Origin of the sequence: Thermogemmatispora tikiterensis, assembly GCF_003268475.1 — a bacterium.
Taxonomy (GTDB): domain Bacteria; phylum Chloroflexota; class Ktedonobacteria; order Ktedonobacterales; family Ktedonobacteraceae; genus Thermogemmatispora; species Thermogemmatispora tikiterensis.
This window is the reverse complement of sequence record NZ_MCIF01000002.1, coordinates 1,293,972-1,351,642: the sequence shown is the minus strand read 5'-3', so window position 1 is coordinate 1,351,642 and position 57,671 is coordinate 1,293,972. Positions and strand designations below refer to the sequence as shown.

Annotated in this window: 37 protein-coding genes (2 of these 37 cut by a window edge); 16 read left to right on the top strand and 21 right to left on the bottom strand. The window is 59.4% G+C overall.

The features are described 5' to 3' along the window. Positions 1-296 carry the 3' portion of a CapA family protein gene (locus A4R35_RS05490; RefSeq protein WP_112427312.1) on the top strand. It extends 721 nt beyond the left edge of the window, so the window shows 296 of its 1,017 coding nt (coding positions 722-1,017); its start codon lies beyond the left edge, outside the window; its stop codon occupies positions 294-296. 292 nt (positions 297-588) lie between these two features. Continuing rightward, a complete protein-coding gene (locus A4R35_RS05485) occupies positions 589-1,263 on the top strand; it encodes a sugar transferase (protein ID WP_112427310.1) in 675 nt (224 codons plus the stop codon). A gap of 273 nt (positions 1,264-1,536) precedes the next feature. Here A4R35_RS05485 and A4R35_RS05480 read toward each other — a convergent pair whose 3' ends face one another. The 6 genes from A4R35_RS05480 to A4R35_RS05460 form a co-directional block, all read right to left on the bottom strand. Beyond that, positions 1,537-2,808 carry a glycosyltransferase family 4 protein gene (locus A4R35_RS05480; RefSeq protein ID WP_112427308.1) on the bottom strand — a complete coding sequence of 424 codons (1,272 nt, stop codon included), beginning with the start codon at positions 2,806-2,808 and terminating at the stop codon, positions 1,537-1,539. Positions 2,809-2,839: 31 nt separating this feature from the next. Further along, on the bottom strand, positions 2,840-4,102 hold the full coding sequence (locus A4R35_RS05475; RefSeq protein WP_112427306.1) for a glycosyltransferase family 2 protein: 1,263 nt from the start codon (positions 4,100-4,102) through the stop codon (positions 2,840-2,842). Next, positions 4,102-5,712 (bottom strand): O-antigen ligase family protein, encoded by a 1,611-nt coding sequence (locus tag A4R35_RS05470; protein ID WP_112427304.1) that lies wholly within the window; start codon positions 5,710-5,712, stop codon positions 4,102-4,104. Before A4R35_RS05470 ends, A4R35_RS05475 begins: the two co-directional genes overlap by 1 nt. A 72-nt stretch (positions 5,713-5,784) precedes the next feature. Next, positions 5,785-5,916: a hypothetical protein gene (locus tag A4R35_RS24955; RefSeq protein ID WP_262982318.1), complete on the bottom strand. Its 132-nt coding sequence runs from the start codon at positions 5,914-5,916 to the stop codon at positions 5,785-5,787. Positions 5,917-5,944: 28 nt separating this feature from the next. Then, complete coding sequence (locus tag A4R35_RS05465) at positions 5,945-6,880, bottom strand: CpsD/CapB family tyrosine-protein kinase (protein ID WP_112427302.1); 936 nt, start codon at positions 6,878-6,880, stop codon at positions 5,945-5,947. Positions 6,881-6,909: 29 nt separating this feature from the next. Continuing rightward, positions 6,910-7,968, bottom strand: coding sequence for a GumC domain-containing protein (locus A4R35_RS05460; protein WP_112427300.1), 1,059 nt, complete (start codon positions 7,966-7,968; stop codon positions 6,910-6,912). A gap of 517 nt (positions 7,969-8,485) precedes the next feature. Here A4R35_RS05460 and A4R35_RS05455 point away from each other — a divergent pair. Next, a complete protein-coding gene (locus A4R35_RS05455) occupies positions 8,486-9,043 on the top strand; it encodes an acyltransferase (protein ID WP_112427298.1) in 558 nt (185 codons plus the stop codon). A 113-nt stretch (positions 9,044-9,156) separates the two neighbouring features. Beyond that, the gene (locus A4R35_RS05450; RefSeq protein WP_146747124.1) at positions 9,157-9,990 is read left to right on the top strand and encodes a PIG-L deacetylase family protein; all 834 of its coding nucleotides are present in this window, start codon (positions 9,157-9,159) and stop codon (positions 9,988-9,990) included. Positions 9,991-10,117: 127 nt separating this feature from the next. On the opposite strand, the gene A4R35_RS05445 is transcribed toward A4R35_RS05450, so the two are convergent. From A4R35_RS05445 to A4R35_RS05430, 4 genes are all read right to left on the bottom strand, one after another. After that, positions 10,118-11,440 (bottom strand): chitinase, encoded by a 1,323-nt coding sequence (locus A4R35_RS05445; RefSeq protein ID WP_112427294.1) that lies wholly within the window; start codon positions 11,438-11,440, stop codon positions 10,118-10,120. Positions 11,441-11,594: 154 nt separating this feature from the next. Further along, positions 11,595-13,865, bottom strand: a complete 2,271-nt coding sequence (locus tag A4R35_RS05440) for a glycosyl hydrolase family 18 protein (RefSeq protein WP_112427293.1) — start codon at positions 13,863-13,865, stop codon at positions 11,595-11,597. A 471-nt stretch (positions 13,866-14,336) separates the two neighbouring features. After that, positions 14,337-15,548 (bottom strand): carboxylate--amine ligase, encoded by a 1,212-nt coding sequence (locus A4R35_RS05435; protein ID WP_112427291.1) that lies wholly within the window; start codon positions 15,546-15,548, stop codon positions 14,337-14,339. A 115-nt stretch (positions 15,549-15,663) separates the two neighbouring features. Then, entirely contained in the window at positions 15,664-16,836 is a 1,173-nt protein-coding gene (locus A4R35_RS05430) for an FAD-dependent oxidoreductase (RefSeq protein ID WP_146747123.1), read from the bottom strand. A gap of 478 nt (positions 16,837-17,314) precedes the next feature. Here A4R35_RS05430 and A4R35_RS05425 point away from each other — a divergent pair, with 478 nt between their 5' ends. After that, positions 17,315-18,544, top strand: coding sequence for a glycosyltransferase (locus tag A4R35_RS05425; RefSeq protein ID WP_112427287.1), 1,230 nt, complete (start codon positions 17,315-17,317; stop codon positions 18,542-18,544). A 163-nt stretch (positions 18,545-18,707) separates the two neighbouring features. Next, the gene (locus tag A4R35_RS05420; RefSeq protein WP_112427285.1) at positions 18,708-19,760 is read left to right on the top strand and encodes a lipid II:glycine glycyltransferase FemX; all 1,053 of its coding nucleotides are present in this window, start codon (positions 18,708-18,710) and stop codon (positions 19,758-19,760) included. Between the two features lie 367 nt (positions 19,761-20,127). Here A4R35_RS05420 and A4R35_RS05415 read toward each other — a convergent pair whose 3' ends face one another. The 6 genes from A4R35_RS05415 to A4R35_RS05390 form a co-directional block, all read right to left on the bottom strand. Continuing rightward, a complete protein-coding gene (locus A4R35_RS05415; protein ID WP_112427283.1) occupies positions 20,128-20,868 on the bottom strand; it encodes a response regulator transcription factor in 741 nt (246 codons plus the stop codon). Positions 20,869-21,030: 162 nt separating this feature from the next. After that, positions 21,031-21,837, bottom strand: a complete 807-nt coding sequence (locus tag A4R35_RS05410; RefSeq protein ID WP_112427281.1) for a LuxR C-terminal-related transcriptional regulator — start codon at positions 21,835-21,837, stop codon at positions 21,031-21,033. Positions 21,838-22,185: 348 nt separating this feature from the next. Next, entirely contained in the window at positions 22,186-23,544 is a 1,359-nt protein-coding gene (locus A4R35_RS05405) for a polysaccharide deacetylase family protein (RefSeq protein WP_112427279.1), read from the bottom strand. Positions 23,545-23,625: 81 nt separating this feature from the next. Beyond that, positions 23,626-24,639: a Gfo/Idh/MocA family protein gene (locus A4R35_RS05400; protein WP_112427277.1), complete on the bottom strand. Its 1,014-nt coding sequence runs from the start codon at positions 24,637-24,639 to the stop codon at positions 23,626-23,628. A gap of 280 nt (positions 24,640-24,919) precedes the next feature. Further along, positions 24,920-26,044, bottom strand: a complete 1,125-nt coding sequence (locus A4R35_RS05395; protein ID WP_112427275.1) for a DegT/DnrJ/EryC1/StrS family aminotransferase — start codon at positions 26,042-26,044, stop codon at positions 24,920-24,922. Between the two features lie 195 nt (positions 26,045-26,239). Then, positions 26,240-26,758 carry a GspE/PulE/PilB domain-containing protein gene (locus A4R35_RS05390; RefSeq protein ID WP_112427273.1) on the bottom strand — a complete coding sequence of 173 codons (519 nt, stop codon included), beginning with the start codon at positions 26,756-26,758 and terminating at the stop codon, positions 26,240-26,242. Between the two features lie 372 nt (positions 26,759-27,130). On the opposite strand from A4R35_RS05390, the gene A4R35_RS05385 reads away from it, so the two are divergent. From A4R35_RS05385 to A4R35_RS05360, 6 genes are all read left to right on the top strand, one after another. After that, positions 27,131-30,511: an ATP-binding protein gene (locus tag A4R35_RS05385; RefSeq protein WP_112427271.1), complete on the top strand. Its 3,381-nt coding sequence runs from the start codon at positions 27,131-27,133 to the stop codon at positions 30,509-30,511. A 636-nt stretch (positions 30,512-31,147) separates the two neighbouring features. Further along, positions 31,148-31,729, top strand: a complete 582-nt coding sequence (locus tag A4R35_RS05380; RefSeq protein WP_112427269.1) for a VOC family protein — start codon at positions 31,148-31,150, stop codon at positions 31,727-31,729. Further along, entirely contained in the window at positions 31,726-32,382 is a 657-nt protein-coding gene (locus A4R35_RS05375; RefSeq protein ID WP_112427267.1) for a GNAT family N-acetyltransferase, read from the top strand. Before A4R35_RS05380 ends, A4R35_RS05375 begins: the two co-directional genes overlap by 4 nt. A gap of 75 nt (positions 32,383-32,457) precedes the next feature. Further along, positions 32,458-33,126 carry a cyclase family protein gene (locus A4R35_RS05370; protein ID WP_112427265.1) on the top strand — a complete coding sequence of 223 codons (669 nt, stop codon included), beginning with the start codon at positions 32,458-32,460 and terminating at the stop codon, positions 33,124-33,126. Positions 33,127-33,355: 229 nt separating this feature from the next. Further along, on the top strand, positions 33,356-34,543 hold the full coding sequence (gene speB, locus A4R35_RS05365) for an agmatinase (RefSeq protein ID WP_223258211.1): 1,188 nt from the start codon (positions 33,356-33,358) through the stop codon (positions 34,541-34,543). Between the two features lie 795 nt (positions 34,544-35,338). Continuing rightward, entirely contained in the window at positions 35,339-37,525 is a 2,187-nt protein-coding gene (locus A4R35_RS05360) for a multicopper oxidase family protein (protein WP_112427263.1), read from the top strand. A 343-nt stretch (positions 37,526-37,868) separates the two neighbouring features. Here A4R35_RS05360 and A4R35_RS05355 read toward each other — a convergent pair whose 3' ends face one another. Then, a complete protein-coding gene (locus A4R35_RS05355) occupies positions 37,869-40,472 on the bottom strand; it encodes a glycoside hydrolase family 15 protein (RefSeq protein ID WP_112427261.1) in 2,604 nt (867 codons plus the stop codon). A gap of 423 nt (positions 40,473-40,895) precedes the next feature. Between A4R35_RS05355 and A4R35_RS05345 the strand changes: the two genes are divergently transcribed. From A4R35_RS05345 to A4R35_RS05335, 3 genes are all read left to right on the top strand, one after another. Further along, positions 40,896-45,428 (top strand): serine/threonine-protein kinase, encoded by a 4,533-nt coding sequence (locus tag A4R35_RS05345; RefSeq protein WP_112427257.1) that lies wholly within the window; start codon positions 40,896-40,898, stop codon positions 45,426-45,428. A gap of 300 nt (positions 45,429-45,728) precedes the next feature. Beyond that, positions 45,729-46,502: a cytidylate kinase-like family protein gene (locus tag A4R35_RS05340; protein ID WP_112427255.1), complete on the top strand. Its 774-nt coding sequence runs from the start codon at positions 45,729-45,731 to the stop codon at positions 46,500-46,502. Between the two features lie 223 nt (positions 46,503-46,725). Then, positions 46,726-48,510, top strand: a complete 1,785-nt coding sequence (locus tag A4R35_RS05335) for an MFS transporter (protein WP_112427253.1) — start codon at positions 46,726-46,728, stop codon at positions 48,508-48,510. A gap of 176 nt (positions 48,511-48,686) precedes the next feature. Here the strand turns inward: A4R35_RS05335 and A4R35_RS05330 are convergent, their stop codons facing one another. Genes A4R35_RS05330 through A4R35_RS05315 form a run of 4 tightly spaced genes read right to left on the bottom strand, consistent with a single transcriptional unit; the run spans position 48,687 to position 56,671 of the window. Continuing rightward, positions 48,687-51,851, bottom strand: a complete 3,165-nt coding sequence (locus tag A4R35_RS05330) for an FtsX-like permease family protein (RefSeq protein ID WP_112427251.1) — start codon at positions 51,849-51,851, stop codon at positions 48,687-48,689. An 18-nt stretch (positions 51,852-51,869) separates the two neighbouring features. After that, on the bottom strand, positions 51,870-52,622 hold the full coding sequence (locus A4R35_RS05325; RefSeq protein ID WP_112427249.1) for an ABC transporter ATP-binding protein: 753 nt from the start codon (positions 52,620-52,622) through the stop codon (positions 51,870-51,872). Continuing rightward, entirely contained in the window at positions 52,622-53,587 is a 966-nt protein-coding gene (locus A4R35_RS05320) for an ABC transporter ATP-binding protein (protein WP_112427247.1), read from the bottom strand. The genes A4R35_RS05325 and A4R35_RS05320 overlap by 1 nt, the downstream gene beginning before the upstream one ends. A gap of 33 nt (positions 53,588-53,620) precedes the next feature. Then, entirely contained in the window at positions 53,621-56,671 is a 3,051-nt protein-coding gene (locus tag A4R35_RS05315; RefSeq protein ID WP_112427245.1) for an FtsX-like permease family protein, read from the bottom strand. A 758-nt stretch (positions 56,672-57,429) separates the two neighbouring features. Between A4R35_RS05315 and pckA the strand changes: the two genes are divergently transcribed. Continuing rightward, positions 57,430-57,671, top strand: the start of a protein-coding gene (gene pckA / locus A4R35_RS05310) for a phosphoenolpyruvate carboxykinase (ATP) (protein ID WP_112427243.1). The gene runs 1,342 nt beyond the window's last position; the window shows 242 of its 1,584 coding nt (coding positions 1-242); its start codon is at positions 57,430-57,432; its stop codon lies beyond the right edge, outside the window.

The following is a 57,671-nucleotide window of genomic DNA, read 5'->3' as shown; positions in this document are numbered from 1 at the left end:
TCTATCGAGGGCGCCCAGTGCTCTATAGTTGTGGTGACTTTGTCGATGATTACGCCGTTGATCCGCGCGAGCGCAACGATCTCGGCTTCATCTTTAGCATTGAGATTGTCGGATCTCAGCTCGCGCGCCTGCGGCTCTACCCGACGGTGATACGGGCTTTCCAGGCCCGAAGAGCCCACGGCTCCGATCGTGAGGAGCTTGTCGCCACTATGCTGCATCTCTGCTCCTTGCTGGGCACGGCTGCGCGTTGGTCTGAACGAGAAGCTTGCCTGGAAATAGAGGTGGTCAGGACATGAGCCTGGCCTGTGAAACGCCCTCTGGGGGCTGCCGCTACTCTCCTCTCTGTGTGTGTAGGGACCGATGAAGGGCGACGTCTGGCTCAGGCTCAGCAGATGGCTCGACAATGACGACTCAACCATTGTGTACCATCCCGGCCTCAGTCAGAGCTTTCTTTATCCATATCTTTATAAGCACCTGCACCCGTTCTCTACCTCAGAGCGCTATCCTCTTAATTAAACAGAACATGGCCAGTATCTGACAACGGCTGTACACACGCTGTCTCTACGCGCTGTGGAGGGAGGATGCTCAATGGCGGTTCTCGCTGAGCCTCGTTTGCAAATCCCTGTTGACCCTGGCTACCTGCGCCTCAAACGACTGGTCGATGTAACCGTTACCCTGGCTCTGTTGCCTCTACTCCTGGCGGTGATGGGGGTGATAGCCGTCCTGATCCGGCTCGATTCGTCTGGCCCTGTCTTCTTCCGCCAAAAGCGCCTGGGATTGAACGGTAAGGAATTTACGCTGCTGAAGTTCCGCTCAATGTATGCCAATAGCGATGATTATCTGCATCGCGAGGCTATCAAGCGTTATATGAACGGTGATCGACTCAGCAGTAGCCAGCAGGCTGCCAATCCTTACAAGTTGAACGATGATCCGCGCATTACGAGAATCGGTCGTCTGCTCCGCCGTACTAGTCTGGATGAGTTACCACAGTTCTTTAATGTGCTGCATGGGGAGATGTCGCTCGTCGGACCACGCCCTCCCCTGCCTTACGAGGTGGAACAGTATAGTGAACGAGACTGGCTGCGCCTGGCAGGCAAGCCTGGCCTGACTGGCTACTGGCAGGTCTATGGACGCAGCAAGGTCGATTTTAAGACGATGGTAGAGATGGATATTGCTTATCTGCAGCGCCAATCGATCTGGGAAGATCTCAGGCTCATCGCGTTGACCCCACTGGTGATGCTGAGCGGTCGTGGCGGCGCCTGAGCCTTTGATCTCGTTCTTTTGTGGCTGGCTGGTTTGTTTACCGCTGTAGATGTTCACCTCTTACTAGAGACTGCCTTCTCTCTAGGTCTTCGTCTCTTCCATCCATCTACCCATCCAGAAAGGGCAAGGATGCCCTTCCTCTTTGTGTATTCTTATAGTCATAGAATAGCTGCCCTTGCCTCCTCCTGGCTGTCGAGGGGGCAAGTCACTCGCTGGAAGAGACCTCACCTCACGGTGAGTTTGGTAGCTGGGTGGCTATGATTGCTCGCAAAACTAGTGCAGATGCTGTCTGCTGATCTCCTGAGAGATGGAGACAGAGGGTGTAGAGCGGCGGCGGTCGCGGCGGTCGCGGCGGTCGCGGCGGTCGCAGAGTCTCTCCAGTAACTCGTTATAGCATTCGCTCATCAGCTCCCAGCGGAATGGCTCGAAGTCTTTAGCGGCGTTCTCAACGAGCTGAGCGCGCTTCTCGGGGTGGTGATAGAGATCAACAAAAGCCGCTGCGAAGCTGAGGGGGTTCTCCGGTTCGCAAAGAACAACCGACTCGGGACGAAACATCGAGCGGATCGCTTTAGTATCGGTAGCGATAATCGGGCGATGCAACCAGGCAAATTCGTAGGCCTTGGTAGGCAGCAGGAGGTCCATAAACCCATCGCAGCGGTAGGGGATGATGCCCACATCCCCGTGAGCGATAAAGTGAGCCACTTCCTCAACCGTGCATGTCTCCCTGAAAGTGACGCGATCGCTGATTCCCAATTCCTCGGCAAGTGTGCGTAGAAAAGGGATTTGCTCCCCGCGTCCCAAAAGATCGAGGCGAAGGCGTGGGGCCGCTGGCAGAGCCAGAGCGAGGGCGCGCAGGGCCACATCGAGGCCATGTCGCTCTGCCATTGTGCCGTGATACATCAGGATAAAATCGCTATCCTCCTCGGGAGACGGAACACGGGTGCGCTGTGAAGGGGGGAAATAGCGAGGGTCTGGACTGTTCAGGATGACTGACAACTTGTGGCGGGGGACGCCGCGCCTGAGCAGCAGCTCCTCGAAAGGCCAGCCTACAGTGATCACATGGTTGGCGAAGAGAGTTGACAGCCGCTCCTGCAAAGCGGCCAGTCTTCGGGCCAGGGGGCGCAGGCGTCCGTGAGCCTTGACGGCCATCAGCTCTGGCGAAGCATCCTGGACCTCCAAAATCACCCGTGCTCCAAAGAGGCGTGGGATGAGCGCAGCGAAGACCAGGAAATCTGGCATGTTATGCACCTGAATCACATCATAACGCTTGCGGAAGTGAAGCCGTGTCACTGTCCAGGCGGCGAGGAGCAGAAACCTGAGCCAGCCAAGCACAGTCAGCGGCAAAGGCTGACCAAAGCCTCGATCCAGAGGGACACGATAGACCGCGACGCCGTTGCATTCTTCATAGGGAGGCTCGGCGCCATGACGCAAACAAATGACATCAACCAGGTGACCTCTGGCGTGGGCAGCCTCAGCTAGGCGACGCACCAGAGGATCAAAACGATACCAGTCGTAGCTAATGTGAACAATGCGTAACGGCGACATTCCCAAATTCCCTTTCAGACCGAACCACAATTCAGGCGGGCGTACGATCGGTTCTCAGCCAATCTCTTTTTTGCCTCTGTTTCTGGCGGAGCACGAGATAGACCCAGAGTTTCCAGAGCACAAATGCGGGTGCGAAGAAGAAAGCCTTATAGATCCCTTTAGGCGTCTCCAATAAAGCGAGAGGGGAGAGCACATAGAGGCTCAACCCTAACAGCAGAAGCAGGGCTGATAGCAGAGCTGGTGGCCAGTGAAGCAGCAGACTGGCCAGAAACACCAGTGTGGTCCCAGCCAGCAGCACGGAGAGCGGAGGCGTCAGCAGCTCGGCCACCGCCTCCAGTCGGCGCCAGTCGCCGGCCTGCAGTCCAGCTCGCAGCAAGCGCGAAGCGCGCCTTAGCGCGGACGTGCTTGATTCGGCGGCCTCCCAGCGCAGATCTTGCGAGCGCATCTGTGCAAAGCGAAGCGGCATCTGAGAGCGGACGATCGCTGCGGGCACGTAGCGGACGCAGATCCCCTGCTCCACGAGATGCAGATAATACTCATAATCCTCGCCACGAGAAAAAGCCTCCCAGGGATAGCGCTCCAGCAGGGCGCGGGTCAGGCACATTCCATTGCCTGTCAGAGTCGACGACGCGCCCAGCCTGGTTCGTCCAAGGGGGCGAACGTGGTTCATCAAGGAGAGTGCCAGCCAGCGCAGGGCTGTCCCAGGGGAAGCGGAAGCATTAAGCACCGTATTACTAGCCTGCAAAGCCTGGAGACGCTCTCCGCGAGCTAGGCCGGCCTGTAGGGCCTGCTCCAGGGCCCGTAAAAAAGAGGGCTCAACCACAGCATCGGCATCCAGGAATACACAGGCATCGTAGATCACGCCGTTCTCGGCCAGTTGTCTCAAGGCCCAATTCAAGGCATAGCCTTTGCCGCGTCGCTGAAGGTCAAGGCGCTCATAGACGGTGGCCCATCCTGTAGAGCGGACCAGGCTTGCTGTGCCATCGGTACAATTGTCGGCGATCACGTAGACCTGATAGTGGCTGCGCGGATATGCAAGCCGTTGTAAGCTTGCCAGGAGTGTTCCAATTACCAGCTCCTCATTGTGGGCAGGAATCAGCACCGCAAAGCGCAATGGCTCGACTGTACTGGATTCTGGGGCCGAGGCAGCGGCCCGTTGAGAAAAACGGGTTAGCAGGGCCGCTGCTGTCACCACAGTCAAGTAACTGATGGGTAGAGCCAGCACCAGCTCTGCCAGGAGCAGGGTCCACGAAAGCAAGGGAAGGAGTACAGCAAAGGACGTTATAAGCGTCATCAGCTGACCTCGCTCAAAACCGCGCGGGCCTGTGGAGCGGTGGGCATACTCTTCTGCGCTGCCTGCTGCATGGAGCGCCCTCGTTCCAGGGCTGGCAGGCGCATCAACAAGCCGGCCAGCAGACCCAGATAGATTACATTGCGATAGAAGAAGAGCTGATAGTCCGCGTAGGCTACCATAACTTCCATGAATGTAATGGCGATCACATAGACAGCGATCAGACGCAAGTAGGGATCTTGGAGCTGGCGGGCGATCAGGCCGCCGCGTACGATCAACGAGCCTAGCAAGAACCAGAGAGCAATATAACCAATCGGCCCGAGACGCATCCAGATCCAGTAAATCGTATTATGTGGCACATACAGATAAGGGTTACCGCCGAAGTCGGGATTATCGCTAGCCAGAACCGGCAGCGGCTCAGGCTGTAGAAACTGCTTTCCGAACCCCAGTCCCAACAATGGATTTTGCTGAACTGTGTACTTCAGATCATAGTTTTCGGCGTTGCGATAGGCGTTTGAAGCCTGGTCGCGCGTATCGGAGGCCGAGGGATCAATAACCGAGACAATCGCCCGAGCTGGCTCCGCGAGGCTCCCCGTTCCATGAGCGAAAGCGAGGACATAGCCGACGCCCAGGAGTGTGCAGATTGCCAGTCCGGCCAGCAAAGGCTTACGCAGCTGTGGCTTCAAGTAAAACACAAAAACCCAGGCTACAAGCACTCCTACAATCAAGGCAATATAGTCAGCGCGTCGCTTGTTGGCGACCAGCGCGATTAGCACGACTGGCAGGACGGCCAGCGCCGCGTACAGTTGTGGTCTATAGCTATACAGGAGGCAGAAGAGGATGATGAGCAGCAAAATCGAGATGAAGAAGAAAGATTCCTCGTGCGACATGATCTCATTCTGATTCGTCAGATCGCCATGTAGCACGAAGAAATAGATATAGCAGCCTTGTAAGCCTTTGAAGCCAGCTCCGAAGATTGCGAACCACAAGAAGAGGCGGACGTGTCGCAGCTGCGAGATCAGGTTATAAGCCAGCAAGTAAGAGAGGAACAGGTACCAGAGCGGTCGCACCTCCAGAACAGTGATCTTCAGATCACCGCCGGTGGTCAGGCCATGAAGGACACCAATCGCCACACAGACCAGGAACAGGATGAAAGGCCAGAAGAGAGGGCCGCCCTCCAGGGCCGGACGGCGCTTCGCCAGACGGTGGCAGATGCTCACAAAGAGTGTAAACAGCATCAAAAACCCAATTGGGCGTTCAATCATCCCGGCCATATTGGGCGGCCAGTAAAAGATATTCAACTGATCGGTGCCGATATGGAACTGCAAAGGATTCTGCTCAATGAGCAGGACGCAGGCCAGGCAGAGAAAGAGGCCGCTAACGGGCCAGCGCATAATCAACAAGCCCGCAGTACAGGCGGCGAGTAAGGCCACAACGATGCTGAAGCCGAGGGAGGCGCCGGCCAGCATCAACAGAGGAAGGACGGTCAAGCCCAACATGAGAGCGACCCAGAAAGGGAGGATGCCTCTCCCTTGCGGCTGGGCTACTGGTTCGTCGGGATAAGCCCTATAGATCTGTCTCAACCGTGGCGGTGACTCTGGTAAAGAAGGCATAGACTTTCACTATCTGTTGTGCAAAGACGACGACAAAGCCAGATCCACTGTGTTCATGATCTGCTGAGCTGCTCAGAAGAAAGTGCTGTAAGCCACTAGCACAGCGATGGCCAGCAGCATGAGCAGCCGCGTTGTAGCGTTATACTTCCTGACAAAGAGGCTTAGTGCCAGGAAAAAGCCGAGCAAGATCACGATCGTTTTCATGGGTCAGGTACCTTCTCTAGGGCAACCCTCACAGCAGCTGGCGTATCCAGCGCGGAATGTGGCTCTCGATCTGGTTCAGCAAGATACCCTGGACAGGAAGGTCCCTCAGCTGAGCACAGGCTTCGCTGACCAGCACCTCAGACGTCACGCCGGCGTGCACCACCAGGATCAGCGAATCGGCCAGGCTGGCCGCCAGAGCGCCGTAGCCCGACGTCACCAGCGGCGGCAGATCAAGAATGAACAGCTCCTGAGAGCTGGGCAGGCGAGAGAGAAGCTGGCGTTCAGAGAGCAGGTGGATTAGCTTCATAGCCTGCCCTGCGGCATCGCCCGCAGGGATAACCGTTAGCTCGGGCGACACGCGGTAGCGAATCGCCTCCTCGCTGCACTCGCCGCGTAGCCATTCCGCCAGCCCCTGACCACGCGGCAGGTCGAATAACTCCTGCAGGCGCGGGCGCTCCCAGGTGCATTCTAGCAACGTTACAGGCCTCCCGCTGTCGTTAGCCAGCACAGTAGCGGTCGCCAGGGCCAGGAGCGTCTTCCCCTCACCAGCGGTAGCGCTCGTAAAGCCAAGGCTGCGGATCGTCGAGTGTTCCCGGAAGAAAGTGGCGGTGCACAGCTGGCGGCAGCGCTCGCGTAGCGCTTGGGCATTGAGCAACTCGCCTGCCTTATGCTTATGACCCTTGGTAGAAGCCGCCTGCTCCTTCTGCTGGAGCTTTACCTTTGCGGGTCTAGTCGGCACGGGCGTTTCTGGCACCTTTATCTTGCTGAGTGCCTCGGTCGGCTCTTTAGAGCCTTTCAGCGACAGACCAGGCTCTTCTGGGGCCTGCTCCTCCGTTTGAGTTGACGAAGCCAGGGCGGCAGTAACCGACTGCGAGCGGCGAGCTGGCAGCTTAACCGTATCGCTTTCCGAGTCGTGCGAGCCAGGGTTCTGCTTCTTATTATTGAACCAATCATGTTCTGCCATAAGCGCTATCCTCTCCTCTCCTCAGCTAGTTAAGAAGGAACACCGTCCCTGCCGGGCAGCAGCTCGCCAGAAGCGGCTGAAGGGAGCAAGGCCGTAATACCTTCCTGTCCCAGGCGTGGAAGCTGAGCCAGCACCGGCAGCGTTGTGATTTTCTGCAAGTCGAGAGGTGTATAGACCGCGCGATTGCGGCGAACCTGGATGATTACCAGAGCGGAGCAGCTAACGAGCGCTGCCACCAGACCAATCGCGCCGCCGATCAGGAATGACTTCAGCCGTGAGACTGGCTGTGTGCCCACGCTGGGGGTATCGATTACCTTAAAAAGGCTGTTGGTGCCAGTACCCTGAGCACTGATCTCCTGATTCAGGCTGGCAATCAGCGATTGCAAGTTTTCCACCGTCGCCTGGGCCTGCTTGGTCTGACTATGGAGGAGGCCGTAGGCAGGGTCGAGGGTAGCAGCGTAATCAGGGCCAGAAGTCAGCACCTGATGAGCCAGGTCGGGATGATTGGTGAGATAGCGAGCCTCGGCAGCCGCGGCAGAGGCAGCGTCCTGCTGGGCCTTCACGAGCTGGCCCTGATAGCTTTGGAGCAGATACTGTGCCTCGGCGATGCTGAACTGCTGGCTCTGCTGACTATAGTTGTCGATGACAGACTCTACCACCTGTTGAGCAATTTTTGCGCTTTGGTTCTCATAAGTAATAGTGAACAGGTTATAGCCCACTGCACGTACAACTACATGCTTGGAGATCTCCGTGAAGAGGGCATCGTCACGTAAGAGAGGATCAGAGCGCGTGTGCGCGTCAAGTGTTGAGGCGAGCTGTGTTTGAGAAGCCACCTTTAAAGCGAAGGTGCGACTTTGCAGCAGCTCGCTCAGAGCCGTGGCTTGCGTTTCTGCTGGTGTTGCCTGGAGATTCGTCTCTGGCCCGGTGGCTCCGATGACCTCGTAGCGTCGCAAGGCCCAGAGTGAGGCCGTTGTTTCGTACGATCGAGGGAGAAGCAACACGACTGCAATTGCCAGTGCCGGGAACATTACGAGCAGCAGAATGAGCTGCAGGGGCCGGCAAAAGATAGCTTCAAGTACACGCCCCACAAGAACAGACCTCCTTCGCTTCGCGTAGCATCAGGTAACCTCTCGTTTTTTCTGCTGGTATGTGGTCTGCTACAAGGGTACTACCGGCTCGATGGTAAAGTGGTATTCGTGTATGTGAAGATGTCGTTTCTGCTGGGGGTTCGATGTGTACATCGCGCTACCGGCGAGCTGGGGTAAAGGCTGATGCAGGTTGGGGTACTGTTCGTCTACTCTGCTCTAAGAAAAAGACTCGTTCTTTACCAGATTCGCAATCTTGTCACTACAAAGGCGTGCTATAACCCGAATAGACCAGGAGCGAACCAAGCGCCGGAGAACTTCTCGCATGGCCAGCGTGGCTCGCTGCCAGGAAGACAGCTATGGCCTGAGTTGCTGATCGCTCTGGGTCAATGGGGGGCGCAGAGCGGATGGTCGTGATCTGTATGCCTGCTGGTGAGCCTGCTCCAAGACCACCCGCGTTCCGCTCTCGCTGTGGGGGCGGTCAACTCCTGTCCCTGGCCGCGCTGCCGGAGGTGCTCAAATGAGGGATGCCATCCGTGAGTTGCTCAAATATCTCACCAATCAGGTTATCAATTATATTCCTTCTTATACGCTGCGCTATGCCTGGTATCGCGCGGTGCTGGGGTGGGAGATCGGTCCGCAGGTAACGATCCTTTCTGGCGTGCGTATTCAGATGGCAGGTCTGCGTGGCCGGGGGCGTCGCGTTGTGATTGGCAAGGGCTCGGTGATTAACTATGGCTGTCTGCTCTATGTAACAGGGGGGCTGGTGATCGGCGAGCATGTCAGTCTCTCGCCGGGGGTCTGGCTGATCACTGGTTCGCATGATATCAACGATCCAGAGCACAAGGATATCTACAAGCCGATTGTGATAGGAAGCTATGCCTTCCTGGGAGCGCGGGCGACGGTCCTGGCAGGTGTGACCATCGGCGAAGGTGCCGTCGTTATGGCGGGCGCAGTCGTGACCCATGATGTTCCTCCCTATGCAATCGTGGGCGGCGTGCCTGCGCGCGTGGTCGGAGAGCGCCAGCTGCGCAATCCTTCCTATTCCCTGGCTCATTTTCATCCTCTGTTTGGTTAACACCCCTGTCAGGCTGGCGGCAAGGGATTGGATTGATCTCTCTCGATTCCTCTCCCTCGCTATGCCAACTAGCTCAGGAAGCCGCTTGGTCGTGAGCTGAAAGGAGTTTAGGGTTGCTTGTCTCTGCTATGGACGATGTTGGTCCAGAGTATCAGCATGTCTATCTTTCACCACACTTCGATGATGCTGTCTATTCTTGTGGTGGAACTATTGCCTTACAGACGCTTCAAAAGGAATGTTCACTGGTTGTAACTGTATTCGCTGGCCTTCCAGGACCCGATTTAAAGCTAAGCTCCTTTGCGCGACGCATCCAGCGCACGATGAGCAGTCACCAGCAGGCGTTTAGCCTGGTAGAGCTTCGTCGCGAGGAAGACCAGTGCGCCTGCTCCTCGCTGCGGGCCGATTGCCTCTGGTTAGATTATCTCGACGCCATCTATCGCGGCTCTCCTGCCCTCTATCGCTGGAAACGGGCTATCGGCGGACGTATGCGTCAGGTTGATGCCTGGATTGTCGAAGATTTACTTCACCTTTGTCTGGCTCTCCATCGTCGTCTCCCCTCGCTCCACTGGTATGCGCCCTTGGGCATTGGAGGCCATGTCGATCATCGCGTTGTTTCTGCCGCTGCCTTCCGACTTCTCGTATATGGAGCTAATGTTGCCTTCTATGAGGATTTCCCCTATGTCCTGCATCCCACTGCTCTCAAGAAGCGCCTGCAGGAGCTGGGGTTCATGATGCAGCCTCAGCTGGTGGAGATCTCGGATACGCTGGCTTTGCGCCAGCAGGCTGCCAGCCTCTATGCCTCGCAGGTGCGCATCAACTTTGGCACGGCGGCTGCGCTTTATCAAAGCATCGAATGTTACAGTAGCCAGATCAGCCCGAAGCAGGGGGCGCATGTGGAGCGCTTCTGGCGACCGGCTCTGCAGGGTGACTGCCCCCATCCCCACTAGCAAAACGACTGGCGGAGGGTGAAACATCTCCGCCAGTCGCCTCCAATCGCGGAGTTTGAGGAAACCTGCACAGACCTCCTTTGATCTGCTGGGCGTTAAGAGGGGGTGGAGGGTAATAGTTCGTTCGCTAGCAGGGACCCAGCTGGACCCAGACGCCGGCTGGACCGCCCGGCACGTCGTTGTACGTCCACCACTTGGCCTGCCAGAGATAGCCGTTATAGGTAACTTTGCTGCCCCCGGTATAAGCCGTGGTAGGACTCCACGGGGCAACGCCTGCGCAGCTGCTGCCAGTTGAGGGTGTAGGCGTCGGCGAGGGAGTAAGGGTCGGGGCAGGTGTGGCGGTGGGCGTTGGCGTTGATGGCGTTGACGAAGGAACTACTGTAGGAGTCGCTGTGCTCGTCTGAGCGAATTGGGTAACGATGCGGGTGAAGTCCCAGTCGTTCTGAGGCACGCTGCTACAGGTAGCCGAGAGGTTCCCGTTGTTATCTGGCGGCGTGCATTGGCGATCGCGGTTTACCGACCAGAAAGTAAAGCGGGCCAGGTGATTGCTCTCGACGAAGCTAAGCACCGTCTGGAAATCGGACTGGTAGAAGTATTCTCCGCTATCGGTGCGCCCATTCATAGAGGAGATGCCCTCATGGGCGTAGGCTGTCGCGCTATCCCAGCCAAAGGTGTTCATGAGCATAGTGTGGAAGCTCTGCAGAGCGCTGATCTGGCTGCTGGCGCCGCTGAAGCCTCCATCAAAGGGCATGATGGAGTAGCTGCTCGGAGTGTAGCTGAGGCTGCGCGCGGTCGTGAGCAGCTGCTGTCCAAAGTAGCCAGTCCCCGAGGTGGTTCCCGGCAGGGTGATAGTGATTAGAAGGCCGGGGTTGTTAGCCTGCAGAATCTGAGCGGCTCCCAGCTCGTTATTGATAGCACTGGCGTTCTCGTACTCCGGCTCTTCCAGGTCGAGGTCAATCGCGCGCAGGCCGTACTTGCTAATGACGGCCTGCTCTGCGGCAGCGGTAGCCTGGGCGGTACCACAGACCTGTCCCAGTTTCGTGCCATTATAGCCGCCGAAAGAGACCACCACATCGCCGCCCGCTGCTCGCACAGCATTGATAATAGGGCCAACCTGGGTATCGGTTGAGACATCGATCAGGCCGCTGTCGGCCTCCCAGGCAGGTGTGCAGCTGTTGTCTGCCACGATGAAGGCCAGTGTAAAGACGCGTGCGCCAGTTGCGGCCATCACGGTTGTAAGGGACGGTGGGTTATTGGCGAGGGGCATGACGTAAGGAGCCGCATTGTACCAGGCCGTCCCTGGAGACGCGGCAGCTTGGGCTGGCCGCTGCTGGTACTGGAGGCTGAAGGCTACCGCTGCAAGGCAGACTACAAGGAAGGCGACAGAGACGAGCAGCAAGGCTCTTCGGGTTGGCGGTCCACTTGTGCAGGAAGTTCTCAGAGGCAGCATATCTTAGCTCCTTTGCTTGCTAGTGCTAGTGATCGTGGAAGGCCATCAGGAGAAGTCAGGGTAAGGGAGGAGAGTGACAGAACGGTCTGAGAGCTGGACGAGGCCGTGCTGCCTGCTCTCGCTCCCTCCCTTGCCAGTAGTCTCGCGTTGAAGCCTATTGAAGCGAGACGTCGTCTACGTAGACGTTGCCCTGCAGGTACCAGCCGTGCACGTAGATGGTGACACTGGTGGTCGAGGAGCCAGTTGTGAAGGAGACCGAAAGCAGCGTGTAGCTACTGCTGCTGGTCCAGTTGCTCGCTCCACCGCTGATGCCCAGGTAGGCATAAGGACCATCCACGTAGGCGCTCAGCGTATAGGTATGATTCGGTTGGACGCTGATCGTCTGGGTGCACTGGCCTGTTGTAGAACTCGTCGGAGTGATCTGCAGCGCGTAAGAACCGCTGTGAACAGGCGAGGTAACAACCTGATCGCCTGAGTCGCAGCTCCAGGGCGCCAGCGAGCCACTCTCGAAGCCGGGATTCGCGACCAGGTTGCCTCCAGACGGAGGGGAGGTCGGTGTTGGGCTAGGTGTAGGAGTAGCCGTCGGCGCTGATGTGGGCATAGGCGTAGGCGTGGGAGTACTGGTCGGTGTCGGTATGGGAGTCGGGGTCGCTGTCGGGGTTGGTGTGGGGGTTGGCGTCGGACCAGGGTTCGAGGTGTTTCCCAGACCATTGACGATGGCGTTCAGCAGCGTATCGGCTGTGTCCTCATCTTCCAGGGAGAACATCATGGCACCGGCCAGGCCCTTGTTCTTGATGTAGGTCGTTTTCGCAGCGATCGACTGCGGCGTGTCGCCGGTGTAGAAATTCGTGCCGTCATAGATCCAGGAAGCCTGTGTGGTCGAATCGAAGAAGTTGTCACTTGCATTACTCGTCAGGCCAGCGGCGGCCAGCTCCTTATAGAAAGCGACACCGGGGGTCTGACTGTAGGAGAAGGACGGTGAAGGGCCAGTAGCAGACTGGTAGAGGCCATGCGTATTGCCAGCGGGTACGCCTGTCCATCCACGGTAGTAGAAGGGGAAGCCCATCACCAGCTTGCTGGCGGGAAAGCCGCCAGGGATACTGTAGGCTGAGAGTCCGCTTGTCCAGGCCTGGATGGACGTATCAATATTATATTTGGCCTGACCGGGAGGGATAGGTGCCGAAGGATCTTGAGGCGACCCATAGAGCGGATCCTGGAAATTCGTTGGGCCGCTGCTCTCCCAGGCTCCGTGCATGTCATAAGTCATGACATCGGCGTAATCCAGATAATTCCCGATCTGATCGGTCTGGATCTGCATAATCTTATCTTGTCCCGAAGGGACAGCCGCTGTTAGCGTGAAATGCTTGCCAATGCTGGCCCCATAGGCGTCCAGCTCGTTGCGGAACTCCTGGAGCAGGAGCGTGAAGTTAGCTTTATCCTGGGGACCATAGTGGTTGCCAACATGCCCGAGGACACCGGGGTACTCCCAGTCAATGTCGAAGCCATCGAAGATGCCGGCAGCGGAGGCAGGACCGCCCGATGGATCACCACTGATGCCCGTGGGCAGGTTCCCCTTAAGGAACATATCGATGCAGGAGCTAACGAACTTCTGGCGTGAGGAGGCCGTTGCCGCCACATCGGAGAAGTACTTTGAATAGGTCCAGCCGCCGATGGAGAGCAGAATCTTCAGATTGGGATATTTGACCTTCAGCTCACGGAGCTGGTTGAAGTTGCCCTTGATCGGCTGACTGTAAGAGTCCGAGCTGCCGTCGACGGAGTTTGTGCTGCTATAGCTCTTCTGATAGTCTGCAAAGGCATCGCCTGCTCCATCGCCGGCGTTAGGGTCGTTCTCATTGCTGGAGTCTGCCGCCTTGATCGTCTCAAAGCAGGTCAGATTCGTGGGGTCGATGTTCTCGAAAGCGTAGATAATCATGGTCAGGCGTGAGGCTGCTCCCGAGGTATCGACAGTCGAGGGATAGTAAGCGTTGCCGTAGATGCTCCACTGGTCGAAGTAGGCGATTTTCTGGTAGGTGGGAGTGCTGGCTGCCTGGGTGGAGGCGGTAATTGGAGCGCTGGGGGCCGAGGTGTTGCCGTCCTTGTCGTAAGCTTGAACGGTGAAGGTGTAACTCGTCGAGGGCAGCAGCGAGCTGATGGTCACAGCCGTACCCATCGAGGTGGCAACGATATTGCTGCCGTTATAGACGTAGTAGGCTGGCACGTCGCCAGTGCCGGAATTGTCTGTGGAGGGTGACCAGGCCAGGGTGATCGCTTGCGGACCGGTGGCCACTACATGGACATTGGTTGGTGTGGTAATCACCGTGGCCCCACGCACCTGGAGCGGATGAGTGTAGAGCAGAGCGGCCAGGCCCGAGCAGAGCAGAGCCACCGCTATTCCAAGCTGCAAGAGTCTTTCCTGTCGTCTCATGGTTTCTCCTTGCTAACATTCCTTGCTAGCAGTCTCGGCTGGGAGGCCCCTGGCAAAGACACGCGGCAGCCGACCAACCGCGTGCTGAGCGTCGCACGTGCTGATCTGGACAGGACTATGTAGGGCTGCCTGAAAGCGAGCAGAGCAGCCCTTTCGCCACTCTCTCCTCCTTTCTTCTCGAACTCAGACAGGTCAGGACCGGCCTCTGTCCACCAGTGGCCCGAAGAGATGTGTCGCAGTGCGCAGACCCTGTCTCAGCGGAAGCCCTTAGTGCTTGCCTTCCACCTGTGGTGCGTTCGCGTCGGTTGTGGACAGCGAAGCCAGACTGCTACCTGCCACAGAGAGATCCCGGCAGGCCCCGGAGGCCGGTTGATCTCCTCTCCTCATATGGAGTGTACCCATTTATGGTGTATATGTCAAGATGTATAGACCAGATAGATTGAAGGGCGAGGAGGGTGGTGGGGGGATACTTTAGCGCGCTGGGGGAGCTGCCTCTTGAGGGAGAGTGGAAGGAGGACAGGGAGCGGGGTGAGGGGCCTGGAAGCGGCTGACGCGCAGCAAGGCGACGAGCAAATCGCCGACGGCGGGCAAAGGATCGGTCAAAGAGAAGACGGAGAAGGTTGTAGGACCGACCAGTGAACGGAGATAAGCAAGGGGGCTGGAGAGGCCAGCGCGCATCTCCTGGAGGCCGGCGGGCAGATCGGTCAAGAGGCGCAGCCAGCGAACGCCGTAGCGGATGGGGCCGGGGTGATCGCCGGCTTGGCCGATAGCCTGGCAATACTGCAGGTAGGGCAGGTCCAGGCCGCAGGCCACGCAGAGCGTGTGCCAGCCCCAGGGGCGCAGATTGATATCGAGCAGCTTATAGCGGTCATCGCGAGGATCAAGCTTAAACTCGACCTCGACCATGCCGCTTGTGCCCATGAAGTGGAGCAGCTTCTCGGCCAGAGGGTAGAGAGCCGGGACCTCGACAGCCTCTACGAAGCTAGAGCCAAGGCCATAGTCGATTGGATATTGGCGACGGCGGCGGGCGGTTAAGGCGTAGAGCAGCTGGCCGTTCTCACAGAAGGCGCCCAGCGAATACTGAAGCTGGCCTCCACCGGGGATAAGCTCCTGAAGCAGGATCTCATCGGCCTCCAGGACTGTGCGGGCCTGGCGATAGGCACTTAGCAGCTCAGCGTAGCTCCGCGCTTCCAGGGCCTTGAGGCGCAAGGTATATTGCAGGTGGACCGAGATGGCCGGCTTCACGATCACAGGAAACTGGAGATCGAGGTCTGCCAGGGCCTGCTCATCGGCGGGGTACCAGGTGCGTGGTGCCGGGACATCCAGCTCCTGGGCCATGCGGTAAGTCAAGCGTTTATCGAGGGCCCAGCGAGCCACCTCCCAGGGTGGAGTTGTGAGCCGGTAAAGGCGAGCCAGTTCCGTATGGTGGCGGCTAATCAGCTCGACGGCCTCATCCTGCATAGGGAAAAGGACGGCGCCCTGCAGACTACTGGCGGGCCCAGAGGAGAGCAAGAATGTCAGCAGCGCCTCATCGCCGAGGGAGCCGGGCCAGCGAATACGCTGGCGCGTATAGCGTGAGAACCAGGCAGAGCGTGGCACGGCATCGAGCACTGTGCAGGCGATGCCCCGGCGTCCCAAGCGGCGTGCGACTCCCAGAGCTTTGAAATCGCTTCCCAGGATCAAGACAGGGGGGAGTCTCTTCTCTCCCCCCTCAACAGATCTACCAGGCATCAGCGTACCTACCGACCGAGAATAGCGCGGTGGCCAGCTTCCAGAAAGGCAAGGCACTGAGCCGAAGCTAAGCGAAGCGGCGGTCGCGCTGGACGCAGCGCAAGATCTGACGAGCGGGGATCTTCGCCCCGGCCACGAAACGGCAGATTGGTCCGAAACTGTGATTGGCCAGCGCGCCAGCGAAGTGGAGGCGAGGCACCGACGACTCGAACCACTCGTTGAGCACGGGATAGCCATCGCGGGCCAGGATCTGTGCCCGCAAAGCCTCGTCAAGGTAAGTCAGCTTATGAATATTCGGGCGATAGCCAGTGCCCAGGAAGAGGTGGTCGACCTGGCGCGTACTCCCGTCGCTGAGCGTCAGCTCCAGGCGCTCGCCGCGAGGCGTAGCCTTCACGACCTCCGCCGTATCCGTGATACGGACATGACCCTCTACCCGTGGGCGCAACCATTCCGCCCCTGCTGGTCGGACGGCGCGGCGATCGAGGGCATAGCGCGTCTTCTCGGGGAAGAGGCGGAAGAGCAGCGGCGAGGCGACGAGCCAGTTGAGGCCCGGGGGTCCGACATCGCTGGGGGGATAAAAGATGCGGCGGGCCGGACCAGTGCGATGGTAGAGCGCGCGGTTGATCCAGATCACTGGGCCGCGGGCGATCAACTCCACGCTGGCTCCCGCCTCGTGGAGCAGGGCGGCGCACTCCAGGGCGCTCTGGCCGCGTCCAACGATAGCCACCTCGCGATTCGCAAAGCTGGAGAAATCGCGGTGAGCCTGCGTATGGGAAGCCAGCTCGGGCGGCAGGTGACGAGCGAACTCTGGCACGTAGCAGAACGGGGCAATCCCGCTGGCGACCACAACGCGCCTTGCTTTCAGCGAGCGGCCATCTGCCAGCTCAAGCACGAATGTTTCACCATCGCGGGCCAGCCTGGTGATATACGTTGGATCTACATCGGGAACTGCCTGACGCTGGAACCAGCAGCAATAACTCAGAAAAAGCGTGATCGGCAGCGGCTCCTGGCGTGGCGTGCTGGTAGCGGTGCAGTAGCGATCCAGACTATAGCGACCATCCGGGTCGAAGAGCGTCGAGGCGCTCCAGACTGACTTCAGGTGAAAGCCAGTGGGCATTTGCTGCCAAAACTCCATTGTACGGCCAAAGACCAGGGCGGGCTGGGCGCGCCCCTTCAGATAAGCGCCGATCGAAAGCCCGTATGGTCCAGCGCCGATGACGACCGTGGTGTCGTTGCTCACGCAAGCACCCTCCCTCTCTCGCAGCTGATCGCCGCCGGCCACCAGTCAATGCGGCCTGCTGGCGAATGCGGTTTTACTGTCTCTGACAGCATACTGCTTGTGCGTTGGGAAGCGATGTTTCTTCTGGTGAAGAAGATGTCGTGATAGCGAGAAGGGTTATGTGAATTGGTAGAGATAGCCAGCGCTCCTCTTTCGATTGTGAATATGCACTTCCTGGCCTCTTCAGGAACACATTCTTGACCGAAAGGTCAACCGTTCCGCGATCAGCAGGCGCTATGCTTACTGACTGGGCAGGTTCCTTAGCTGATAAGCAATAACAATGAAAGAGTTGCGCTTGCAGCGATCCCCGTGCCGAGCGTCTGCGTCTCTATGCGCTCGGCGGCAATGGCAACTAGCCTGGAAGGAGTAGCTACCTGGAGGAGCCAGTGCGCCTTGCCTATAGCGCTGGCAGGCAACGCCGAGCGAGAGAGGTATCTTGATGAAGCTATTGGCGGTGATCCCTTATATTCCTGCTCCAACCTGGGGAGGTGGAGCACGCAGCTTCTATGTTTTAAAGGCGCTGGCGAGCAAGTATCCTGTTTCGCTGATCGCGCTGAGCCGCGGCGAGAAGTTGCAGGAAGCAGCGAGCTGCGGGCCGCTGCTAGAGCGGTTGCAGGGTGTCAACCTGGTCGCGTCCCCGGCCTCACAGTGGCGCCGCTGGCGGCAGGCGCTTCATGTGGTGCGGGGGGAATCAAGTGCCATCGCTGACCGTTGTCCGCCTGGTTTACAGGACGCGCTCGATCGTGCCCTGGCCACTGATGCTTATCAGGCGGTCTATGTTGATGGCGCTCTCACCGCGGCTGGCCTGCGCCTTCCTGCTTCTCTGCCTTTGCTTATTTTGCAGCATAACCTTGAGTATGAGCTGCTCTATCGCACCTATCTCACTGAGAAAAGCTGGTTACGCAGGTGGTATAACGGGCGCGAGTATCGCCTGGTCAAGCCACGCGAGCTGGCTTGCTGTCAGCGAGCGGCTGCTGTCTTGGTAGCCAGCGAGCGCGAGCGTCAACTCTTACAAGAGCTGCTCCCGCAAGCTCGTGTGGGAGTCGTTCCCAATGGCGTGGATCTCTCCTTCTTTGCTCCTCCCTCTACGGACGAGGAGGAGGGGCAGCGGATCGTCTTCACCGGCTCGCTAGACTATTATCCCAATGAGCAGGCCGTTCTCGGCTTTGCGCGCCAGTGCTGGCCGCTCATCCGCGAACGGATGCCTGCGGTTGAGTGGTGGATTGTGGGGCGCAATCCACCCCGCTCGGTACGGCGGCTGGCCAGACTGCCGGGGGTGACAGTCACTGGTACAGTACCCGATGTGCGTCCCTATCTCGCTCGTGCCAGTGTTGTCGTGGTGCCGCTGCGCATCGGCAGCGGGACACGGCTCAAAATTCTAGAGGCGCTGGCAATGAAGAGGGCAGTGGTCTCAACGACATTAGGGGCTGAAGGCCTGGCCGTGGCCTCGGGTCGCCATCTGTTACTCGCCGACACCCCCGATGACTTTGTGAGGGCAGTGCTCTTGCTCTTGGAAGATGCCAGGCGCCGGCAGGCATTAGCTGAGGCTGGCAGGCGACTGGTGGAGCAGGCCTATTCCTGGGAGCGCTGCCAAGAGCGTCTGGCGACCCTCCTGGCTGAGGAGGAGCTGCTGGAGAGAAGGCCGCTCTTCCGCGGCTCGCTTCTCTAGCTAGAGCAAGGCCAGCGAGGGTGCCTTTGTTCGCTGCACGCTGGCTGGTGCCTGGATGCATGGCCAGAGATCAAAGTGTGCTCGCACCCCTCCCGCTGACTGGTGGCAGTGGGGGCAGTGAAGAAGAAAGATAGCTACCAGGCTAGCACGGCTAGGAGCAGTAATGATGACGCAGGCAACGCTCTCTCTTTCGCAGACATGGTCGCCGGCCTTGGCGCAGGAGGCCAGTGAGACCTTTTATCTCATGCCAGAGTGGCTGGAGTTGATAAGTCGCCTCTATGGCTACAAACTGCTGCCCTTGGGGCTGCGCAATGAGGCTGGTCAACTCTGTGGCTTTTTGCCTCTCTGTCTCGTGCAGAACCGTCCGGGAAGCCGACGTTTAGTGGCCTTCCCTTTTTCGGATTACTGCCCGTTCCTGGCTGACAGCGCGGAGCATGCCCAGGCTCTCCTTGAGCAGGCGCTGGCCCTGACTGCGGATCAGAGGGCGGACTGCTTAGAGCTGCGCTGTGGTCCCAATGGGTTGCTACAGGCAGACAGTCGCTTTGTGACCAGCGATCTCTATGTGCGTTGGCTGCTCCCACTAGCGAGGGAGGCCCAGATGATGTGGTCCCAGCTGCGTAAGCCAGTGCAGCGCCAAGTACGCAAGGCTGCCCAGTTAGGGGTTCAGGTGCGCCTGGCAGAGCGCCGCGAGGAGATGCTGCGCTATTATCAGCTCCATCTGCGCACGCGCTGTAAGAAACATGGGTTGCCGGCTCAGCCGCGGCGTTTCTTTCTGGAGCTGTGGGAGACTTTTGCGCGCAGCGGACGGTTACGGCTATGGCTGGCGGAGTATGAGGGGCAGCCGATCGCTGGCATGATCTTCCTGGCAGCTGGTGGAACGCTGCGCTATGCCTATGGGGCTTCGCACGAAGGCTATCTGCAGCTGGCGCCCAATAATCTGTTGATGTGGCAGGCAATTGAGCAGGCCTGCAACGAGGGATTCAGGGTGCTGGACCTCGGGCGCACAGCCTGTGCGAATCAGGGCTTGATGGAGTTTAAGCGTCGCTGGGGAGCTGAGAAAGTGCCGCTGCCCTATTATTATTACCCGCGCCAGGCCGGTCCGGTGAGTACCTCGGAGGAGAGCCGTGTCTATCGTCTAGTGACGAGCTGCTGGCGGGTACTGCCGCTCCAGGTGAGTGGTCCTCTCGGAGGGCTGCTCTATCGCTACCTGGGATAGGGGGCAGGGACAGGACGCTACGAGCCGGGTCCCAAAGCCCAGGCAAAGATAGTGACCGCACAGGCGTCCTGCGATCGCGTGACGGTGAGGCGAGAGGGGCAGGCAGGGGAGCAAAGAGATAGATCGAAAGAGATCTTTCCCTGTCTGGCTCCCCTGCCTGCCCGGCTGATGCTGAGCGTTCCCTGCCGGCTCTTGGGTCGAGTCGCTAGTGTCCCCCTGATCCTTGCCCTGGCCCCTGGCCGTGAGATCAGCGAGCTTCGAAGCGCAGCAGCGGATGAGTCGCCACCCCACTGGCCCGGCTCGTGCGAGACGGGGAAAGCGGGGTGAGTGTCTCTGGCCAGACAAGGGCAGACGGCGCCTGGCCGGCTTAGCCGGAGGCTCGTTGTGTGTGCCCAGGAGAGCTAGCCGGGGCCTCGGCCTTGTCAGGGTGGCGTACTAATGTGTAGCCGACACCTGGTACGGTTAGAATGTAGCGCGGATTAGCCGGGTCTGGCTCGATTTTCTGCCGGAGATGGTGGATATGGGCTTTGATCAGGCTGGCATCACCGTCGTTCCCATAACCCCAGATGTGGGCCACAATCTGCCCTGCTGTACAGACATTATTGGCATTGACTCCTAAAAGATGCAGTAGCTTGCTCTCAGTGGGAGTGAGATGCACCGTTTTACCAGAGATGCGCGCCTCGTTGTGGAGCGAGTCGATGGAGAGGGGACCAACAGTGATGACAGCTGGAGGGCGTAAAAGGAGGGTTGACCGCCCGCGCCGGCTGACAGCTCGGATGCGTGCCAGGAGCTGGGCCGGGAAGAAAGGCTTGCGCAGATAATCATCTGCACCTCCCTCCAGGCACTGGACCTCATCGTGGACGTCCCGCTCTTGTGAGATGACCAGCACAAGGGCATCGTGCCGCGTGCGCATCTCGCGGCACATGGCGAGAGCATCGGTGTCTTTGAGAGCCGTATCCAGAATCACCAGGTCTGGTTTGTGCTCTTCCCACTCACGGCGTGCCTGCTCACCGGAGTAAGCGCGTCGCACCTCATGCCCCAGCGTCTTTAACCAGCCTGTCAACATTTCAACAAGATCACGGTCTTCATCAACAATAAGCAATTTCATCAAAATACCCCATTCTCATAGCTGCCGATACTCTACCGGATTTCGTATAGTAGAAGATTCTGCCTTCTGGGAACGCTTGACTCCCTAGTATTAAAACACAATGACCTGCAGGTTTACAACTCCTCAAGTGAAGTATTCTGAAAAGCAGTAACTTGTCAATAATTACTGTTCATCCCTTACTTGAGGCCCCTCAAATGAGGTATGGGAGGCAGCTTGCGTACGATTGCTGGCCCCGAGCTTGCGCAGAATATGCTGGACATGCTTCCCTACTGTGTAGGGAGAGATCGAGAGACGGGCGGCGATCTGCTTATTGCTCAGACCGAGTCGCAGGAGGCGAAGAATTTTCTGCTCCTGCTCGGTCAGGTGAGGCAGGGCCGCCGGCCTGCGGGTTTCTGTGGAAGCTGGCTCGGAACGGTGCTGTGGAGTACCAGCCTGAGTCTGATCCAGAGCGATTGCCGGGCCAGTGGCGGAGGTGGTCGCAGAGAAGGTAGCGGCCAGGCGGTAGCACTCCCAGATCAACAGGCGGATAGCTGCGCTGGCCACATGGGGGGTCAGCGCCAGCTCGCCCTTGCGCAGTCCTTCCAGACAGGCAAGCACCTGGTGACCAGGGGTATCCTTAGTCAGGTAGCCACTGGCGCCGTTGAGCAAGGCGCGCAGGAGCAATTCATCGTTGATACGGGAGGCGAGCAGAACCACATGAGGAGGCGAGGGTGCTTCATTCAGGCGGCGTGTCAGTTCGATGCAATCGCCATCTGCCAACATGCAATCAATGAGAACCGTATCCACGGTGGTCGTCGCTACGATCTCCAGCAGAGCGGTGCAAGAATTAACCTCTGCGAGCACTTCGAACCCCTCACTGGTTGCCAGCAGGCTGTGTAGCCCACGGCAGAAGATATCAGCTTCATGGGCGATGACTACGCGCTGAGTCCTCCTGTGAAAAGACAACTGCTGTCTTTCTTGAGACGGCATACGCTCATCCTTTTCCTCATGGCTCTAGTCAATGCCATTTCGTTAACCCCCTAAGTATGGACGTAGTAGATCGAAATTTTTTACAGATGAAGTAGCTGGTGAGTATTCTTGCTGACTTAAGAACCAGGAGCGCCAGACGATACCAGCGTGTCGCACTTTCCGCAGTTCTACGAAACTGCCAGGACAGGTGATCATCTGAAGTGCTGGCCAGGAAAAACGCGCCTGTTGTATGCTGGCGCGTCTCGGCTTGTGCTGTCTGGGTTGGCTCTCTCTTTCTCTCCCTCCCTCTCTTCCTCCTTTGTTCCCGCTTGGTCCAAGGACCCTCACTGTTCTGCGTGCCCGGGCTAGCTATAGAGAGAGACGACTGGCGCGGGCAACCTCAACAATGCGGAGGAAGAAGTCCTGGATTGTTACCGAGTCGATATCGCTGCTGATGGCCAGAGCGGCGCGATAGGGGGTGGGCCAGGGGGCGAAAGAGAGCAAAGGGGCCGACAGTGCTTCGATCTGGCCAACGAGCTGACGGCGATGCTCCCGCTGCTCCCGGGGAGAAGCTCCCAGGCCGGCGGGCAGATCCAGAAAAAGGCTGTAAGTGGTGGCCTTCTCGGGGCTGGTCTGAAGCACAGCGTAGCCCTGCTCTTGGAGGAAGGCCATGACTGTTGGCGGAGTCGCTGGCGAGAGAGCAATGGCGGGACAGCGCTCGGCCTCAACCAGCCACTCTTGTTGTTGTAGTTCTCCCTGAGCCGTCTGCTTGCCTTCGCTGGCGCTGAAGCGGGCGAGCACCGTGAGCTGCCGGGTCTGAACGTGGGCGCGAGGCGAGCTGAGCAGGCGAACCTGCCATCGTTGAGGGCCAGCGGGGGTGAAGTCGAAGCGGAACTGGCAGCGCTCGCGCCACCAGCGAGCGATCTCCCCCAGACGAGCGATCCAGACTGGTTCCGGCTGGTGAGTGGCATAGTCGAGTAGGCCGCGGAGAGCGGCCTGGCAAAGTAAACCGCGCTCAGGATGGAGATTGAGTGTGTACAGACCACCCAAGGCGTAGACGCGTGCCATGACCTCGGACCAGATGGCAGCGATGCGTTGCGGATCGGTGATGCGCAGGCGGTCGAAGAGCATTTCATCATCGGGGATGCTCGTGGGCAGGCGCACCAGCGGTCCCTCGCAATGTGGGCGCAGGTCATAGATGCTAGGGGGCACTGCCTGAAACAAATGCAGGGATTTCTCATAGCCGCTACGCAGCAGGGGCGAGAGCGTGTCCAGATCGATCACATCGTGAATGACCGCCTCATTGCTTTCATAGGTGAAGCCCAGTGAGGCGAAGATCGCCAGCGCCTCCTCGGTCCAGCCCAGGTAAGGATTGCGGAAGCCGGCAAAGGAGATCTGGCTATGGCTGAAGGCGGTGATGGCCAGGCGTGTCTGGCGCTCCTGCTCCTGGCGTGTCAAGGTGCGATAATCGTTGTGGACGTAGCCGTGAATCCCGATTTCGGCGCCGCTGGCGGCGATCTGGCGCAGCAGGGGAACGTGGCGGCGCAGCACCACGGCGGGGATAAAGAAGGTAGGATAGGCTCCATACTGACGCAGTGTTGTTACCAGGGCCTGCAAGGCGCGGGCGGTGCGTTGCTCTGTCAGGCCAAAGCGAGCGAAGACCGTCCAAAGGCGACGCAGAAAATTATGCGTGCCCTTCGTGCGCAAAGAAAAGGCGACCAGATTCATTGCAACTTTGCTTCCTTCCCTGATTCAGCGCGCTTGGGTCCAAAAAGAAGTGCATAAGGTCTCTGCTGTGCTGCTCTGAACCTAGCTGGCCGGGCTGACTACTGTCAGGGGCTGGCGTGTTTGGTGTTCCAGCTCTTGCTGAGCTGCTGCCAGAATGCGGACGACCTCCAGTCCGACCAGGCCATTTGCACGCGGCTGTCTGCCTGTACGGATCGCCTCGGCGAAATCCTCGCACTCCAGGCGGAGTGGCTCGACCCAGTCGATATGTGGAATGGTGATTTCACCGTTGCGGTAGGAGACAATTGGATCGGCGTGTACATCGGCCCCCTTGTTATAGATCTTGAGCATCTCGGCAGGGTTTGTATCATCATAAACTGCCATGCGCTGGTCGCCGATGACGGTGACGCGGCGGATCTTGCAGGGGTGGAGCCAGCTCACATGAATATGGGCCGTCATGCCGCTGGCGAAAGTCAGATCGAGATGAGCGATATCTGGGATACGTGGCTGGATATGGGCGTGGGCCTGCACGCGCACCCCTGCCGGCTTCTCATTGAGCAGGTAGAGCAGAATGGAGATGTCATGTGGGGCAAGATCCCAAATGACATTGGTGTCCTGACGGAAGAGACCCAGATTCACGCGGATCGCCTCGAAACAATAGATCCTGCCCAGGTCATTATTGCGGATCAGCTTGCGCAGCTCATTGACAGCCGGACTGTACTCAAAGGTATGGCCGACCATCAAGATGCGCTGTCGCTCCTGGGCTAGGTGGACCAGCTCCTCGGCCTCGATCACGCTCGCGGTCAAAGGTTTTTCGACGAGGACGTGTTTGTCGTGTTGCAGGGCGGCGCGAGCAAAAGTGTAGTGGGTACTCACTGGAGTGGCGACGACGACAGCATCCACGTCGGAGCGATAGACTTCCTCAACGGAGGTAGTAAAGCGGGCCCGCGGGTGATGGCGCAGAGCGGGTGAAAACTGGCAAGCGGGATTGCTATCGGCAATCAAGGTGACGCTGGCATAGGGGAGCGACTCAAGGTTGCGTGCCAGTCGGGGCCCCCAATACCCCCAGCCTATGATAGCGAAGCGCAGTGTTTCCATAACGGTCTACCTCTTCCATTCCATGAACCATACATAGCTCTGGCCAGTGACAACCGGTCGACGGCTGGGCCAGGTGAGATTGAGCTTACTGCCAGGATAGTGGTAACGGCGCAGGCTGGCGTCCTGTCAGCAACCCACGCCGGACAAACGACAGTCTTGTGCTCTGGTCCGTAGCGCTGTGGTCACATTGCAGAGAGGCCCAGCCGAGGGTCAGAAGGCTGGCTAAGGAGGGCGGGGCCTTCTCGTTCCCTCCGGCCTGGCCGGGGGCGGCGTAAACAGCCTAGCGGTCAGCCACAGGTGTGCACAGCGCCAGGCTTTTGTGAACCATCTCCACCACATAAGTCAGCTGCTGCTCCGTTAGCTCGGGATACATCGGCAGCGAGACAACGCGAGCAGCACAGGCTTCGGTCTGTGGGAGATCCCCGCGTTGATAGCCGAGATAGGAGCAGGCTGGCTGTAGATGCAAGGGAAGCGGATAGTGGATACCGGTGCTGATGCCCGCCTGCTCCAGCAAGCGACGAAATTGATCGCGCTGCTCAACCTGGATCACATAGTAGCAATAGACATGGGTAGCCCAGGCCCTGGTCACGGGTAGGGCCGCCACAGTAGTACGCAGGTGCTCGCTGTAGAAGTGAGCATGTGACTGGCGAGCGGCGTTCCAGCGTTCCAGATAGCGTAGCTTCACGAGCAGCACTGCGGCCTGCAGCTCATCGAGGCGGGCGTTACTGCCCAATAGCTCATGGTGATAGCGAACGCGTGAGCCGTGATCGCGCAGCATGCGGAGGCGCTCTGCCAGCGCTGCGTCGTTGGTCACGCAGATGCCGGCCTCGCCATAGGCGCCCAGATTTTTACTGTAATAGAGACTGAAGCAGCCAATATCGCCCAGGCTGCCAACGCGGCGACCCTGGTAAGTGGCGCCGTGGGCCTGCGAGGCATCTTCGATAACGCGCAGCCCGGCGCGGCGCGCGATAGCCAGCAGCGGCTCCATTTCAGCGGGGTGGCCATAGAGGTGCACAGGCAACAGCGCGCGCGTGCGAGGCGTCAAAGCGGCGCTGACCTGCGCGGGATCAAGCGTATACGTTTGGGGGTCGATATCCACAAAGACCGGCCTGGCCCCGACCTGTGCGATTGCCTCAATGGTAGCGATAAAAGTATTGGCTACAGTGATGACCTCATCGCCGGGGCCGATGCCACAGGCGCGCAGAGCCAGCGTCAGGGCATCGGTGCCCGATGAAACCCCGATGCCGTAGCGGCAACCGCAGTAGGCGGCAAAAGCCTCCTCGAAAGCAAGGGTACGCGGTCCGAGGAATAACTCCATGTCAGCCAGGACCTCATCCAGGGCCACCCGGACCTCCTCCTTGATCGTCTGATACTGCGCCTGCAGGTCCACCAGTGGTATATGCATAGAAGCCAGCCTCCTGAAATAGCCGTGGTGGCAGCTACCATAGCAAGCGAGCTGAGCAGCAATATGTCGCCAGGGTAGGTGGCTGCCCTGCCTTCTTTTCAAGAAGCACAATAGCACTCACCGGTTTTTGCCTGATGCTTATGCTGGTTGAAATGCGGTGATGCCGGAGAGACTGCAGCTGTCAGCCAACCGGTCTCAGAAGCGAAGCGGAAGGCGTGACAACGTGTTGAACTGGTGAGGATGGAGAAAATAGGCAGGATGTAGAGAGAGACTCGGGTGACGCTGATCGCGCTCAAGGCGCCTGATTGCCAGACGCAGCGAGGACGGAGAAACGAGCACCGGGAAGACAGTACAGGAGGTGATCTCTTCCAGCAGCGCATAAAAAGCGGCGTTGCCTGGGCGAGCCAGGGCCACAGTGACCACGCCCTGGGCAACGCCGATCACCAGGCACTGGTAGCGCCTGGCCACTGGCAGAGGGAGCCAACCTCGGTAGCGCAGAGGGACATACCTCAGCGAAGGAAGGCGTGGGAGGGGTCCCTGGCGAACGAGATAGGCCATCTCTTTCAGTGTCCCCATGCTGGCAACGCTCTCTTTTCCCCATAATGGGGTATCGCTAGCCAATTGCCCGGCTATGTTATGCTCTTGTCCCTGCTGCGTGACCTCCTCCTGCCCTGAGCGGCTATACTGGCTATGCCAGGCCGATAGACTATGCATGCCGGAGGCATCCTATTATGAAGCTTTTCTTTGAACTGAGAACGTAGGGGCAAGTTCCTCTTTTTGCCTTGCGTTAAGAAGTGTAGTTTTCAGGCGTGCTGATGAGATGTTGATTGGGAAAAAGATATGGTGTTGTCTCTTCCAGTTGTGTAAAGACTCCGTTGTTTCAGTGATGACAGAGGCAGAGGCTATAGCGGGGTGGTGACCAGCCGTGCCAGGTGCGAAGATGTACTTGCTGGACCTGGGGGAAGAGAGCAGGGGCCGTAATAATGCTCTTGCAAATGCGAAGGGATGGGGATAGAGTAAAAAAATGATCGCTTTCCTCAAGGCAGCGAAGGGATCATTGCAAGCTAAAAACGGCAGTGTACAGCTATGAACATGTCTTCCGGGCAGCTGGTTTTCCGTCTTTTGGGTGTTCCCGAAGTACGCATTGCCGGTACTCCGTTGGTTTTGCATCATCAGAAAGCGCAGGCGCTCCTCTACTATCTGGCGGCCTCTGAAGGCCCTCAGCCACGTGAGCATCTAGCGGCCTTGTTATGGAGCGATGTGCCTGAGGATAATGCCCGCCATTCGCTGCGCTCCAACTTGTATGTCATTCGTCGTACTCTTCAATCGTATGGCCTGGCCGAGGCGTTAGTGGTCGATGGCCCCTATGTCTCTCTGGCCGAGCAGCTGCTGGTCTGTGACCTGCGGCGTTTCCGACATCTCTTACAGGAGGGCAGCAGGCAAGCTCTGGCGGAGGCGGTGCAGTTGTACCGCGGGCGGCTATTGCAGGGCTTTACGCTCAATGGGGCGCCGCTCTTTGATGAATGGCTGCAGGCAGAGGAGGCGGCTCTTAGCCGGAGCTATCTTTCGGCGTTGAGCCGCCTGGCGACCTATGCTGAGCAAGAAGGGCACTGGGAGGAGGCCATAGAATACCTGCAGCGTCTGGTCCGCGAAGACCCGTTCTCTGAGGCTGATCAGCGCCGGCTGATTGAACTGTCGCTGCGCTCTGGCTCTCTCGGCAGGGCCTGGCTGCAGTATACTCAATACGAGAAATTTCTGCGGCAGGAGCTTGGCCTCCCTCCTCCGGTTGATCTGCAGGATCGCGTGAGAGAGGCTTTGACAAGACGCTGGAGCACTGGGGCCTGTGGGGGTGGCCAGGCTGGTAGGGGCGGGTCACGGTGCTCTGGATCTGGCGGGTCGGGCTGGATGCTGCCGTTTGTCGGACGTGAGGAACCGCTGAGCCATCTGCTGAAGCTGGCTGCGCAGGTGGCGAGCACGGGTCAGGGGGCAACGGTCCTGATTCAGGGTGAGGATGGTAGCGGCAAGACGCGGCTATTGGATGAGCTGATGGCCAGGCTTGAGACGCTCTCGGTGCGTTGGATCGTGCTGCGAGGGGCCTGTTCGCCGTTTGATGAATTGCTGGCCTACGGCCCTTTTTGGGAGGCCCTGCAGGGACTGGGCTTAGATCCTCTCGCCGATGCCCTAGCGCCAGCCTCACCCGCTCTCGGAAGCGCTCTGCCAGAGGAACAGGGGCGCTTTATGTGGTCGCTCTGGCAGACGCTGCGGACCCTGGCGCGCACGGCTCCCTTGCTCCTGGCGATCGACGATCTCCATTGGGCCAATAGCTCGACGCTCCAGCTTTTTGGCTTTCTGGCTCTGCGTGTTCACCAGTTGCCTATCCTGCTCATAGGGACCAGTGCCTCGGTTGAGCTGGTTCCTGCTTTGCAGCGTTTGCTGACGCTCGGGCGACGACATGGGCATGTGCAGGTGCTCTCACTGGGACCGTTGACGCCGGAGGCGGTGACAACTCTGGTAGAGACACTTCGCATTGTGACCTTGCCGGTGGCCTCCACCTTCCCGGCCTGGTTATACGAGCGCTCAGGAGGAAGCCCCTTTATCTTGCTGGAGCTGCTGAGGCAGCTGCAAGCTGATGGGGTCCTGAGCGAGAGCGCTGAAGGACTGCGACTAGATATGCGGCGCTGGTTGCAGTGGCGAGCCATGCATGCTCTGCCCGAGACCACCTATGATTTAGTACTCTGGCGCTTGATCGATCTCGATGGCGAGGCTCGCACGCTGCTGGAGGTCCTGGCGATCGCTAACCAGCCCTTGCCTCTAGCCCTTTTGCAGGAGATGCCTGAGATGCGTGAGGCCCCCCTCTTGGCTATCGTAGATCAGCTGCTCTGGCGTGGTTTGCTCGTGGAGGCTGCTCCGCGCTGCTATGGACTCTCACATGCGCTCTTGCGCGAGGCTGTCATGCATCGGCTTAGTCAGGTGCGGACGCAGCAGATTCACCGTGAGCTGGCGGCCATTCTGGAACGATGTCCAGCGCTGCAGCAGGATTTTCCGCGGCGGCAGATTGCCCTCCATGCGGTGATGGGGGGCGACAGTGAACGGGCCCGGCGCTATGGACTGCAGATTCTGGATGAACTGGCGCGCGAAAACGTCAGCACGGAGGTGGCCCTCTTCTTGCAGCAGCTCTACGATCTGGTGGCCCCGGCAGCCGCCCTGGAGGAGGAGCTGCGCCTGACGATGGCGCTGGGCCAGGTCTACCGTGCCCTGGGACAGCTCCAGCAGGCAGCTGCCTGGTGCCGGCGCTACTTGATGCTGGCGCACCAGCTGAATGATCGCGTAGCCTGGAAGAGCGCCTATTTCGAGCTGGGAGAGCTGGCGCTGATTATGAATGACTATCGTGAGGCCATTGCTTGTGCTGAAGCTGGACTGGCGGTGCCTGATCCTCTCCAGGAGAGCGAACGGCTGGCACTGCTTGCGGCTGGTCAGCGCTTGCTTGGCGCAGCGCTGGCAATGGAGGGCAGCGATCTCGTGGCTGCCGAGGAGCATCTCCAGGAGGCGGCGCGTGCGCTCCGCCAGTGTGGCAATCTGGGCGACCTCTGTGCAACTCTCTTTGAGTTGGGCAATATTGCGGCCCAGTATGGCCAGTTGCGTCAGGCTCTGCGTTTCTATGGAGAGGCGGCTGAGGCTGCTCGGGCGACCCATAACTATTATTTTCTGGCCCTTGCCTACAACAATGCGGCCTATCATCAGCTCCTCCTGGGAGAGCTGGAGGCGGCTAAGGTATCTTTAGCTGAAGGGCGAAGAATCGCTGAGACTTACGAGCTGCTGGGCGCCCTGCTCCATCTCTCAAGTACGCAGGGGGAGCTGCATCTCTATGTGGGAGAGTGGCGGGCCGCGACCGAAGCCTTTAGTCAGGGGCTGGCTCTGGCTGAAGAGCTGGGCAACCTTGAACGGCAAGCAGGGTATCGAGGGGGTCTGGCACTCTGTGCGCGCTGTCAAGGGCGCCTGGAGGAGGCGACTGCCCTGCTAGAGGAGGCTCTGGCTCTGATCGATGAGTATGGCTATCACCATCTGCGCACGCGCCTCCAGCTATGGCTGGCTGAGGTCTGGTTGCTGCGTGCTCAACCTGGCGCGGCTGCTCCCTATCTGGAGGCCGCCCTGGCCACGGCTCAGCGTCAGCAGCGCCGGCTCCTCGCAATGCGAGCGACAGCCTTGTGGGCCTGGTATTGTGCGGCCTGTGGAGCCTGGGAGGAGGCCGAGCGCCGTTTCCACGAAGCTGCCAGAGAGGCCGAAGAACTGGAGCTGCCACTAGAGCAAGCACGTATCCAGGTGCTCCGGTCCCAGGCGGCGCTGCAAGCGGGATCGTCCGCGCAGCACGAGAAGGCGCGTGCCCTCCTGCAGGAGGCCCAGGGCACGCTGGAAAAGTATCAGGCGCGCGGCGAGCTGGCTCAGCTGCCGCTGGCTGCGACATTTTAAGCCTGGCCAGGCATTGACGCTGCGTTGACAGTCGGCGCCTATGCTAAGTAATGGCAGCTTGCCAAACGCGCGTGGGGGGCTCCTGGCAGATCTTCGTGTTGGCCCGAGCGAGATCATCGGGGCTCTCCGCGCGCGGTCCCGCAGCTCTTCTGGTGGCTATCGTTCTCCGCGGCGTAGCTGTCATTCCAAAACCGAGGAAGGCGAGAATACAGGAGAGTGCGGCATGGCTCTCTCCCCCAGGTAAGGCCACAATGCCAGTGGCACAGCTGTCGAGGCGTTGTCTGGCTTTCCCAAACAGCAGGAGTCAAGGGAATCTCTAGCTCCTATCGCGCGGATATCTTCCACCAGTCGCACCGAGGCCCTCTCATCGCTGCTGTCCAGGTTTTGCTGGACGCGGCGGCGAATCCACCGATTTCAGCTCTGCCTGGCCAGGCGAGTGCTGGACCAGAGGCGGCCTGAGCAATCCTGCGTTTCAGCCTGATCTGGGCCTGTCCAAGGCTGGCCAGTGTGAGCTTCCTCGGGGAGAGGAAGCGCTCCCCAGACCTGCAGATAGTTGATCTCGCAAGTCATCTTTCCTTGAGAATATAATATAGCAAGCTGGTAAACACGAGATTGCACTGTCAGGGAAAGTGAGACATGGCAAAACTTCAGGTACAGGGAGTTCACCATATTACCTTTGTTGGCTCCAATCGCGAGGCTATCATCGAATTCTACCGGGACTTCCTCGGCATGCCCCTCATCATGGAGCAGCCCAATCTTGATGTGCCGGAGGAGACCCATCTCTACTTTGATGCTGGTGATGGGCGTCTGATCACCTTCTTTGTGCGACCGGACCGGGCCAATGACCCGACGCCCAACCCCGAGGGCATTGGCAACCTGCATCATTTGGCCTTCACAGTCTCACGTGCCACCTACAATCAGGTTGCCCGGCGACTCAACGAGCGCGGTATCTGGAACACGGGCAACATTGACCGCGGCTTTATGGACTCGATCTACTTCCGTGATCCAAACGGGCAACTGTTGGAGATGGCCTGTTACAAATTTGAACCGCCGCAGGGCTATACCATCGCCGATGTGCTGGCGACGGCTCACAAGCTGCGTGTAGCGGCGGGGGCGTACAATATTCAAGAGGAGCATCTAGCTGAAGCGATTGCCGAACTCAGTCAGCGACGCGCGCCTGCGACGGTAGAAGAGGGAGTGGAGGCGCGCACCCGATGAGTCATGTGGCTGCTTCCGTGGTGCAACACACAGGAACGTTCTGGTCTCTCGATCTTGACCGCCGTCCGATCATGACCAGCTCGCCAGCGCGGCTGCCTGCTACCTTTCTGCAGGCTGGCCCGGAGCGTGCTGAAGAGCTGGCGATGGCGATGGAGGTGGCCGATCCCGCTGTCGTAATGGAGCGCTTTGCGCGCGGCTGCCAGTGTTATGCGGCCTATCTGGACGGGGGAAAAATCCTGGCCTCCTATGGCTGGGTCTCCTTCAAGCAGGAGGAGATAGGTGAGCTGGGACTCACGATTCGCCTCCGGGCGAGGAGGGCTTATATCTGGGATTGCGCCACCTTGCCACCATACCGTGGCCAGCGGCTCTATCCTGCTCTGCTCGTCTATATGGCCAGGGTATTACGCGAGCAGGGCCTGCGCCGTCTCTGGATAGGGGCTGATGCCAGCAATTATGCCTCACGGCGTGGCATCGAAGCGGCTGGCTTCCAGGCAGTAGCCGACGTGACGCGCATCGCCGGCGTCGAAATGAAGACACGCTATCTGCTGCGCCCCCGGCCTGACGTGCCTGAGGAGGTGCTACAGGATCTGTGCCAGTCCCTCTCACACGAGGTTGAGCTGGTCGCGCCGCAGGGTGAGAGCCGGTCGGCGTGACCGGACGGTGGGCAAGACTGAGAAGGGAGAGCGAGAGCAGTCAACCCCGGTGAGGGATGATAAAAAGCAACTGGCATGCGAAAGGAGGGAAAGGTCAAGCTGATGCAATTCATCGACCTTTCTCATGCAATCGAGCAGGGAATGACGGTCTTCCCTGGTGATCCGGAGCCGCGCGTTGAGGCAGTGGAGACCGAGCCTCCTTGGCAGGTGTCGCGCCTGGTGTTGGGGACGCATACCGGTACCCATATTGATGCCGCTTCCCATCTGGTGCCGGAAGGAAAGACCATTACGCAGTATCCCCCGGAGCGCTTCCTGCTCACCGGCATTGTGGTCTCCCTGGAGGGGTGTGGAGAGGATACGCCAATCCCCGCGGAGGCGCTGCAGCCTCAGCTGAAGGCGCTGCCAGCTGGCGGGGCGGTGCTGTTGCGCACTGGCTGGGACCTCTATTGGAAGAGTGAGCGCTACTTCCGCCATCCCTATCTCTCCCCGGAAGCTGCGCAGCTGCTGGTCGAAGCCGGCGCTTCGCTGGTAGGGATCGATGCCCTCAGCGTCGATTCCAGCGTGCAGGGTACCCGGCATGCTCATACTACCTTGCTGGGCAATGATGTCCTCATTGTCGAGAATCTGGCGCGCCTAGATCGGCTGGTTGGCGGTGTCGTCTATCAGTGTTCCTTCCTACCCTTGCCGCTACGGGGCCTTGATGGCTCTCCAGTACGTGCTCTGGCCTGGCGCGCTGCCTCGTGAGCGCTGGTGGCCCGCCGTTTAGCCTGCTAACGAGCGGCACGGCGGGCCAGTCCGACTGGAGCGTGTTGCGCGGCCCGTGAGCTTGTCAGGCAGATGCTGGCCTGAGCCTGTCCAGGAGCAACGGCTTCTCTCTATCTCCTGGACTGGGGATCTTCTCCCGAGATTCTCACTTCAAAAGGAAGAGGACCTTATTTCGCGTTGCGCGGCAACCGGAAAGGATAATCGTAGCATGGTGGACAGAGCAAGCAGCGATCGCGACGAACGGCAAGAGGGGCATCAGAAACTGCGGCGCGAGGACCTGCGGGGCACATGGGCCATGCGCTGGCAGGCTCAGCAGCAGGAAGGGGCGGAGGTCAGCGCGCGGCGAGAGCAAGCCCGGCGCTATGGACTGGAGGCGGCAGCCAGCATTGAGGATCGCAACCTCACCCTCTTTCGACGCGAACCCTGGACGTTAGGCGGAGGAACGGGGGAGGCGACCTTTCTGCAGGTGCCCTTTCTTCGTGATATGCAGCAGCTTGGGGGGCAGGATGTGGTCATCGTCGGGGTACCCCTGGATAGCGGTACCACCTGCCGCCCAGGGGCGCGCTTCGGGCCTGCGGCCATTCGGAAGGCCTCCGCTCTGAGCTATGGCTACAATCCCGAGCGTGGTCTTGATCTGCACGAAGCCCTGGTTATGGTTGACGCTGGCGATGTCCAGGTTATTCCCTCGCACATCGAGAAAAGCTTCGATCAGATCACGCGCGCTCTCAGCTACATCGTCGAGCGGGGAGCCTTCCCTGTGGTCCTTGGCGGCGACCACTCCATTGGCTACGCCACCCTGCGTGGAGTGGCATCGCACGTCGAAGGCAAATTGGGCGTGATCCACTTTGATCGGCATAGCGATCTGAGCGAGCGGACCTATGACGAGCGCATGCATGCCTCGCCTTTCTTTCATGCCACCGCCCTGCCTAATGTCCCCCCGACCAACCTGGTGCAGATCGGTATCGGCGGTTGGACTGGCTCCAAGAAGGGAATGCGTCTGGCTCATGAGCGGCAGATAACCGTGATCACACTCGATGACATCGATCGCTACGGCATCGAGCGCATTATGGAGTATGCTCTGGAAGTCGCCTGGAAGGGGGCAAGTGCGGTTTGGCTCTCATTTGATATTGATGTGGTGGACCCGGCCTTTGCTCCGGGAACAGGAACGCCCGAGCCGGGGGGATTACTGCCACGTGAGGTCTTTAGAATGGTGCATCTGGCGGCGCGTGAGGGCCTGCGAGGTATGGAGCTGGTGGAGGTGGCTCCTCCCTATGATGTGGCCGATCTGACAGCTCTGCTTGCTGGACGGATCATTATGGAGGTGCTGGGTGCTTTAGTGACGCAAGGCAAACTGGGGCATCGCAGCAGGACAGGCGGTACGGAAGAACGCCGCTAACGCTGTCAGTTGCTGGCACAGGTATTCTACTATCAGAGGAGCAGCGTTTGATAAAGAGGAGAATGGCCTGCAGCGCTACCTCCTCTCTGAAGGGGCCATTTATGGCTATTCTATGCTGGAATTCACCACAGGAGAGCGGAAGCACGCTGAGCGCCTGCGGCGGTTGAGCCAGAGCCTGCCCGGCTGGCTTTTCATTGATGATGAAGGCACAGAGAGATACCTGATACCCTTTCTAAGGCTTTCTGAGACTACAGGATGCAAGATACCCTTGACAGATGTCGTAGATTTTTCTACACTCTTAATAGATTACCTGGTTCTACTCATAACTGTTTGCTGATTCCAAACTCGATAGAAAGGGGGTGTGATCTGAGTTGAAAAGAAGCTTCTGATGGATCTGGTCCGCAAGGCGTCAATGGCCTTTAGACACAATGGATAGTCAGCGTAGCCATTATGTAGTCTTCAGGTGAAAGCCTGGCCTGATGCGAAAGGATTTCGCGGGAGTCTTCCTTCCCATGAGAAGAGAGGAGACAAGCAACGGATGCTCATTTTCAACGGCGCAGGCTCCTTCTCGCGCCGCGGAAGAGGCTCTGATGGCGATAGCTCTTCCGCTTCCCACAGCGTCGACGTGCCTCTAGTGCTGCTCAGTCCCCTCATTCTCCTTTACGCAGATCAAGGGCTGCTGGCCAGCTCGTTTGCTCCTGCTATCGGGCCTTGAGACTGTTCCTTGTAGCCAGAATCTTTTGCAAGGGGTTTGCTGCGTCGATGCACCACACCCTTGGAAAGGAGCGTCAGCGTATGACGACTCGCAGACAGTTACTCAAGGTTGGTATTGCCCTGGGTCTTGGGGGCCTCTTCCCGCTCTCGCTGTGGACAGCCTCGCGCGTCTCAGGCTCAGTGCAGGTTGCTCAGGCGCCCTTGCCGGGGGCCGAGATTCCCCAATTTGTCGAGCCGCTGCCCACCTTTGCCGACTCTCGCGTCAGTGGCTCTCAGCTTCAGGTGCGCATGGTCGAATTTCAGCAGCGCATTCTGCCGACCAGTTGCTATAGCCGCCTCAGTCCCCCTTTCTGCGCTGGTACCTATGTCTGGGGCTATCAGGTAGGTGAGCGCCCGCCGCACTACCCTGGCTACACGGTTGAGGCCAAGCAGGGGGTGCCGACGGTTGTAACCTATATCAATGCGCTGCCGCTGCCAGCTCAATCGCAGCTTTTGCCGCTTCTCACGGTGGATCAGACCATTCACTGGGCTGATCCCCTGGGGCAGATGGGGGCGACTGTGCCCTTTGCTGGAGCCTTGCCGACGGTGGTTCATCTGCATGGGGGTGAAACTCCTTCCGCCTTTGATGGCGCTCCCGAAGCCTGGTTTACCTCCGATGGACGGCATGGCAGAGGCTACTGCAGCTATGCGCCGACAGCTCCGAATGCTGCGGTTTATTGGTATCCGAATGGCCAGCCGGCGACGACGCTCTGGTTCCACGATCACACGCTTGGCGTGACCCGTCTCACACTCTTCTCTGGGCTGGCGGCCTTTTATCTGATCCGTGATGCCTATGATACAGGGCAGCCGCACAATCCCCTTGGTCTACCGACCGGTGCTCAGGAAATCGAACTGATGATCCAGGATCGCCAGTTTGATACGCGTGGTCAGCTGCTCTTTCCCGATGGTACGCCGCCCGCCAGGCCGACTGGCCTCAATGGGCCGCCTCCCAATCCCTCGATTCATCCGTACTGGATTCCCGAGTTCTTTGGCGACGTCATCGTTGTCAACGGGAAGGCCTGGCCCTATCTGAATGTAGAGCCACGGCGCTATCGGTTTCGCTTTTTGAATGCGGCCAATGCACGCTTCTTCCAGATGCGGCTGATAGATGCCCTGAGCCAGGAGCCAGGGCCGATCTTCTGGCAGATTGGCACGGATGGAGGCCTGCTTGACAGGCCAGTCAAGCTCAATGACCCTCAAGATAGGACCTCGCCGTCGCTCTTGCTGGCCCCGGCAGAGCGAGCCGATGTGATCATTGACTTTGCCCCCTATGCTGGTCGGACCTTGCTCTTGATCAACAGCGCACCGGCCCCCTTCCCTGACGGCGATCCGCCTGATCCAGCCACCAACGGACGGATCATGCAGATTCGGGTCTCGCTGCCCCTGTCAGAGACGGACAGGACCTACAATCCGGCCAGCGGTCTGCCGCTGCGGGGAGGAGTCAACCAGCCGCCGGCGCTGGTGCGTCTGGCTAATCCTCAGACGGGTATGCTGGCGGCGGGAGTGAAGCCTGCGGTCAGGCGGCAACTGGTCCTTGTTGAGGTGGAAGGACCGGGCGGGCCTGTCGAGGTGCTGGTCAATAACACCAAGTGGAGCGGTATACGCGAGGGGAGCGGTCAGCCTGTGTCAGGGTCTCAGCCCGACAGGCAGGGGCAGGGGATTTACCTGACCGAGTTGCCGCGTGTTGGGGCAACCGAGATCTGGGAGGTCGTGAACCTCACTGAGGATGCTCATCCCATTCACATTCATCTTGTCCAATTCCAGCTGCTCAATCGCCAGGCGTTGGATGTCGAGGGCTATCGAGCGCGCTACGACTCACTCTTTCCTGGGGGGACCTATAACGGTCTCCGCTCAGATGGTGCCTGGGGGCCGGTACACTATCCGCCGGGGGTCTTTATTCCGGGTTATGGTCCTCCATTGCCCTATGGCCAGCCAAACGCCCGGGGCGCGCTGGGTGGCAATCCCGATGTGACGCCGTATCTGCGCGGCCCGCTGTTGCTTCCTGACGCGGGTGAGGATGGCTGGAAAGACACCATCAAGATGTATCCCGGCCAGGTCACGCGCCTGGTCGTGCGCTGGGCGCCGATCACGACGCCGCTCAAAGAGGTGAGCCCGGGTCAGAATCTCTATCCCTTTGATCCTACCCAGGGGCCAGGCTACGTCTGGCATTGTCACATCCTTGATCACGAGGATAACGAGATGATGCGCCCGTATCTGCCAGTGCCCTAGAAACTCTGCTGAGCTGGCATCGCCTGGTGTTCCTCCTTACACTCTTTGAATTCGGTGCCATGCTCTGCTGCATGAAGGGTGGCGCGTCTACTCATTCGCCAGTAGCCAGCTGCGCCAGTGAGAGAAGGAAGGAGCGAGGGAATATCACTGAGGCAGTGAAGTGGGCGCTGTCCCTTCGCTCCTTCCCTACCAGGGCCAACAGTGCTCGTTGGGGAAAGGGAGAATATCTAGCCAGGGTTGCCAACGAGTTGGGCCCTGATCCAGGGCCGGGCCGCGTTGCTGCCGGTGATCAGCCACAGCCAGGCCCGGCCCTCCCCTTGTTCACTGGACAGGGCCGGCCTGCTCAGGCAGTGATAGGAACATTCCAGTTCCCGCCGCCGTTGTTGTCCCAGTTATTCGCGTCGTCATGGAAGGCGAAATTGATCTGGGTGGCATCGGTCGGCACGCTGATCGTGACCTGCCAGAAGCCATCGCTGCGCTTCACCAGGGCGGCATCGGGAGGAATGTTCTGCCAGCCGTTCTCGCCCCAGCGGATATAGACATGGGTATGTGAAGCCAGCCAGCCGTTATAGTAGATAGTCAGCGCCTTGCCGGGGTGGAGCTGATTGGGGTCGTAGTCGACCACCCAGCCGCTATGAGGCTGGTAGGCATTTGTTACATAGCGACTGTAGGTGATCGAAGGCATGTCCACCACGCGGTGATTGGCCTCAGAGAAGAGCAAGACAATATACTCGCCCATCGCCCAGTTGAGCGGGTTCATCGACTTCGTTGGGGTACCGGGTGTATAGCCGCTGGGGGCGGCCACATCCCAAATCTGTTCGGGGATCATGCCCGAGGCGTTGGCCGCAGCCATGAGCGCGCTCAGGTAGAGATCGGCGTCACCGCCGGCGGCGATCGTATAGATTCCGCGCTCAGCCGTTAGGACTGGCCACAGGCGTCCGATGCCCGTACCATTGTAGTTCGAACCATCGCTATGCTCACCGTAGCCATCGTGGTTGTAGCGGAACCAGTAAGGGTAGCCATTGATCGTCTCCTTGATGGTGGCATCGATCACTGGCAAGGAGAGCGTAATATAGGGAGAGTTGGCCGGCATCACTCCCAGACGTACCAGTTCCAGGAAGCCAGCATCCACGATCGTCCGCTCATCGTAGGTGCCCCCGCCGTTGGCGATCGTAATGGAGGCCCCATCGTTGGGGTTACCATTGCCATCGATGCGCTCAAAGTAGTAGCCGCCGCCCAGTGGCCCAGTGGTCGTGAAGGTCCAGTTTTGGACCATGCCCTGATAATAATCAGCGACATTGGTATAGCGCGTCTGATCGGTCGTATCTCCGTTGATACGGGCGATATCGGCGGCGCAGAGCAGACCAGCGATCTCTGCCGCGATTGTCGACGGGCTATAGCCGCTGTTCTCCTCCCAGCGCTCTTGGCCCGTGCGCGGGCCATTATTGACGATATAGTCGGCGGCCTTCTTGATGTGGTTCACAAACGTACTGTTATCAGTCAGGCCGAGCTTCCAGGCCAGGATGATCGGGAAAGCCTGCTCATCCATCTGGATGCCGTTCCAGTAGGGCGTCCCGTTGACATAGCTATTCTGCGGGAAGTGGCCATCGGACTGCTGTTGGGTATTGAAAGCCCATTGCACGGCACGCAGGGCGTCCGCGCTGTCACCGGCCACAATCAGGGCGCTGGCGATCTTGTACATGTCGCGCTCCCAGACCAGGTGATAGCCGGCGTCACTATCGCCATTGCTGTCACCCCAGGGGACGCCCAGACCAGCTACAAAGGCTCCCGTCTGCTTATCCTGCGAGGCCTTCAGCACGTTCGCGGCCAGGTAGTACTCCTGCTGACGGGCCTGCTGGATTGCTGTCGTGCTACCAACGGCTGGCGGGCTGGTGAGATTGTTATCGAAGCTATTCCACTGGGTGACATAGGTCGCCAGCATGTTCGAGGTATCGCTCAGGGTGGCATTAAGTGTCTGCTCGGCGACCGTAGCCGCGGCGGTACTGCCGCTGGTCTGACCGAAGGAGAGGACGAGGCTAAAGGTGATCGAGGTGGCGATGCTCGTATTGACGCTGCCACCGTTTGAGAGATCGAGCAGGCCTGTCTGGGCCGTATTGCCATTGCTGGCCAGGCTATACGTATAATTCATCGTATAGTCTGGGCAGGTGCTGCTGCCACAGTTACTGGAGGCCTTCAGGTCGGTCCAGCCATCGTTGACCCCGACAAAGCCTGAGCTGGTCATGCCGGAGACGTAGGGGATAGAGGCGGCCAGGGCACTGGCATAGTTGCCTGTGCTATCGGTTGTCACCAGCATTGTGCGACCATTATAGGTCTGGGTCGAGCTGGTATTGTTGTTGCCGGCATTGTGAATGGCCGGATTATAAAGAACGTAGAGTAAGTAATTCGAGAGGGTGCCGCTGAGGGCGGTAAACGTCACCTGCTGAATCAGCGAATTGCGAGCAGGATCGGTGTAGATAATCTTCGTGATGCGGTAGCGTCCGTTCTTGGCGGTGTTCGTCACCTGCCAGGCGAGCGAGTGGGCATTGTAGAGCTGGACAGTGGAGGTTGTGGCGACCTTCTCCTCGTCGACCCAGGTATGGCCGCTGTCGCCGATCAGGAACTGCAGATCGGTGGTGTTGGCCGTATCGGCAGTAGGGAAGAAGACCTCGCTGATGATGCCGTTGTAGCCAGTGAACCAGACATCGCTGGTAGTGTTGGCAGCGGTGCCAAGGAAAGCCTTGTTCGAGGGCGCCCAGATAGAAGAGTAGCCTGGGCCGTTGGGCGCCGTACCTGCCGCTCTCGCCTGCTGGAGACCGCCAGGAAGAAGCAGCGCACAGACAAGCAGGAACGCCAGCAGGCGAGGGCGCCCGAGGCGGAAGAACCAGGCACAGGCAGCGTGCCAGTGCACAGAGTCGGGTGGTGCTGCATCATGCGTATTGCTGCCCATGTAGTCTCTCCTTTGTTCGGCTTTGACTGATCGGTCAAATGGTCATCTGTGACTCACATTGACCGGATAAGCCGCTTCCGGGTCCATCCTGCGACCAGGAATCAGGGCAGGCACTCGTTTTACTGCCCTGGCTTACACTCTTCAATCACAGCAATAATCATGCCAAAGTTCTGTGTGACACACTTCAACACGGGAAAGACCCGGCAAAACCGTGAGAGAGGCCGGAAAGAGCTGGCCGCGAGGGACCATCTGAAGACGATTATCTTCTGTGAGCTGGATCACTTGACAATAGCAAGCAAGAGGAGTAATCTTCTCTTGCAGGCTCATGTGCTGAACATGTCAGGCACAATGAGCGTATGGAGAGGATCTTTCATTCTTGACTGACCATTGGGGCCTACCTGGAAACGATGGAGGAGCCTGGCAATGATGCGCCAGGGCCAGCGACTTGGCAATTACCGCCTGATTCGTCTGCTAGGCAGCGGGTCATATGGTGCGGTCTATCTGGCTGAGCATCTCTACTTGAAAACTCAGGTCGCGATCAAGGTTCTCACGCAGCTTCTGAAAGAAGAAGATGAGCAGGCTTTTTTACACGAAGCCCAGATTCTAGCCCGCCTGCGCCACAAACACATCGTACCCGTGCATGAGTTTGCCATCGAGCGTGGTCAGCCCTATCTTGTCATGGAGTATCTGCCGGGAGGGACCCTACTCGACAGGCATCCGCGCGGTACGCGTCTTCCTCTTGCTACCGTCGTCAGCTACGTCTACCAGCTGGCGGGCGCGTTGCAATATGCCCACGACCGGAATATTGTCCATCGGGATGTCAAGCCGGCGAACGTCCTCCTTGGGAACGACGGGCTGCTCTTAAGCGATTTCGGGGTTGCTCTACCGCTCTTAAAGAAGGAAGGGGCTGGCGAGTCGGCGCCAGTTGGTACGCTGCCCTATATGGCTCCCGAGCAATTCCACAGGCAGCCCACCTTTGCCAGTGATCAGTATGCCCTGGCCGTCATGGCCTATGAGCTGCTGTGTGGTGTGCGACCTTTCCAGGGTGGGGCTGCTGACTTGATCAACCAGCATCTTACAAAAGAGCCACCAGCGCTGCGCGAGCATGATCCGGCGTTGCCGGAGTCGGTCGATCGCGTCATTCGTCGTGCCCTCGCCAAAAAGGCGGAGGAGCGCTATCCCGCTATCATCCTCTTCGCCCGTGCCCTGGGAAAGGCTGTCAGTCAGGCTATGTTGCGGCCGGAGATCGACCAAAGCCTGACATGGCGACCGGAAGAGATACAACCTCGTCCGCAGGCTGGCGACGGTCAGCACAGTTGGCGCGTGATTCTGGCCGTCCGAGATGAGCAGTCCCCGGTTAGCCAGCGCCTTCAGCAAGAGCTGTACGAGCGTGGTCTGACCGTAATTATGGCACAGCGCTATGAGCAAGCTGATGAGCTGGAGCTCCGACAGGCGATGCGTGCAGCTCAGCTCGTGCTGGTAGGGCTTACGGCCCAGGATCAAGCCCTGCCTGTTTCTGAGCAGCTTCTGCAGATGGCCCATCTCTATCAGCGTCCAGTGCGCTATCTCCTGATGGGTGCAGCGCCCCCAGCTGGGAGCAGTTGGCCGCTGGCAGAGATGGTACCGCCAGCGCTTCTCAGCGATGGAAGCGGTGCCCGCTATCGACAAGCCCTGGACGAGATTATTCAGCAGATTGAAGAAGGGCAATGGGGAAGGCGGCGCCAGAAGCAAGCAATACTGACGCTGGAAGAGGAGGGAAAAGCGCGCAATCCCTACAAGGGGCTGCGAGCCTTTACCCAGCAGGACCAGGGTGATTTCTTTGGACGTGAGCGGCTCGTGCAGGAGCTGCTCGCGCGGCTCGCCACTCTGCTGGGTCAGAACCCGGCTCAGTCCTCCTCTGCGCGCCTGCTGGCTCTCATCGGAGGCGTCGGTGTTGGCAAATCGAGCCTTCTCATGGCGGGCCTGCTCCCCCGGCTGCAGGCTGGGGCGCTGCCAGGTAGTGAGAACTGGCGCTATCTCTCCGTCTTCAGGCCAGCCTATCGGCCACTAGAGGCGCTCGCGGAAGTACTGGCCGCCGGCGGCAGCCAGCAAGAGAAGGAAGCTATTCACACGGCCCTTGTCCAGGGAGATAGCGCCGCCCTGCACCGATTGGCCCTCACCCTAGCCCCTGATCATCCCTATCTTGTCCTGGTCATTGACCAGTTCGAAGAACTGTTCACTCCCGAGGTAGCCGAAGCTGAACGGCGGCGCTTCATCGATCTGATCGCCACTGCAGTCTCTGTTCCTCACGGCAAACTGCTTCTCCTCCTCACATTGCGGGCTGATTGTTACGATCGGCCTCTGGCCTACCCATCCCTGGCGCAGCTCTTGCAGGGACCGGCGCATTGCCCGATAGGACCCATGACCCTTGATGAGCTGCGGGCCGTCATTGAACAGCCAGCCCTGCTGCCCGATGTCCAGCTGGTCTTCGATGAAGATCTGGTGGCCGACTTGCTCCTGGATATCCGTGACCAGCCCGGTGCTCTGCCTCTGCTGGAATTCACCCTGGACCAGCTCTTTCAGCAGCGGCGCGGTAGCCGTCTCACGCGGCGCGCTTACGAGGCCATTGGAGGAGTACGTGGCGCCCTGGCCCGCCACGCCGAGACCACTTACGCTTCTCTCCCCTCGGATCGCCATCGCTTCCTGGCGCGTCAGCTCTTCCTGCGCTTGGTGCAGCCAGGACGAGAGGGTCAGGCTCCCATGCGCCGCCAGGCGCGCCAGAGTGAATTAGCTCTAACAGATGAGCAGGAGACTCGTCTGATGCAGGAGACGTGCGAGGCCTTTGTGGCCGCGCGCTTACTGACGGTCGAGCGCCGAGCGGGGGAGGTGATGTTAGAGGTCAGTCATGAGGCCCTGCTGCAGGAATGGCCACAGCTGGTGGAATGGGTGCGTCAGGCCGGCGAAGATCTTCCTCTGCAACAGAGGGTGAGCGCTGATGTGCAGGAATGGTGGCGGCGCGGCAAGCCGCGGGATCGCCTCTACCGCGGTTCCCTGCTCAAAGATGCCTTGCGCTGGCAAGAGCGTGCCTCGCTGAGTCTCCAGGAAGCGATGTTTCTGCGCGCCAGTCGGAGAGCCAGAACACTGGCGCGAGTCAGGCTAGCGCTGGTCGTTCTTCTCATCCTGGGCCTGCTCATTCCTGCTAGCTGGCTGCTCTATCAGCAGGTAGCGCCACTGCAGGTGACCTCGCTCCAGGACGACGGACCAGGTTCGCTGCGACAGGTCATTGCTGAAGCAAAGCCTGGTCAGACCATTAGCGTGCAGCCTGGCCTGACCGGTGTTCTCTCTCTCACTCACAATCTCGATATTGGCAAGAGCCTCACCATTCGGGGGCCAGGAGCTGCCAAACTCACGATTAGCGGCCAGCCGGGCCTCGAAGCCAGCTATGCCATCCGCATTCTGGCTCGGACAAGTGTCACTTTTAGCGACCTCAGCTTCAGCGAGCGACAGCCAAGCCCAGGTGATTTCTTCCTCAATCAGGGGAACCTGACCTTGCAACGCTGCCGCATTGCTCAGATTACCATTTCTCCCGTCAGCGAGAGCAACGGGCCATCCCTGCCCGGAGGCAGTGCTATCGAGAATAGCCAGCAAGGCAATCTGACCCTGCTACAGAGTACCATAACGCATGTCCAGGCCAGCGGAGTTGAGGCCCACGCCGCAGCTATTCTCAATAATGGAGGGAAGGCCACTCTGAACGCGAGCCAGATTACGGGCAATAGCGTTAAGGATAGTGGGACCAGCAGCAACGGTGCAGCAGGAGCGGTTATCGTCAGCCTCAGAGGCAGCCTGACCCTGAACGGCAGCAACGTTTCTGACAATCAGGTCAGCAGCCAGGAAAGTGCCTTCGGCGGCGGCATTTTCGCCCTCGATAGCACCGTTCAGCTCATCAACACGCGCCTGGTTGACAACAGCATCGTGGCAGCTCAGGAGGCGGCAGGCGCAGGTCTACAGGCCTCTGGAAGCAAAGTAACTCTGAAGAACACTCTGGTCAGCAACAACAAGGTGCAGGCTCATTTCGCTGTCGGGGCGGGCCTCTTCCTGCTAGGAGGGCAGCTGACCATCATGGAGAGCACGGTGAGTGGCAACCGTGCCAGTAGTCAGGATGACCGCGCTACGGGAGGAGGCGTGTTTGCCGAAGGGGCGCTGACGATCAGCAACAGTACTGTCAGCCATAACGTGGTGATCTCGACCTCCTCGGTCGAAGGGGCTGCCATTGGCGCCGGCATCGCGGTTACAGGTAGCCTGGTCATGACGGCCAGTACCGTGGCAGACAATCAGGCCCAGGCCCCAGCCAGTGATGCCGAAGGTGGAGGCCTCTTAGCGCTCTCTCTGTCTTCATCTTCGGGATCTTCGGGCTTTCAGAAGACTATGCTCACGCTGGTCAATTCCACGCTTTCGGGTAATAGTGCACAGGGGAAACGGAGAAGCTCTGGAGGCGGCTTGTTCATCAGCGAGAGCGATGGCCGGCTCGACTTCTGCACTATCTATGGCAACCGCGCGGCTGCCGGAGGCGGCCTGGCCATCTTACCAGGGAGCGGAGAGGGACAGGATTCACAGATTACGCTCCTGGACTCGCTGCTGGCCGCTAATACTGCAAACGTAGCCCCTGACCTGTTGGGTCAGGTGACGAGCGGAGGCTATAACCTCATTCAGCGTGCCTCTGGGGCCAAGTTCCTCGACCCCACTGGACGCCACCATCTTGATCTCGTGGGCACTGGCTCGACTCCGCTCGACATTGATCCACTGCTGCGTGCCAACGGGGGACCTACACAGACACATGCCCTGCTGGCGGGTAGTCCTGCGATCAACCGTATTCCTGCCGCCGACTGCGATGTCGCGGTCGATCAGCGCGGCCTGCGACGACCACAGCAGGGAGCCTGCGATATCGGGGCCTACGAGTATAGCCCCACAGCGCAGTGAGAGAGGGCGCGATGCGCCCTCTCTCACTGCTCCCTGCCCTGTCCGCCTCTCGGGCCGGGGCGGCCATCAGTTGCAATCGTAGTTGACCCCTTGCCTTCGCACCTTGCACCTGCTCACTCTTTGCCTCCCCGTTGTTCAACTGCAGGAATCGCTGCCCTGCTGACCTTGATCATTTAGTTTGAATGTAGTATAGTTGGTAGGTGAGATAGTTTGAATATCAAATTAAAGGCCGGTCGCTTCCGAGTGCTGGCGCGTAGCGTAGGGAGCGTTGGCACGGCGGCCAGGCGAAGGAGGGAGGGTATGAGCGGAGAGTCTGGTAGTATCAGTCAGATGAGAGCCGTGACCATTTCACGTGAATATGGCAGTGGTGGGGGAGAGATTGCCAAAAGACTGGCTGAGCGGTTAGGCTGGCATCTGGTGGATCACGAAGTTGTGGTCCAGGTGGCGCGGGAGCTAGGAGTCAGTGAAGAAGAGGCGGCAGCGCGCGATGAGCATGTTGAGAGCTTGCTCTCACGAATCCTCACCAGCATGCAAGGCATTGCGCCAGCAGTCTATCCGGCCATCTACGACGAAAGCACACCAGTAGCTCTCTTTACCAATCCCGAAGAATATCGCGAAGCCGTCAATCGCGTCATCAAGGGGGCCTTTGCCGTTGGGCACGTCGTTATTGTCGGGCGCGGGGCCCAGGTTGTGCTGGGTGATCGGCGAGATGTTCTGCATGTGCGCATTGTGGCCTCGCTGGAGAGGCGTGTACCCTACGTGATGCGCCGTGAGGGTCTGGATGAGCACGCGGCGCGCTCGCGTATCCAGAGCAAGGATCATGATCGCGAGCGCTATCTGCAGACTGAATATCGGCGGCACCCTGCCGATGCGCATCTCTATGACCTGGTGGTCAATACCGATGTGCTCGATCTGGATAGTGTCGTCGATCTGATTGTACTGGCCCTGGAGCGCAAAGCGCGCCGTCTGAATGTGTCGGAACGGGAGCTTGGTCCAGGTGCGGGTCTGGCTCCCTACAGTGGTCGCCCCGGCGACCTGCGCCCTCCTTATGAGCGAGCCTCGGGCAAGGTCTAGGGAGGCTCTGCCAGGCCAGGCGGCCAGCGAGAACGAGTGAAACGGCACAGGGCGGCGCCAGCCCCCAGGCATCAGTCAAGACCGGGCTGGCGCCTTCCACAAGAGTTGCTTATCTGTGGCTGCCCGAGACGCTGGCGGCCTTTTTCTCTGGTCGTTGTATTCATAAAGTGAAATGTATTGTTTGAAGAGTATGTAGAGCAGGAAGAAGGTGAGCGAGAGCGGTATGGCACGGAGTGAGACACTACAGCGACAGGTACAGGTCAGTGGAGAGCGGCCCCAGCTTGGCCCACATTACAAGTGGATTGCGCTATCGAACACCACGCTGGGCATGTTGATGGCCACCATCAACTCCAGCATCTTGCTCATTGCGCTCCCAGCGATATTCACCGGCATCGGCATCAATCCGCTAGCGCCTGGGGAGACCAACTATTTCCTCTGGTTGCTGCTAGGCTATATGGTTGTTACGGCCACGCTCCTGGTGACCTTTGGACGCATCTCCGACATGTTCGGGCGTGTCCGTATGTACAACCTGGGATTTGCCATCTTCACCCTGGGGAGCATCCTCCTTTTCTTAACGCCAGGCAAAGGCAACGCAGCGGCCCTGGAGCTGATCATCTTCCGCCTGGTCCAGGGCGTGGGCGGTGGCTTCCTCTTTGCCAATAGCACGGCCATCCTGACCGATGCCTTCCCGCCGCATCAGCGAGGCATGGCGATGGGCATCAACCAGATTGCCTCGATCCTCGGCTCCATCATTGGTCTGATTCTGGGTGGCATTCTGGCGACCATCAACTGGAGAGTTGTCTTCCTGGTCAGTGTGCCCTTTGGACTCTTCGGAACTGTCTGGGCCTACTGGATGCTGCGCGAGACAGCGACCATTCGAGGCCATCAGAAGATTGACTGGCTGGGCAACATTACCTTTGCACTGGGCCTGACCATCTTACTGATTGGCATCACCTATGGTCTTGAACCGTATGGCAATCAGCCGATGGGCTGGACCAATCCTTTGGTCATTTTGGCGATTGTGGTCGGGATCATTCTGTTGGTAGCCTTCGTCTTCGTCGAGCTGCACGTCAGCGATCCCATGTTCCGTCTGGATCTGTTCAAGATCCGCATGTTCACTGCGGGCAATCTGAGCAGCCTGCTAGCTAGCATTGCGCGTGGTGGCCTGCAGTTCATGCTGATCATCTGGTTGCAGGGAATCTGGCTGCCGCTTCACGGCTACAGCTTTGAGGAGACGCCACTGTGGGCCGGCATCTACATGCTGCCACTCATGATTGGCTTTATCGCCTTTGGACCGTTGAGCGGTTGGCTGTCCGACCGCTTTGGGGCGCGTCTCTTCTCAACCCTGGGCATGGTTATCCAGGCGTTGGGCTTCCTCTGCTTGACTTTCCTGCCGGCCAATTTCGACTACATCTGGTTTGCGCTGATTCTGCTGCTGATGGGCATTGGGCAGGGAATGTTTGCGGCCCCCAATACGACGGCCATTATGAACAGCGTACCAGCGGACAGGCGCGGCGTGGCTTCTGGCATGCGTTCGACCTTCCAGAACTCGGCCACGGTCATGAGCATCGGCATCTTCTTTAGCGTGGTGACCATTGGTCTGGCCACGGCTCTGCCCCCAGCGCTGGCCTCGGGCCTCACAGTTGCTGGGGTCCCTGTGGCGGTGGCGGATAAGATTGCTCATCTGCCGCCTACCTCGGCCCTCTTCGCCGCTTTCCTCGGCTACAACCCAATGGCCACCCTGCTGCCGGCTGCGGTGCTGCAGCACATCGCCCCGGCGCAGCGTGCCCACCTGCTTGGGAAGGAGTTCTTCCCTAATCTCATCGCCTCGCCGTTCATGTTCGGTCTACGGGCCGTCTTCTACCTCTCGCTCGTGCTCTGCCTGCTGGCGGCAGTGGCCTCGCTGCTGCGTGGCCGGCGTTATATCCATGACGTCGAGGCCGGGACGCTGGCAAGCGAGACGCAACAGATGGCTGCTGCTCCTACCCAGGGAGGGGCTAAAGACTAGGAAGGATGCCGTTGGCGGTTGGCAGAGGCCAGAGGCGAGCGCGGGCCAGCCGGATTGGTCTCCGGTCCCGGTCCCGTGCTCGCCTCGTTTGGGCGGAGTACGCTATACGCTGTCAGGGCCGCTCTCCTGTGTTGGAGCCTGTCTGTCCACAGGAGGCCCTGCCCTGCTGTCCGTGGCTAATCCTCGTTCAGGCGCAAGGTGCGAGCCACAGTCAGGCGTGTCACCAGCGATACAATCAAGGTCAGTGCCAGTAAACAAATGAAAGCTAAAGCGGCCAGCAACGCGAGCAAGGTCGGTGGAAAAATGAGTTGCACAGAAGGCACGCGCTGCGAGACATAGAGGGCAGTACCACTGAGAGAGGTGCCGGAGCTAGTGCTCGGGGCGCCGGTGAAGATGAGGGCCGGTACCACCAACCAGACGAGCACGAGGCCGAAGACAGTTCCCAGGGCGATTGCCATCACGTAGATTAGCCCTTGTTCCCAGGCCAGCGTTGCGGCGAGCTGGCGGGTACTGCTACCCAGGGCGCGCAGCACAGCAAATTGTAGGAGACGACTGCGGGTACTCTGCCAAGAAGCCAACAGGTTCCCAACGAGAGCGAGTAGCAGGGCGGCAATTACCCCGAGCGTTAACAGGCCCAGGAGATCAAGATAGAGCGGCTCGTTGCGTAATTCCTCTAACAAAGCGCGCCGATCATAGACCTGTGTTAGCTCTATGTCGCTATTCGTGAGCAGAAGGCGGAGATGCAGCAGATCCGCGGTATTCTCCGAAGTGCGTAGCCAGAGGTAATTGAGTGGTAGCAGGTCGCTGCCAACGGCGAGAGCTGGCCCTTCAAAAATATCCGCGTAGGTCTGGTAGTCGACCAGGACGCCCCCCGCAGGAATGCCGTTAGCGGCATTCCCCTGGGGACTGGAAAGCACAGTAGGGATCGCCTGCACCTGGTCGATGACAACAAAAGAGGTCTCGATGGGCGGCGAGCCGGGCGTCGCTGTCACGGTCAGCACCAGGGTTGAGCCAGTGGAGAGATGCAACGACTCGGCAGCGGCTGCGTCGATGATGGCCGGCACCAAATGATGGGCCTCGCCCCAGCTGCGGCGGGCCTGCAAGAGAGCGATCAGCGTAGGCAACGCCGGGTCGGAACCCTGCCGCGGCCAGAGAGCTGCCTGCGCAAAGGTTGCGCTATCGATGGCTCGCAAGGCAACGGGAAGCTGCAGAGAGCCTCCGGCGCTGGCAGTGGTGGCAAAGCCAACCGAGGCAGCCAGTACCCCGGGCAAGTGTCGATAAGAGGCAGTCAGATCCGCCAGATCATCCAACCGCCCGGTGAAAGCCAATGGCCCGCTAAAGTCGGCCCCTACCGTGTAGGTTGAGACGTCCAGGGCTCGCTGCGTCTGTGAGCTGAGAAAGACCAGACTGAAGATAGCAAAGGCCGTGGCCAGGGCCAGCAGCAGGGTCATACGCGCCGGCTGGTGCGGCGAGCGCTCCAGTTGAGCCACTGCCAGGAGAGGAGCAGCCCCGCGCCGTCTCGCTGCCAATCTGCTTGCCAGTGCCAGTATTTGTGGCAAAAGACGTAAAAATAGCAGAATAGCGGCCAGTAGCAAGCAGACTGCGCCGAGGAGTGAGAGCGGAGAGAGCAAGAGCAGGCGCAGGCGAGCATCGAGCACATTGCTGTTCACGAAGTAGAGAGAGAGGCCGTAGCCAGCCAGCATCAGGAGCAAGAAGACGATATCCAGATGCAGGCGGCGCCAGAGCGGGCGATGGCTTGCTCGCGTCATTTCACGACGCAGGCTGATGATATTCGAGCGGAGCGGGCGCCAGAGTCCTGTGAGCAAAGCCCCCAGAGCGGCAAGAGCAGTCAGTCCTGCTGACCAGCCCAGGGACGGCAGGAGGGAGTGCCAATCCTGGGACAGCAGGCTCAAGACGCTCGGGCTACTGACTGGTAGGAGGCGAGCGGCCAGCCACTGCACCAGCAGCCCGGCTCCCCCCAGGCCCAGTAGCAGGGCGAGCACGCTCAGCAGCAGGCCCTGGCAAGCAAAAAGGCCAAAGATCTGGCTGCGGCTCAAACCGCGGCTGCGCAGGACGGCAATCGCTTCGCTCTGGCGAGCGACCAGCAGATCGGCGATGATGCTCACGAAGAAGAGCAGCAGCGACACGACGAGCACCAGGATAGCGGTAATCGGTATGCTTACCAAGGCAACACTATTCTGATATTGTGTGAGAGTATCAGAAGCCAGAGAGACGGTCGTGCCTGTGACAAACGGCACCTGCGTCAGGGCATTCGGACTATCCTCGGCGCTGCGATTGGCCACATCGAGCTGCAGGTTGTGCGCACCACTGCTAATGGCCGAGAGCTGATCGATCGTAATCCGTGCTGGCTGCAGCTCATAGAGCCAGCAGAGCACTGGTTGAGTCGTCAGAAAAACGGGATCCTGCTCGCGTTGCAATTGTTGATAGAAGCTATCCAGCACCGTCACCAGGGTAGTGGTATCGGCCAACACGGTATAGTCCGCACCTTCTCCACTGAGGCCCATCCCCTGATGGTCAGCGCTCAGGAACGTCTCCTGATGCCAGAACGGATCTTCGTCCAAGCTGGTCCCGTGGTACTGGTTGGCGAAAATCCCCGTGATGTGGAGCGTCAGCGTGCGGACGCGGCGCCAGCTAGATGAGATATCACTGGTCAATCCTGGTAAATCGTAGACCAGCTGAATAGTCAGAGTTTCACCGACATGGAGCTGCCAGCGCTGGGCCTCCTGCTGGCTGAGGGCGATAGCCAGGCTGGCTCCTGTGGTAGTCACCTGACGCCGTGCCTGCTCCGCTGTCAATGCTGGGGGCAGACTGCCCGAGACGACGGTCAGGTGCTGAGCGGCCTGGCTGATAGGCTGTGTAAAAAGGGCCAGGTCATCAACTGCAGGATTCAGGAGCTGACCGTTGCGTGCCACCACCTTCTGCCAGGGAACCTCGAGCGAGAGGTGCAGCGGTCCGATGTAAGGGCCAAGATACCGATGGACATCCTGATCGATAGAGTCGGTGATAGAGCTAAGCACAGCGGCGTCGATCTGCTGTGTTGTTGCCTGCACAAATACCGCGCGATTTTGGGGGCTGGCCAGCAGGACTGCCCGCAAGCTCGCCGTCATAGCCAGCGTCGAATAGAGCGGTCCCGAAGCGGCGAGGATGACGGCGGCCAGCATACCAAGCCCGGCAACCAGCAACAGGCCGCGGCTACTTCGTGCACGCCACCAGGCCAGGCGTAAGACGGGAGGGGCGGGGACGAGCCTGCCGCGCTGGGGTGACCCTGATGGCTGAGATGAGGGTCTCTGTGCGGGCGAGCGACGCTCGGTGGTGGCCATCGGCTTCTACCTCCTCTCCTATGACTGCCAACCTGGTTGACGTAGGGTTCCATCTGAGATTTCAAGCACGCGGTCGGCCAGCGTCACGGCCTCGGGATCGTGGGTAGCCATCAGCAGGCCAATCCCTCGCTCGTGGGCTACTTGGCGCAGCAGCTGCATCATCGTGCGAGCCGTGGTCGTATCCAGGTTGCCCGTTGGCTCATCTGCCACAAGCAAGCGTGGCTCATGTACCAAAGCTCGGGCCAGGGCCACTCGCTGCTGTTCGCCGCCAGACAGCTCAAGGCCGCGATGGTGCAGACGGTGAGCCAGCCCCACGCGTTCCAGGGCCGCCTGGGCCCGCTGGCGGCGCTCTTTCGACTCCATATGCACCAGGCGCAGAGGCACCTCGACATTCTCCTGAGCCGTCAATGATGGGAAGAGATGTGCGTTTTGGAAGACCATGCCAACAGCCTCACGACGCAGGCGAGCGCGGGCCTGCTCATTCAGGCGGCGCAAGCGCTGCCCGAGCAAGATCACCTCGCCGTCGGTGGGATCGTCGAGACCGACCAAAATATGAAGCAGGGTAGTTTTGCCTGAGCCGGAGCGTCCACGCAGGACCACGAACTCTCCAGGCTCGATACGCAGCGTTACCCCGCGCAGGGCCTGTACTACACTCTGCCCACTACGAAACTCCCGCCGGACATTGTAGGCCTCAACCACCGCGGGGGCCGGCGACTGAAAAGCTCGACCACCCCGGAGTGGACGCTGATCAAAGTCAAGCTGCTCTTCCATTACGGCTGCTCCTCCCTCGGCTCGCAGCTGTTCGCGCCTACTGCAGGTCCCCCGTTGAGCAGGCTACCGACGGGCCAGAGTTCTACATGGTCGCTGGCAATCACTACCTCAGCGCGTCCATGAAAAGGAATCCGCTCCAGGGCCTCCTTGGGAAGCTGGAGCCGTCCCACGCGGTCAATCAGCACTGACTCGCGGTGGGTCTTGCTGGGCAAGGCAATCACTGCGCTGGCGGTGGACAGATGAGAGGGGATGCTTGGCAGGGGTGCCTCGCGGCGCACTGTCTCTGTGCTCGTGCGCCCATCGCGAATAGCAATCACCCGGTCCACATTGGCGGCCAGAGCTGGATCATGGGTCACCAGCACGATAGTCAGGCCCAGCTCCTGATTGAGGCAGCGCAGCAGCTGGAGGATCTCCCCCGCCGTCTGCGAGTCCAGCTCACCTGTCGGCTCATCGGCCAGCAAGACCTGGGGCCGATTAGCGAGAGCCACGGCAATGGCTACGCGCTGCTGCTCTCCGCCCGAGATCTGGGCCGGCAGGCGCTGGGCAGCCGTTTCCAGGCCGATCAGGTGTAGCAGCTCGCGTGCCCGTCGAAGGCGCTCGCGGCGCGCAACCCCACTTAAGAGCTGCGGCAGCTCGATATTCTCCTGTAGGCTCAGCTCTGGCAGCACATTGCGCCCGCTCTGTTGCCAGACATGACCAACCACGAAGCGTCGATAGAAGAGGCGCTGTCGTTCGTTCATGCGGGCCAGATCGTAGCCAGCCACCAGGCAGCGCCCGGCACTGGGACTGTCGAGGCCGCCCAGGATATTGAGCAAGGTCGTCTTGCCTGAGCCGGAGACACCGACTAGAGCCAGCATCTCGCCGGGCTGGACCTCCAGATCCAGCCCCTGTAAGGCCACTACCTCCAGATCAGCCACCTTATAAATCTTGACCAGATTCTCACAGACAATGACTGCTGACGTCATAGAGACTCCTTAACAACATTGCAGCCTACCTATCTAATCCTCGCTGACTCGCAGCACATAACTCACGGCAGGGCGCGAAACGGTGCTCGTCATCATTCCCAAGGCGAGGGCGAAGAGTCCCAGCAGGAGGGCAGGAATGGCAGGGAGCCAGGCAGGGATGGCGAGTTGCACAGGCGGGATGCTCTGCGCCACATAGAAAGCCCCCAAGGAAGCCGCTGCCGGGGCATTGCCGCTGGTAGCAGTAAAAACCAGGGTCGGTACGCTCAGCCAGGAGAACAAGGCTCCCAGACCGATGCCGAGAGTCAGAGCGAACACATAGATCAAGAGCTGCTCCCAGGCCAGCGTCGCGGCAAGCTGTCCAGGACTGCCGCCCAGGGCTCGCAGCACGGCGAACGCTGTCAGGCGACGGCGCACGCTCAGCCAGGAGGCCGTCAGGCTTCCGAGGACGGCCAGCAGCAGCGCACTGGTGGCTCCGATCGTCAAGACTCCAATCAGATCTAGATAGAGCGGAGCATGCAGCAGTCCGGCGCGTAGCGAGCGCCGATCAAGCAGCGGCGAAAGCGCCAGTGCCCCCTTGCTGAGTTGCTGGCGCAGTGCGGCCAACTGGCTGCCATCGTCCATCGTTCTGAGCCAGGCGTAATTGAGAGGGGCCTCCTGGGCGACGAAGGCTTTCGGAAACTGGCTCTGTAGGACAGAGATATAGGTCCTATAGTCAATGAGCACGCCACCTGCAGGGATATCGTCGCTTGACGAGCCGCTCGGCAGAGATGAGGAGACAATGGTGGGAATAGCATCAACTGTCGCTATATCCTGAAAGGCGAGAGAGATCTGACCGTCACTACTATTCAGCGTAAAAGTCTGATGGGGCTGGATCTGCAAGGACTGAGCGGCATTGACATCGACAATAGCGGGGATGACATGGGTTACTATCGCCCTCCCTTGGGCAGCGACCAGTGCTTGCATCAGCGTGGAGAGAGGCACAGCGGAGTCCGCCCGTGTCCACTCGGCTGTACGGGTGAATGTCTCGGTATCGACCGCCCGTAGAGCAATCGGCAGATCCTGAGTCCCGCCCCCTAAGAATGTCGTAGACTGGCCGAGCGAAGCCGAGAGCACACCCGGCAGTCGGCGATAGGCCGCTGTCAGCCTCGCCAGCTCATTAGGCGCATGAGACTGCAAGAGTGCACCGCTGAAATCGGCACCTACCTGGAAAGCGCTGCTATCGTCGCTACGCTGAACCTGCGAAGCCAGCAGCACCTGGCTGAAAAGCAGGCAGGCAGTTGCCAGAGCCAGTAGCAGCGTCATACGCAGCGACTGGCGTGGAGCGCGGGCCATTTGGGCCAGGGCCAGCAGCGGAGCCAGGCCCCGGCGGCCTGCCGCCAGATGTGCTGCGGCTGCTAGAATCAACGGGAAAAGACGCAGGAGCAGTAGCAGGCTGGCGATAACTAATAAGAGTGATCCCAGCAGCGTGAGTGGGGCCAGCAAGATCAGACGAGTGTGGGCATCGAGCACATTCGAATTCGTCAAATAGAATGCCATCCCATAGCCAGGCAGCATCAGCAGGGCGGCCACCACATCGAGATGGAGACGCTGCCAGAGCGAGACCTGGCTTGTACGAGCGGCCTCGCGGCGAAGGGCCAGCACATCGGAGAGCGTCGCGCGTCTGATCGTGAAGGCCATCGTTAGCAAGCCCACCAGAGTAGCGGCCAGGGCATAGCCGCCGAGCGAAAGCAGGGTCTGCAGTGGCTGGCTGATCAACAGCTGCTGCGTGAGCTGCTCGCTCTCTGGCAGGAGCACATGGGCCAGGCTGAGCGCCAGGGCGATGGCCAGGAAGGGACCGCCAACCAGGGCCAGCAGTGCCAGCAGCAGGGCCTGGAAAAAGAACATGCCAGCAATCTGCAAGCGGCTGGCGCCCCGGCTGCGCAAGATGGCCACTGCCTCACTTTGACGATCGATCAGCAAATCGGTCATGATCGCGATAAAAAAGAGCACCAGGGCCATCACCAGCGTCACCAGAGAGAACAGAGGAATCGTGGCCGTGTTCATCTGATCGTAAAACTCCTGCAAGGTGTCGCTGGGGAGATTCACCTGCAGGTGCTCTATCAGAGGCGGAGTATTCAGCCCTGGGTTGTTGACAACATCGCTTTCAACCTGATCGATATTGGCAAACAGCAGATAGAGATCGCTGATACTGGCCTTCTGAGGATCGATACGGTAGAGCCAGGAAAGCGTGAAAGGTTCTTCCAAAACAAGGCCGTGCGTCTGCTGTCCGAAACGGTCGAAGAGAGCCAGCAGGCTCTCGGTGGTCGTCAGGAACGTTGATTGTAGGCCCAACGGCTGGCCGTCGCTGACCCCACGAGAGGAAGTCGTAAAGGTCGCGCCCTGCCAGAACGACGGGTCGGTGTGGGGTGAGAAGATTCCCACCACGCGGAGCGTCACATTGTAGACGACGCGCTGAGTAGGAATCTCCACATAAGCAAACTGCACCGTAAAGGTCGAACCAGGGTGAGCCTGCAGCTGGCTGGCTTCCTGCGAAGAGATGGCGATCTCCAAGATATCCGATGAGGGGGAAGGCAGCGTTGCCTGGGGAAAACGGCCTGTCAGCAAGGCCGCGTGGGAGGCCAGGCTGGCCGCTGGTTCTGCCACTAGCTGAGCCTCGCTGCCGCTTAGGGTCTGGGTGCGTGTGTCTAGAAGCGGAACAGGGGAAGTAGCGATGGAGAGATTAGCGGTACTCAAATAACTTCCCAAGAGGCGCCGGAACTCCTGATCAAGCAGAGTGGAAGCATGGCTGAGTCCAGAGAGAGAGAGCTGTTCCGCACTGCTCTGTACCAGAATATCGGCGCTTTGGGGCCGAGAGTGGAAAGCGTCCTGCAAGCCCAGGGAGAGCGTCAGGGCGGAGTAGAGAGGTACAGTACAGAGAATCGTGACCGCTGCCAGCAGGCCCAACGCTGTCAGCGAAAGCAGGCCCCAGGTGCGACGCAGGCGCCAGAAAGCCAACCTGGCAAGCGAGCGTGAACTGGCCTCGCCGCCATTGCCAACAGTGGGAGCCGGCCCAGCAGAACGACGAGCGGGTAGAAAGCGAGCCATGTTCTTTCCTTCCCGATGCGATGCTAGACAGCGGGTGATCCACCGTTGGCGGCACGCTAAGCAGCGCTTCCCCTCCCTGGAGACGGGAGACAGGCGAGCGTGTCCAGGCACCCTCTGTTAACAAAGAAAGGAGCAAGGGGTAGTGAGAGCAATAGGCCGTCCTGGAGACATGTGGATACCCTGCCGTCCCTCTATAGAAGAAAACGAATAAATGAGCTGAAAGTCGCAAGCATCTGTCTCTAAAGGGAGAATGGAGGCAGCGAAGTGGAGCGAATGCCTGCGGGGCAGGAGGTGCTGCTGGAGCCTGCTGGCTCTGTCCCAGCGCGCAGAGGGACTGGTGAGTGCCAACAACCTATTCAAGTTTTTTTGCCAATGAATAAGCAACCGTTAGGTCAAAAGCGCCGGCGCAGCTCGCTGCGGCCCGGTCCCTCCTGTTGTCTTGCGGCTAGAGAAGCCGGGCTAATAGCGTCAGATCCACAGCTCAATGGGTTGCTTTGTCCCGGTCAAGTTTGATAAACTAACGACCGGTAGGGGCATCAACGTTGCTGTGCGGACGCTCAAAGACGGATACGCACACGCGCGTATGCCGAGCGCCGGGCTTGCCTGAGCGTCTCGCTTCTCTTTATTCATTGTGCTCGTTGGGCATATTTATCGGGCTATGCCACTGGTTTTTCGGTCTCCGCTCAGGAGCCTGTGCGGGTAGGCATACGGCGGGAGGACAAAGCCGTTGCCAACGTGCCCTAAAAGGAGAACACTCTATGACAATGATGATGAGCCGGAAGGCCCTGGAAGAATATGGGCTGATGAACCTGGGCAAGATTCACTGGAATCTTGCCCCGGCTGTCCTGGTTGAGCATGCTCTGGCGCGCGGGGAGGGAGTGCTGGCCTCGAACGGCGCGCTTGCTACCAAGACCGCCCCACATACGGGGCGCTCTCCCAAGGATAAATATATTGTCTCGAATGAAGAGTCGGCGTCACGCATCTGGTGGGGCGAGAATAA

Excerpts from the sequence above, each read along its gene's own strand:
- A4R35_RS05485 (WP_112427310.1), top strand. The coding sequence starts at position 589 with ATGGCGGTTCTCGCTGAGCCTCGTTTGCAAATCCCTGTTGACCCTGGC.
- A4R35_RS05480 (WP_112427308.1), bottom strand. The coding sequence starts at position 2,808 with ATGTCGCCGTTACGCATTGTTCACATTAGCTACGACTGGTATCGTTTT.
- A4R35_RS05475 (WP_112427306.1), bottom strand. The coding sequence starts at position 4,102 with ATGACGCTTATAACGTCCTTTGCTGTACTCCTTCCCTTGCTTTCGTGG.
- A4R35_RS05470 (WP_112427304.1), bottom strand. The coding sequence starts at position 5,712 with ATGCCTTCTTTACCAGAGTCACCGCCACGGTTGAGACAGATCTATAGG.
- A4R35_RS24955 (WP_262982318.1), bottom strand. The coding sequence starts at position 5,916 with ATGAAAACGATCGTGATCTTGCTCGGCTTTTTCCTGGCACTAAGCCTC.
- A4R35_RS05465 (WP_112427302.1), bottom strand. The coding sequence starts at position 6,880 with ATGGCAGAACATGATTGGTTCAATAATAAGAAGCAGAACCCTGGCTCG.
- A4R35_RS05455 (WP_112427298.1), top strand. The coding sequence starts at position 8,486 with ATGAGGGATGCCATCCGTGAGTTGCTCAAATATCTCACCAATCAGGTT.
- A4R35_RS05445 (WP_112427294.1), bottom strand. The coding sequence starts at position 11,440 with ATGCTGCCTCTGAGAACTTCCTGCACAAGTGGACCGCCAACCCGAAGA.
- A4R35_RS05440 (WP_112427293.1), bottom strand. The coding sequence starts at position 13,865 with ATGAGACGACAGGAAAGACTCTTGCAGCTTGGAATAGCGGTGGCTCTG.
- A4R35_RS05425 (WP_112427287.1), top strand. The coding sequence starts at position 17,315 with ATGAAGCTATTGGCGGTGATCCCTTATATTCCTGCTCCAACCTGGGGA.
- A4R35_RS05420 (WP_112427285.1), top strand. The coding sequence starts at position 18,708 with ATGATGACGCAGGCAACGCTCTCTCTTTCGCAGACATGGTCGCCGGCC.
- A4R35_RS05415 (WP_112427283.1), bottom strand. The coding sequence starts at position 20,868 with ATGAAATTGCTTATTGTTGATGAAGACCGTGATCTTGTTGAAATGTTG.
- A4R35_RS05410 (WP_112427281.1), bottom strand. The coding sequence starts at position 21,837 with ATGCCGTCTCAAGAAAGACAGCAGTTGTCTTTTCACAGGAGGACTCAG.
- A4R35_RS05405 (WP_112427279.1), bottom strand. The coding sequence starts at position 23,544 with ATGAATCTGGTCGCCTTTTCTTTGCGCACGAAGGGCACGCATAATTTT.
- A4R35_RS05400 (WP_112427277.1), bottom strand. The coding sequence starts at position 24,639 with ATGGAAACACTGCGCTTCGCTATCATAGGCTGGGGGTATTGGGGGCCC.
- A4R35_RS05395 (WP_112427275.1), bottom strand. The coding sequence starts at position 26,044 with ATGCATATACCACTGGTGGACCTGCAGGCGCAGTATCAGACGATCAAG.
- A4R35_RS05390 (WP_112427273.1), bottom strand. The coding sequence starts at position 26,758 with ATGCATAGTCTATCGGCCTGGCATAGCCAGTATAGCCGCTCAGGGCAG.
- A4R35_RS05385 (WP_112427271.1), top strand. The coding sequence starts at position 27,131 with ATGAACATGTCTTCCGGGCAGCTGGTTTTCCGTCTTTTGGGTGTTCCC.
- A4R35_RS05380 (WP_112427269.1), top strand. The coding sequence starts at position 31,148 with ATGGCAAAACTTCAGGTACAGGGAGTTCACCATATTACCTTTGTTGGC.
- A4R35_RS05375 (WP_112427267.1), top strand. The coding sequence starts at position 31,726 with ATGAGTCATGTGGCTGCTTCCGTGGTGCAACACACAGGAACGTTCTGG.
- A4R35_RS05370 (WP_112427265.1), top strand. The coding sequence starts at position 32,458 with ATGCGAAAGGAGGGAAAGGTCAAGCTGATGCAATTCATCGACCTTTCT.
- speB (WP_223258211.1), top strand. The coding sequence starts at position 33,356 with ATGGTGGACAGAGCAAGCAGCGATCGCGACGAACGGCAAGAGGGGCAT.
- A4R35_RS05360 (WP_112427263.1), top strand. The coding sequence starts at position 35,339 with ATGACGACTCGCAGACAGTTACTCAAGGTTGGTATTGCCCTGGGTCTT.
- A4R35_RS05355 (WP_112427261.1), bottom strand. The coding sequence starts at position 40,472 with ATGGGCAGCAATACGCATGATGCAGCACCACCCGACTCTGTGCACTGG.
- A4R35_RS05345 (WP_112427257.1), top strand. The coding sequence starts at position 40,896 with ATGATGCGCCAGGGCCAGCGACTTGGCAATTACCGCCTGATTCGTCTG.
- A4R35_RS05340 (WP_112427255.1), top strand. The coding sequence starts at position 45,729 with ATGAGCGGAGAGTCTGGTAGTATCAGTCAGATGAGAGCCGTGACCATT.
- A4R35_RS05335 (WP_112427253.1), top strand. The coding sequence starts at position 46,726 with ATGGCACGGAGTGAGACACTACAGCGACAGGTACAGGTCAGTGGAGAG.
- A4R35_RS05330 (WP_112427251.1), bottom strand. The coding sequence starts at position 51,851 with ATGGCCACCACCGAGCGTCGCTCGCCCGCACAGAGACCCTCATCTCAG.
- A4R35_RS05325 (WP_112427249.1), bottom strand. The coding sequence starts at position 52,622 with ATGGAAGAGCAGCTTGACTTTGATCAGCGTCCACTCCGGGGTGGTCGA.
- A4R35_RS05320 (WP_112427247.1), bottom strand. The coding sequence starts at position 53,587 with ATGACGTCAGCAGTCATTGTCTGTGAGAATCTGGTCAAGATTTATAAG.
- A4R35_RS05315 (WP_112427245.1), bottom strand. The coding sequence starts at position 56,671 with ATGGCTCGCTTTCTACCCGCTCGTCGTTCTGCTGGGCCGGCTCCCACT.